We start from the raw sequence: 57,671 nt of genomic DNA on the forward strand, positions 1-57,671 counted from the left end.
CCCTTCTCCCGCCTGCGGGAGAAGGTGCCCGCAGGGCGGATGAGGGCGCGGGCTCAGCGCACGGAATAACGAACGGCTGACACGCAGCCCGCTGCAGACACCAAGCAGATGGGGATGCATGGCACAGACACACCACCGCGCCGGTGCCAAACCCAAGCACGCCCTTCTCCCGCCTGCGGGAGAAGGTGCCCGCAGGGCGGATGAGGGCGCGGGCTCAGCGCACGGAATAACGAACGGCTGACACGCAGCCCGCTGCAGACACCAAGCAGATGGGAGTGCATGGCACAGACACACCACCGCGCCGGTGCCAACGCCAAGCACGCCCTTCTCCCGCCTGCGGGAGAAGGTGCCCGCAGGGCGGATGAGGGCGCGGGCTCAGCGCTGCGCCTGGATTGCCTCGCTCAACGCGAAGATCCGCCCCGCCTCGCGCCATTTCTCTCCAGACGCGCTGCCCGGCAGCGGTTTCTGGAACCGCCACATCAGGTCTTCCCAGGCTTGAATCCGCGGATCACCCGCATCGCGCGCCGCCTTGGCCGCCGGGTCGTAGTCTTCGCCGACCTCCATCAGCATCACCAGCCGGTCGCCACTGCGAAAGATCTCCAGCTCGCGGATGCCGGCCTGCTGCAGCGAGGCCACGACCTCCGGCCATACCTCATCGGGCCGATGCCAGCGCTCGTACTCGGCGATCAGCGCCGCATCGTCGTGCAGGTCCAGCACATAGCAAAGACGCGGCATGCTCAGGCTCCTGCAATCACGGGCGCCGCGCGACGGGCACGCAGCGCGAACAACAAGATCACCGCAAAGCATGCACCCGGCACCACCATCGCCCAATGGATGCCTGCCATGTCCGAGACCCCGCCCATCACCGCAGTAAGCAACGCGCCGCCGATGATGGACATCACCAGCAATGACGACCCCAACTTGCGTGCGTCGTCATGCATGCCGTCCAGCCCCAGCGCGAAGATGGTCGGGAACATCACCGACATGAACACGCTGGCGGCCACCAGTGCGTACAGCCCGGTCCAGCCCGGCAGCGCGATGGCCACTGCGCACAGCACCAGATTGATCGTGGCAAAACTCGCCAGCAATTTGGCCGGCGCCAGATACCGCAGCAGCGCGGTGCCCACGAACCGCCCAGCCATGAACAGCACCAGCGAGATGGTCAGATAGGTCGCTGCAGTTTTTTCCGGCGTGCCCGGCACGGCATCCTGCAGATAGCGGATCAGGTAGCTCCAGATACCAACCTGCGCGCCCACGTAAAAGAACTGCGCCACCACCGAAAACACGAACAGCCGGTTACGCAGCAATTCGCTGAAGCGGGCGCGCCTGGGTGCTTCGCCGTGGGTCGCCTCCGGTGTGCCGGTGGGAAAGCGCACCAGCGCGATCAGGATCGCCCACAGCACCACCACCACACCGATGATCAGGTACGGCATCTGCACGGCGGCCGATTCGGTGGCGAAGAACGCCTCGCGCGCGGCCGGCGCCATCGCTGCCAGCTCGGCCGGGCTGTGCTCCACGCCGGAGAAGATGAAGTGCTGGCCCACCAGCACGCCGGTGATCGAACCGAGCGGGTTGAACGCCTGCGCGAGGTTCAACCGTCGCGCCGCGCCGTCGGCGGGCCCCAGCACGGTCACCAGCGGATTGGCGGTGGTTTCCAGAAACGCCAGGCCACTGGCAATCACGAACAACGCCAGCAGGAACAGCCAATAGGTGTGCACCTGCGCAGCCGGATAGAACAGGAACGCACCGCACGCATACAGCAGCAGGCCCAGCACCACCGCAGCCTTGTAGCTGTAGCGGCGCATGAACATCGCCGCCGGCATCGCGAACACGAAATAGCCCATGTAAAAGGCGCTCTGCACCAGCCCGGCCTGCAGGTCGGTCAGTTCGAAGGCCTTCTTGAACTGCTTGATCAGGATGTCGTTGAGGTTGTTGGCCATGCCCCATAAAAAGAACAGGCTGACGATCAACAACAGGGGAACCATGGCGGTACGCGCCAGGTTGCCGCGCGGTGACGCGGCAATGTCACTGTGATGCATGCGACCGATCCCCTCCCAAGGCTGTGGCGCTTGCGTTGCAATCCAGCGAGCGTACTGCGCACGCCAATGCCATGCAAATATAAAATCTTTGTTTATATTTGCACGCACAGCATCCCGCTGACCCGTGCTTGCGATGCCTGTACCCTGGCGCGCCGCACCCTGCCCTGGAACCGCAAACGGATGAGCACCGAACCCGCCAAGTACCGCGCGCCGGCCCTGGACAAGGGCCTGGACATCCTGGAGCTGCTGGCGCGTGACGCGCGGCCGATGAGCATGGGGGCGATCTCGCAGGGTGTGGGGCGCTCGCGCGGGGAGATCTTCCGCATGCTGCAGGTGCTGGAAGAACGCGGCTACCTGATGCGCGACGCCGAGGGCGACTATGTGCTGACCAACCGGCTGTTCATGCTCGGCATGCAGCAGCCGCAGGTACAGAACGTCACCGAAGCCGCGCTGCCGGTGATGCGGCGCCTGGCCGATGCGATCTGCCAGCCCTGCCATCTGGTGGCGCCGTCGGGCGACCAGATCGTGGTGATCGCACAGATGGATGTGCCCAGCGACCTGGGCCTGGTGGTGCGCCCGGGACATCGTCGCCCGCTGGCCCACTCCACGTCCGGCCTGGTGCTGTTCGCGTTTCAGCAAGCCGACGTGCAGGCGCGCTGGCTGGAGGCGCTGGACGCCAGCGCGGTTGCCTACGACCGCGCGCAGTTCCTGAAGGACGCGCAGCAAACACGTCGCGATGGCTATGCGATGCACGCCAGCGAAGCGGTCGTCGGCGTGATCGACCTCACCGCCCCGATCCTGCAGCACGGTAGCGCCACCTACACGCTGACGGTGCCCTTCATCGAACGTCGCCCGGAGCTGGTCAACGCGCGCGCAGCGCTGCAAGTCCTGTGTACGGCAACCGCCGAGATTTCCGATGCGCTGATGTATCACCCGCCACGCGCATTGGGCGGGTGAATCGGGCCAGAGCGGGCTTGGCGCTTGGGGCGATGTCGCACGTGCGCGATCACCGGCGATGGGGTGACCGACAAGACGGGGCAATGCCGCGTGGAGCTGCGATGGCACTCGAACGACAGTGATTGCACGCGCCTCAGCTGCGACTGCGGCAGATCGACGCGGCTATCCGTTGCAGTGGCCTGGGCAGCGCCTCCGCGGTACTCGACGCGGCTGTGCCGTGCAGTTGTGAGCGGCGTGATTTTCCGCAGGAAGCCAGCATAGCGGCCGCTACGATAGCCAAGGCTATAAAGATCAGACCGACCTTCGCGTGCGGGCAAAACGCCCGAAAGCGCGTTTTGCGTTGTTACACTGCGCGCCCCTTGGGGAGTAGCCTGCTTTCGTCCATCGAAAGCGCCTGCATCAACATCCTCGGCCGTTGCGCCGTGGTGCAGGCAACCAGTGTGGTTTGGCGAGACCAACGACATGCGTGCCTGACGATGGTTGGCGCGGGCGCATGCCGTTGTGAACGTGCCCAACCCGAGCGTGTCGATGTCTCCTGTTTCCATTGTGTTGATCGGTTTTGCGATGTCCACCGATGCCTTTGCCGCCGCCATCGGCAAGGGCGCGGCGATGCGCAAGCCGCAGTGGCGTGACGCATTGCGCGCCGGCCTGGTCTTCGGCTGCATCGAAGCCATCACCCCGGTGATCGGCTGGCTGCTGGGCCGTGCCGCCTCCAGCCACCTGCAGGCCTTCGATCACTGGATCGCCTTCGGCCTGTTGGGCGCGTTGGGCGTGCACATGATCGTGGCCGGCCTGCGCAACGAACCGGACGATGCCGAAGACGCAGCCTCCCAGACGCCGAAGCGGCACGGCTTGCTGGCCTTGGCCACCACCGGTTTTGCCACCAGCATCGACGCGATGGCAGTCGGCGTCAGCCTGGCATTTCTCGATGTGCACATCGGCGTGGTGGCGGTGGTGGTGGGCCTGTGCACCTTCAGCATGGTCACCGCCGGCATCATGCTGGGGCGTGCACTGGGCGCCTTGATCGGCAAGCGCGCCGAGATCCTCGGCGGTGTGATCCTGGTGATCGTTGGCAGCGTCATCCTCTACGAACACCTCAGCGGCGCGGCATAAGCGCAGGCAGTTGTCGTAGGAGCGCACCCGGGCGCGACGGGGCATTACCGGGAAAGCCCCATCGCGCCCAGGTGCGCTCCTACGATGCATGGCAGGGATGCACCCGTCAGCGGGTTTTCGCGTCGTGATACGCACTCAGGAACGCGCGCAGCGAGGCCGGTTTCACCGGCTTGGTCAGCAGGCGGTAGCCGCGTTCGCGCGCAAGCTGTTTGAGCTCGTCGCGGCCGTCGGCGGTGAGCAAGGCGCCGGCAATCGGTGCGGTTGCCGCAGCCTGCACGGCGTCGAGCGTGTCCAGGCCATCCAGGCGGTCGTGCAGGTGATAGTCCACCAGCATCAGGTCCGGTTGTTCGCGCGCACGCTCCAGCGCCTGATCGACGGTACTGGCGGTGATGACTTCCACCTGCCAGCGGCCAAGCAGCGCGCGCATGCCGTCGAGGATTTCGCGGTCGTTGTCCACGCACAGCACGCGCAAGCCGGCCAATGAATCGCCACTGGGCAACGCGCGCGTGGCCGGCACCGGCAACAGCGGCGCCACCGGGACCGCCGCCACGCGCGGCAGCAGAATCGAGAACATGCTGCCGCGGCCGACCTGGCTGCGTGCGCTCAAGTCGTGATCGAGCAGGCGCGAGATGCGTTGGCAGATCGACAGGCCCAATCCCAGGCCCTGCTCGCCCCAATCGAACGGCTGCTGGTAGCGGCGGAACTCCTCGAAGATCTGCCGCATGTGATGTTCCGGAATGCCCGGGCCGGTGTCCCACACCTGCAGCTCCACCTGCTGCCCGCGCCCGCGCATGCCCAGCACGATGCGCCCCTGGCGCGTATAACGCAGCGCATTGGCCAGGAAGTTCTGCATCACCCGGCGCAGCAGCCGGCGGTCGCTACGCACCCAGATCGTGCGGCTGTGCACCTGCAGGCGCAGGCCACGGCTGGCGGCCACCGGTGCGTACTGCGCAGCCAGTTCGTGCATCAGTGCGCTGGCATCGAAATCCTCCACCGTTGGCCGCAGGCCACCGGCATCCAGGCGCGAGACATCGAGCAAACCATCGAGCAGTTCTTCGGCCGCACGCAGCGAGGCATCCACGCGCTCGGCCAGATGGCGTTGTTCTTCGTTGTTCTGGTGGCTCTCGCGCAGCGCGGAGGCGAACAGGCGTGCGGCGTTGAGCGGCTGCAACACGTCGTGGCTGATGGCGGCCAGAAAGCGGGTCTTGGATTGCTGCGCCAGCTCGGCCTCGCGCGAGCGATCGGCCACGCGCTGTTCCAGGTTCTCGTTGGCGTCCAGCAGCGCGCGCTCGGCGCGCTTGTAGTCGGTGATGTCGTTGTAGCTGGTGACATAGCCGCCGCCGGGCAGCGCCTGGCCACGCATCTCGATCACCTTGCCGTCGCTGCGGGTGCGCTCGAACACATGCGGCGAGCCGGCACGCATGTGGCGGATACGGCGGTCGATCTGGTCTTCGATATCGCCCTCGCCCAGCTCGCCACGCTCGGCGTTGTAGCGGATCAGGTCGGCCACCGGGCGGCCGACGTACAGCATGCCGTCGGGGTACCCGAACAGCTGCTGGTAGCGCCGATTCCACGCGGTCAGGCGCATGTCCGGATCGACCACGCTGACCGCGGCACTGATGTTTTCCAGCGTGGTGGACAGGATCTCGCGATTGAAGCGCAGCTCCTGGCCGGCCTCGTCCAGTACCGCCACCACTTCACCCAGCTCCATGCCCGAACCGCGCAACAGGCTGGTCAGCACCAGCCGCGCAGACGCCGCACCGATGGAGGCTGCCAGCAGGCGCTCGGTGAACTGCACCCAGGCGCGGTCGGCCACCACGGCCGGCTGCAGCTCGCGCTCCAGCAACTGCGCCTGCTCCACGAACGCACGGCGCGCATGCCGCTCGCCCACCACGCGCTCGGCCAATGCCTGCAGGTCGCCCACCCGCACATGTCCCGGCCATTCGCCGGCCACCGCCGGACGCTGCGCATACGGGTCCAGGAAGGGCGCGGCACGCAGCCGCTCGTCCACCCCGGGGCGCCAACGCGCCGAGACCAGCATCATCGCACCGACGTTGATCAGCAACGACCAGAAGGTGCCGTGCGCCAGCGGGTCCCAGCCGCGCATGCCGAACAACTGCTGCGGCTGCAGCCACGCAATGCCGAATGGCCCGTCCACCAACCACTCCGGCTGCAACCAGCCCGCACGCGTGGCGGCCGGCAGCAGCAGCGTATAGATCCAGGTCATGAAGCCGAGCACCATGCCGGTCTCCACGCCCTTGCGGCTGGCGCCGCGCCAGTACAACCCGCCGATCACGCCCGGCGCAAACTGCGCCACCGCCGCAAACGCCATCAACCCATACGCGGCCAGCGTGGTGTCGTTGGCCACGCTGCGGTGATAGCCGTAGGCGACCAGCGCCAGCAGCAAAATGGCGACGCGGCGGATCCACAGCACGCGCGAAGCCACTGCCGCACGCGCGTTGGCGCTGACGCGGCGGCGCAGCAGCACCGGCATCACCAGATCGTTGCTGACCATGGTGGCCAGCGCGATGCTGGCCACGATCACCATGCCGGTGGCGGCCGAAAAACCACCAACGTAGGCCACCAACGCCAGCACCGTATTGCCCTGACTCAGCGGCAGCGCCAGCACCACCGCATCGTCCACCACCGCACTGCCCTTGCCGAACAGCGCGATGCCGGCCGAGGCGATCGGCACCACCATCGCCGAGATGATCACCAGGTACGCACCGAACAACCAGCGCGCGCGACGGATATCGCCGACATCGCTGCATTCGACCACCGCCACGTGGAACTGCCGCGGCAGGCAGATCACCGCCAGAAAGCTCAGCAGCGTCTGCGAAATGAACCCCACCGATGGCGTGTGCTCGAACATGGTGCGCGCCGAATCGGCGATATGCAGCTGGTGGTCGCTCAACCACAGCCAGGCAAACAGGCCCACCGCCACGATGGCGATCAGCTTGATCACCGACTCCAGCGCGATGGCCAGCATCATGCCGTGATGGTGCTCGGTGGCATCCACCTGGCGGGTGCCGAACAAGGTGGCGAACAAGGCCATCAACAGCGCCACATACAACGCCGGGTCGGCGAAGATGCCGCGCCCGGCGCTGCTATGCCCGGTCAGCACCTCCAGACTCATTGCCACCGCTTTGTACTGCAGCGCCAGGTACGGCACGATGCCGACCAGCGCGATCACCGCCACCAACGCCGCCAGCCGCCGCGAGCGGCCATAGCGCGAGGAAATGAAATCGGCGATGGACACGGTGTTTTCGGCGCGTGCGATCAGCGCCAGCCGCTCGATGATGCGCCAGCCGAACAGCAGCAACAGCAACGGCCCCAGATAGATCGGCAGATAACCGATGCCGTTGCGCACCGCCGAGCCGACTGCGCCATAGAAGGTCCACGACGAGCAGTACACCGCCAGTGCCAGGCTATAGACCGCCGGCCGCAGCCATGGCCGCTCCGGATACATCGGCCGGCGGTCGCCCCACCACGCCACGCCGAACAGCAACGCGGCGTAGCCCACGGAGACCAGCAGCAGGATCCAGCTTGATACCAAGGGGCGTTCCCAGGCGGCGCGATGCGAGCCTGGGAGTTTACGCAGTGGGAGTGGGGATTGGGGAATCGTGCCGGACTGTTTGGCGGAGGGCGAAGCCCTTCGGCCACCTCTGGCAGTTCCTGCCGTCTTGCAGGAGGCGTGGTGTCGTAATGTAGGCGTTGCACGCGTGCGCGCTGCCGGGACGCCGGTCCTTGAATCAGCCCCTCACTAGGGGCATCGGGCTGAAGGTCAAGCGCCCCCATCCGCCCTTCGGGCACCTTCCCCCGCAGGCGGGAGAAGGGAGCGCGGTTGCGATGTGCCATGCACTGGCCTGTCGCATCTCCGGCCCACCAAGCTGGCCAGAGGCATCGGGCTGACGGTCAAACGCCCCCCATCCGCCCTTCGGGCACCTTCCCCCGCAGGCGGGAGAAGGGACCGCGGTTGCGGTGTGCCATGCACTGGCCTGTGCATCTCCGGCCCACCAAGCTGGTCAGAGACGTCGGGCTGACGGTCAAACGCCCCCCCAATCCGCCCTTCGGGCACCTTCCCCCGCGGGCGGGAGAAGGGACCGCGGTTGCGTTCTGCCATGCACTGGCCTGTCGCATCTCCGGCCCACCAAGCTGGCCAGAGGCATTGGGCTGAAGGTCAAACGCCCCCATCCGCCCTTCGGGCACCTTCCCCCGCAAGCGGGAGAAGGGACCGCGGTTGCGGTGTGCGATGCGCAATCGCCTGTCGCATCTCCGGCCCACCAAGCTGGCCAGGGGCATCGGGCTGAAGGTCAAACGCCCCCATCCGCCCTTCGGTCCCTTCCCCCGCAGGCGGGAGAAGGGACCGCGTTTGCGGTGTGCGATGCGCAATCGCCTGTCGCATCTCCGGCCCACTAGGTCAGGCAGCCGGCAGGGAGCGTCTGCCGCATGGCGGTACGAGAGTGTGCAAGGCCGGGCGGCATGCACCGTTACGGTCGGCGACGATGCACCGCTACGGTCGGGCAACGCTGCGCCGTTGTCGCGATCAGCCGATGATGCGGGGGCCACCCCGTGTTGGCCGCTCCCCCTCTCCCGCCTGCGGGAGAGGGTGCCCGGAGGGCGGGTGAGGGCCGCTCAGCCCGGCAGCCGCACCTGCACCCGATACACCCGACCGGCGGTCACCGCGTGCACGCGCTGGTCCGCGCTGACCACACCATCCACCAGTACCTCCGTCGCCACCCGTCCGGCTTCGCGCTGCAGCTGTACCTCGAACTGCGCGCCCCGGAACTGGCGCGTGACCTGCGCCTGCGGCCAGTGCGACGGCAGCTGCGGACGGATCGCCAGCGCATCGCCCTCGCCGACCAACCCGAACAGACCTTCCAGCACGCAGCGATATACCCAGGCCACCGTGCCGGTGTTGAACAACTGGCTCGACCGCCCGGCGGTGCGCGGATACTGATGCCAGGCACCGCGGTAATAGTTGGGCAGCGACACCGGCAGATGGCCGCGCTGCAGCACGTCCTCGCGCGTCGGGCCCGGCAGCATCGCGCGCAGGATCTCCCACGCGCGGTCGGCCTCGCCGATCTGGTACAGGCTGTACAGATAGAACGCCACCGCGTGGTTGTAGACCGCGCCGTTCTCTGCCGCGCCCGGCCACTTCTGGGTCAGCCGCCCCACGTCGTCACGCATGTGCGTGTATGCCGGCGCCAGCATCACCGGGCCATACGGGGTGTGCAGCTGCTCACGCACGGCCTCCAGCAACGCCGCGCGTTGCTGTGCATCCGCAGTGCCGGCCAACAGCGCGAAACTCTGCGGATTGAGATAGATGCGCCCTTCCACGTCGTCGGCGATGCCGAAGCGCACACCATCGTCGGTGATGCCGCGTGCATACCAGTTGCCGTCCCACAGCTCGCGGTTCGCGTCGGCATTGACCGCGCCTACCGCCTGGCCAAACCTGTCCGCCTGCGCGCTGCGTCCGTGCGCGGCGCAGATGTCCGACCACAGCCGCAGCGCATACGCGGTGGCCACGGTCAGCCAGCCGGACACACCCTTGCCGCGCCAGCCGACCATGTTCATCGGGTCGTTCCAGTCACCCTGGGCGATGAAGCTCAAGCCGCGTGCATCGCGTGCGTCCAACAGCCACTGCATGGCCGCATCCAGCCGCTCGGCCACGCTCAGCGCCTGGCCGTCCTGCGTGCACACCACTGCTTCCAGCACGCTGGCATCATTGGTTTCGGCCAGATACGCGCTCAGGAAGATCGGCAACCACACGCAGTGGTCGGTATGCGGCACCTGATTGATGTATTTGAGCTCGGCGCCTTCCACCAGCAGGATGCCGTCCGGCATCGCGCCGCTGGGTTCCTGCTGTGACAGCGCATGCAGCAGCGCCGCACGCGCGGTAGCCGGCTGCAGGTAGGCCATGCCCATATGGTCCTGCAGATAATTGCGCGTCTGCGGATCGGTGGTCAGGCGATTGACGTCGCCGTGGTAGAACACCTGCCGCGGCAACCAGTGGTTGACCAGGTTGTCCAGCGCCGCATCCGGCGTGGCGATCTGCACGCAGCCATGGCCGGCCTGCAGGTACTGCGCATACTCACGTGCCGCTTGCGCAAAGCCTGCTTCCGACAGATAGCGCGCACGCAGCGCGGCGATTTCTGCATCGTCCTTGGCCGGCCCGAACGCAAAGCGGTACACGCTCGCCGCATCCGCTTCCAGATGCAGGCGGTATTGCAGCGCTGCCGCCGGGGTTTCGTAATGCGCCTCGCTGTTGCCCAGCTGCTCGGCCTGGATGGCAGAGGGCGCATGCAACCCGCCTTCGCCTTCGAACGCCAGTTGCTGCGCGTCCCAGGCCACCGGCGGTTGTTCGTGCAGCAGGAAGGTGCAGTCCTTGAAATCGCGCTGGCGAAAGTAGTCGTCCACCTTCTGGTACGGCGCCACGCTACGGCAGACGATGCCGCCCAGCGCCGGCTCGTAGCCGCCGGACTGATGCATCCACGACATGTAGCCAACCGGGAAATACACGTACAGGCTCAGCCTGCGCGCACGCCCGGAAGCGTTGTGTACGCGGCATTCCCACAGCTCCACCGCATCGTCGGTCGGCAGGGCCACGCACAGCTCCACCACGATGTCGTCATGCTGCACGCGCCAGCGCACATCGTGCTTGCCGGCGGAAAATTCGAATGCCTGCGGCTGCGCGCGCACCGGCTCGTGCGGCACCGAATACAAGGCGCCAGTGTCTTCATCCTTGAGATAGAAAAAGCGCCCGGGATGGTGCGCGTAATACGGCTGCTCCGGCATCATGAAGTTGCGCGCCTCCAGCACCGGCGCATGCGCGTACTTGGACGGCTCCGGCTGCATGAACTGGCCGGTGGCATAACCGCGACAGGTGAGCTGCAACATCATGCGGCGGTTCCATAGGAACCCGCCGGCATTGGGCATGGCCGTGGGGCTGTAGAGCGCGTAGCGCGCGCCGTCGGCGCTGGGCGCCAGCAAGGTGGACAGATCGTCGGACGCAGCAGGGGGCAGTGCAGACACGGTCAGGGGTGCTCCGGTTCGTCGCGCTTGCGCGCGGCCAGTTCGTGCTGGATGCGGCGCAGCAAGCCGTCATCCAGCGGATAGAAACGCATGGTCCAGGCCGCCAGCAGCGCCACCACACCGGGGATGACCGTCAGCAGCAGCACGATGCCGGTCAACGAGCCGGTGGACTGCGCGCTGTTGGCCACATAGCCCATGCCGGCCAGCACCCAGGCGATGCCGGCCGAGGCCAGCGCGCCGCCAAGCTTCTGCGAAAACGTGGCCGCCGCAAACGTCATCGCGGTGGCGCGCCGGCCGGTGCGCCATTCGGTGTAATCGGCGCTGTCGGCGTACATCGAAAACGCCAGCGGCGATTTCGGCCCCAGTGCCAGGCCGATCAGCATGTTCAACGCAAAGATGGCCCACACCGCATCGGCCGGCACGAAGAACATCGCACAGCTCAGCAGGCCGACCATCACCATCAGCCCGCACATCAACTGGCGCTTGTCCCAGTGCCGGGTCAACAGTGGCGTGATCGCCGCGCCCACACCCAACGCCACCGAATAGCAGCCCAAGAACAAGCCGACCAGATCCGGGCGCTGCACGTAATATTTGAGGTAGTACACGCCCGCACCGCCGCGCATGGTGATGGTGATCATGATGATCAGCGACAGCACGAACAGCACGCACCACGGCTTGTTCTGCAACAGGTCGGCGATGTCGCGGCGTACCGGCGTGCGTTGCTGCGGCGGCGGCTGCACGCGCTCGCGCGTGGTCAGGGCCACGCCGACGAACAGCGCCACCGCAATGGCGCCATACAGCATCATCGTGCGCTGCCAGCCCAGCGCATCGTTGCCGCCGCCGAACCAGCGCACCAGATCCATCGTGAAGTAATTAACCAGCGTGGTGCCCGCAAATGCACCGATGAACCGCAGGCTGATCAGACCGGTGCGCTGCTTGCTGTCGGCGGTGATCACCCCCGACAACGCCGAGTACGGAATGCTCACCACCGTGTAGGCCAGCATCATCACCAGGAAGGTGAGCGTGGCCCACACCATGCGCCCGTGTTGATCCAGCTCCGGGGTGGTGTAGGCAAGCACACCGGTCGCTGCCATCGGCACCGCGCCCCACAACAGATACGGGCGGAACTTGCCCCAGCGGCTGCGGGTGCGGTCGGCGATGGCGCCCATGGCCGGGTCGGCGATCGCATCGGCGATCTTGGTCAACAAAATCATCGTGCCGACTGCGGCAGCCGGCAGGTGCATGGTGTCGGTGTAGAAGATCAGCAGAAACGCCGAGATGTTGGCCCAGTAAAGATTCAGGCCCAGATCGCCGGCGCCGTAGCCGAGCTTTTCGCGCCAGCGCAGGGGCGCCGATGCAGGAGACGTTGCGGGGGGTGACGTCATCGGCAGACCTTCGCATGCGTTGTACCCGGCCGGGCACGCCGTTACGCTGGGTGCCCGCTCACCTGGCAAGGAGCGCCGACGCTACACCACGCATCGGCTGCCGCCAACGTGAAATCCGCTCAAATGCCGAATCGATCCGGAGATATAACCTGACGTGATGGACACCGCCGTCCCCGCCACGCCCGCGTCCGCTTCGCCCCTGGCCATCGTCGTGATGGGCGTCTCGGGCAGCGGCAAGACCACCATCGCGCAGGCGCTCGCCGCGCATTACGGCTACCGCTTTCTGGATGCCGACGACTACCACAGCGTGGCCGCACGCGCACAGATGGCCGCCGGCCAACCGCTCACCGATGCCATGCGCCTGCCCTGGGTGGAACTGCTGGCCGCGACCCTGCGCGACTGCGTGCAGGCCGGCGAATCGGTGGTGCTGGCGTTCTCGGGTTTACGCGGTACGCACCGGCAATTGCTGCGCGGCAGCGGCATACCGATGCGCTTCGTGTTCCTGCATGCGGCCCCGCACGTGATTGCCGCACGCCTGAGCGCACGCGCCGGCCACTTCATGCCGCCCAGCCTGCTCGACAGCCAGCTGCAGACCCTGGAGCTGCCGCTGGACGAAGCGGACGTGGTGTCGGTGGATGTGGACGCCACGGTGGCGGAGGTGGTGCAGGATGCGATCACGCAACTGGCGCTGATCGCTCCCCCTGCGGTGCACAACGCCGCACCCTCGCCTCAAAACGCCTGACGCACCAGCTAACGCGGCCCGGCATCGCACGCCCGGGCGTCTCCTGCTCACATGGGAGCAGGATGGCGCGCAGCACCGGATGAGGATGCGGGCCAAGCCCGTGGGTGCGGACGACACAGCGGCATCGCCCATCCCTTGACTCCTGAATATTCGGCGCACGAAGACGGCGAGGGCTCCAAGACACGCGTGACAACCGCGCGCAAGCAGTGCCATATCGTCAGAGAGGAGTGGGCATCAGAACGCGCAACGCGTGCAGTACTGCGTGGCAATGCCACCACCATCGCCACCAGAGATGGCCTCGCAGCGCGCAGCGATCGCGGCTTTACCGCCGGGTCGATCCACCACACAAGGTGGCGCAACATTTCCTGGTTACTTTTTGCAAACCGCTGATTTGCATGGACATCCGGCGCTTTCTGGCTGAATCATTTTTTCTATCGTACTCAAGCAAAATAGTGATGAATCATCACCATTTGTGCGATTAACGCACGCATTGAACGCAAATTTTGCGAGCTGGTACGACCAGATCCAAGCAGACCCGACCACTCTCTGAATGCAGCGGCCAGGCCGTGTTGCACGGTCGCCGCAATCGGCGATCTTCATCCAGCAGATCCGGGGGGATCCAGCGCTTCCTTCCATCAATGGACACGCCGTGATGACAAATCCCAATCGCCGTTTGCGCTTACGCAGTTTGACGCTCATCCCTTGCCTGCTCGCCAGCGCAATGGCTTTCGCCCAATCTGGCGCCACAACCGCGCAGGCACCCGTGTCGTCGCTGGATACGCAGGCGTTCGCGCGCTCCGGCGAGGTCTGGCGCAGCTTCGGCAATGCGCTGCCCTTCGCCAGTCCCACTAGTTGGCCGATTGCCGGCGGTGGTTATTTGAACCAGCGCTTCGCGCCAGGCGAGTGGAAGATCAATCGCAGCACCGTACCCTCGCTCAAGCCGGCGTGGACCCTGACCACCACCGGCGACATCTCGGCAACGCCCAGCATCGAGGGCGGCACGCTGTATGTCCCCGACTGGGGCGGCACGCTGTACAGCGTCGATACCCAGACCGGCAAGCCGAACTGGCAGGCCAAGCTGTCCGACTACACCGGCAAGAGCACGTCGCTGTCGCGGACCACCCCGGCCATTACCCCCAAGAGCATCATCCTGGGCGACATGGCTGGCGGCACCGTGCTGGCCCTGGACAAGAAGACCGGCAAGTTGCTGTGGAAGAGCGAGGTGGAAACCAATCCGCAGGCCCAGATCACCTCGTCCCCTGTGGTCTACGGAAACCGCGTGTACCTGGGCGTGTCGTCCAGGGACTACGAAAGTCTTGATCCGACCCATCGGTTCTCGTTCCGCGGCAGCGTCGTGGCACTGGACCTCGCTACCGGCAAGAAGGTGTGGCAGTTCTACAACGCACCCGAGGGCTATACCGGCGCGTCGACATGGGGCCAGGTTGCCGTCGATCCCATCGCACGCCGCATCTACTTCGGCACCGGCAACAACTACAACATTCCCGCAAGCGTAGGGAATTGCGTGTCCAACGCACGTTCGTACCGTGGCAGCGAACTGACGGTGCAGGATGAACTCGACTGCATGGCGCCGGACAACTATGTCGACTCGGTGGTCTCGCTGAATCTGGACACCGGCAAGCTGGTCTGGGCCAACCGGAACCAGGGGTATGACGCCTGGAACCTGTCCTGCATCCTCGCTCCCACCAATGGCCTGTGCCCGAATACCCAGGCGACCAATCTGACCGGGCCCGACTACGATTTCGGTGGCGCAGGCATCAACCTGTTTTCCGTACAGCGCGAGGGCAAGCTGCAGCAATTGGTCGGCGCCGGCCAGAAGAGCGGCATCTACTGGGCCTTCGACGCCAAGACCGGCGCCAAGGTGTGGTCCACGCAGGTCGGCCCCGGTGGCACCACCGGCGGCATCGAGTGGGGCGCGGCGTTCGACCCCCACAAATCGCGCGTGTATGTGGGGATCAACAACAATTTGAATACCCCCTACACGCTGGCGCCGGGCAATACCGTCAGCCATAACGGCGGCTCGTGGGCAGCGTTGGATGCGGCCACCGGCCGGATCCTGTGGCAGGTCAAGACGCCGGGCATCAACCCGGTCAACCCGGCCGTGCCGGCAGGTGCCCAGGGACCGATCAGCGTCTCACCCAACCTGCTGTTTGCTGGCTCGATGGCAGGCAACATGGTGGCCCTGGACAGCGACACCGGTGCCACGCTGTGGAACTACAAGGCGACCGGCTCGGTGATGAGCGCACCATCGATCGTGGACGGTGCGCTGTACTGGGGCTCCGGCTATGCGCGCAACAACTTCGGCGTCGCAGCCACGGCCAACCAGTTGATCAAGTTCGTGCCGGACGCCCCCGCAGGCAAGTAGGGGCAACGTGGATGCTCTGCGCAACCTGACGCGCAGCACGGCATGACAACGGCGCCACCTTCGGGTGGCGTCATTGTGTCTGCAGTTGTCGTGATCCTCGCGCTCGATGCGCAGGAGCATGCTGCATGTCTTGCTACTCGGGCATGGCCATAGCGAGGTACATTCGAGCTCCCATCCGGTGCAGTTGGCCGCAGCGCAGCGGCACTGTCTTTGAATCGCCGCTGCTGTGTGGGCGCTCATTCCTCCAGGCGATGCGATGCGCACGCCCTGCATACCGATCGGCCGCGGCAACGCCACGCGGCTTTGATCCGCATCCAACCCAGGTCACGTGTGGGTGCCTGCCAAAGCATCGGCGCACCGTCCGGCCGCGCTGTGGTAGCGGCAAGGCCGCTACAGCCGGGTCACCTGGCATAGCCGGATCTGCCCCGCCTCCAGCCCATGCGCCTCGGCCGCCCGGCGGCGCAGCGCGCATACCAATCCCGCTGCATCCAGCTCGCCGTCGGCAGGCACGTCCACGCTGTGCGTCAATTGACCCCACACCACCGGCCGGCCATCGCAGTAGCCTTCGTAGTCGGCAAAATAATGCAGCTGGCGCGGCTCAGGTCCCGACATGGACATCGCCCTGGATCTCCGTGCAGCCCAGATGCTCCAGCGCGATTTCCAGCCCGAGCAGATAACTCTGCGCGCAGTAGCCGCGCACGGTTGCAATGCAGGGCGCAAACCCCGGTGGCAAGCACCGCTCCGGCCGGTCCGCGCTGTCGTCGTGGGTCTCCACGAACGGATACGGCAATGCACCCAGCACACGGTGCAGACGCGCACTGTCCACGCAACTGCCCGGATCGATCAAGGCGATCTCCATCCGCGCCTGCCCCGCCACGCGCAAGGCATCCAGCAATTCCTGCTCCGACCCACAAGCCCGCAGTGCCACGGTCTTGCCCGCATCGCCGGCGCATTGCACCAGCTGGCGAATGACGGCCCGCGGCAACGGCTGCGGCCCACGCACCAGCGGCAGCGATGCCTCCGGCCCACGCACGATCATGATCGACATGGCGCCTCCTCAGGCAGCCACGCGCAACGGCGCGTGCAGCGACGGCAGACAGCGCGCAGCAATGCCGAGCGACATCGCATACGCACGCGGCGCATCGTGCGGCGTGATCACTACCGCCAGCGGCGCATGCTGCGCATGCAGCCACGGCTCCAGCTCCTGATCGGCATCGGTATGCAGCTCGATATACGGCGTGGGCAATGCATCCACGGCTGCCCGCAAGGCCCGCGCGCAACTGCGCTCGGACAAGGGCAGATCGCCCGAATCCAGCAACACCAGCTCCACCTCGGCATCGCCACCGGCCGCATGCAACTCGGCGATCAAACTATCCACATCGGCACACGCCAGCGTGCGCAACGCGCGGCCAGCACACTCAGGCAATTGCATCGGCACCGATGGCGCCGGAATCGCCTGAGGACCTCGCAAAATCAGGATGCACATCGTATTTGGCTCAACGCACCACAGTGCGGGAGTAGCAAGGTAGGACCGATGGGCATAAAGGGGCCATTCGCGCGCTGGTGCGCCGGCATAAAAAGTGCGTAATGCCTGCGCGATGCCGGTGTGCCGCGCCCGACAATGCGGCTGAAGAGGTTGTAGATAAAACTGCAGCGCTCAACCTGGCGATGCCTCACGCATGGCCGAACATCCCTTGATATCTGCATGTGTCAGGTCTCGACCTGACACATGCGGCGCCACGCACACCATGTGATGCACTGTTGTGCGATTGACTGTTACTTCTCCCGCCGCCAGTTCACCGAGCCCTTGGTCTCCACGGTGCTCGATTCGGCCTCGATATCGAAGCCGCGGCTGAGCAGGTATTTGAGCGTCAGCACTGAGCCGCTACCGACCATCGACACGCCATAGCCGACGTAGAGTTTCGGCGAGAGATACTTGCCGAAGCCCACCACCGAGCCGACGGTGCTGGATTCGCTCACCCCTGCTTCGTCCAGGCCGAGCTTGGCGCCGATCTGCGAGGCGATCAAGCTGCTGCCGGCCGAGAGTGCCGCCGAGGCGGCGCTGACCTGTTGGGTTTCGTCGCTGCTGGCGGTGGACAGGCCGCGGCCGAGCACCAGGTACGACAACGCTTCGGATTGCGACATGGCCGGCTCGGACCACACGTCGGCACGCGGCGATTCGGCGCGTCCGCTGACGTCGATGCCGGCGGTGACATCGCCGATCTTGCGTTCGGCGCGCAGGCTCACACGCGGGTCGGAGACGATGTTGTTGTTCCAGGTCAGCTGGCCGCGGCTGATGGTCAGGTCCTGGCCATAGGCCTTGTAGCGGCCGCGCACATCCAGCCCGCCGTTGGCGGTCATTTCGCGGCCCGGGCGCGCGCGGATCTGCATCTGCCCGCTCAGCCCGCCCTTCAGGCCGAAGCCGCTCATGTTGACCTTGTCGCCAAGCACGATGGCCAGGTCCATATCCAGCGGCGAGGCGGGCGTTTCTTCCGGGTCCACCGGGTCCAGCACCACCACGTCTTCGGACACCGAAGTGCCGCGATCCAGCCGCTCCAGGTCGATATCGGCTTCGGGCACGGTGACCTTGCCGCGCAGCTGCATGGTGTTGTCGGTGATGCCGAACTGCATGTCCGGATTGGCGATGATGCGCAACTCGCTGGTGTTGTAGGCCAGCACGTTTTCGCCGCGGATATTGAGCAGCAGCGGCGTGCTGGTGCCGAACCACGACAGCCCGCCATCGATGTTGAGCGTGCCCTCGCCGGACTTGGCCGAGGCGGTGATCTTGGCCGAGCCATCCGGCAGCGCGTCGAAGCGCCCCTTGCCTTCGCTCAGGGTCAGGCCCATCGAGGGGTACTCGGCGGTGAAATCGCTCAGCGTGGCGTCGCCGCCCAGCAGCGGTTTGTCGCGGGTGCCGCGCAGGCTCACATGGCCTTCGACCAGGCCCTTGGGCCGCACCACGTCAGCCACGACCAGCTCCAGCCAGTACAGCCGCGACATGTTGAGATACAGCTCGCCGTTGAGCGGTGCGTACGCATCCCAGCCGGTGTTGAACTTGGCATCCACAAAGCCCGCGCCCTGGAAACCGATACCGAGCTTGGCCTGGATCTGCTGCTGGGTGAAATCGGCCTGCACGCTGAACTGGTCGTAGCGCAGCAACTCGCCGCGATTGGGATTGCCGGCCACCGCGGCGTAGCGGGTTTCGCCGAGGCGAATGCCGCCTTCCGGCGAGGCGATACGCAGGCTGCCTTCCCAGGCGTTGCCGCGCGGCTTGAAACTGCCGTCCAGCGACAGCTCGCCACGCAGATAGATCTGGCGGCCTTCCTGCTTGGGCAACCACGGTTGCACCAGCGCCAGCGGCAGTGCATCGCCATGCACCACCATGCCCTCACGTGGCCAGTTGGCGCTGGCACACAGCGCGCCGCCGGTGGCCGCGCCCAGGCAGGTATCGGACAAGGTAAATGCGGCGCCATCGGTGCTGAACTGCGCCGGCTGGCGCAGCGCCCAGGCATCGCCCTTGGCGGGGGCGATCCGCAGCGTGGCGACCTGGCCCTGCCAACGCTCGCCATTGCGGCGCATATCGCCCTGTAAGGCGACGCTGGCCATGCTGTTGGCAATGTCGGCATCCAGGCGCAAGGCTTCCACCGCACCACGCGCCTTCACGCGCACGCTGTCCAGCACCACGCCCGCCTCGATGGCGGTGCCCTGCAAGGCCAGTTGCCCGTCGCTGCCGCGCCACGGCAGGCGGCCGCGCAGGCTGATGCTCTGCGCGCTATAGCTGTCCCAGCGCAAGCCATTGCCGGCGATGTCGGCGGTGATGTCCGGCGCATCACGCTTGCCGCTGACCTGCAGCTGCCCACGCACCACACCGGTGGCGCCCGGCAGCACATCGTCCAGCTGCAAGGGCTGCAGCTGCGCAGCGATGTCGAGCTGGTCGCCCACCTTGCCCTTGGCGTTGATGCGGCTATTGCCCAGCGCCAGTTGCAACTCACCCTCGCCTTGTTCGCCACGCAGTGCGAACTTGCCATTGGCCGACAGCGCGCGTTGACGCAGCTGGCCGGTCAGGCTGGGGATGTCTGCAGTGGCCTCGAAGCCCGGCGAGACACCGCCGGCCGGTGCCGGCAGCTGGCGGCCCTTGGAGGCGACTTTGCCAGAGAGATTGCCGTTCCAGCCCGGCGCGAAATAGCCCGGATCGAACTTGGCCAGCTGCGCGGTGACGTCCCACTGCAGCTCCGGCGTCCAGCCCACCTCGCCGGTAAGATCCAGCGAACCGCCCGGCGTTTTCGCCTGCACCTGCTTGAGCTGCGCGCGTTGATCGTTGCCGCGGCTATCGAACACCAGCGCGGCCTGCTGGCCGTCGCGTTGCAGCGTGGCGCGGCCGATGGCCGCCCATGCCTTCAAGGTGCCGGCAATGCCCAGGCGCGCCTCTTGCAACTCCACCGGCACCAGCGGTGCATCCGGGGTGGCCGGGTCCGGCGTCGGGGTGAAGCGCAGGCCGCTGGCGTTGACGGCAAAGCGGAAACTCGGATTCTGGGTATCGCGGAAATCGGCGGTGCCGCGCAGCTGGGTGCGACCTTCGAAGGTGTCGATCACCAGCGGTTCGACGGTCAGTACCTGATCGGCCAGGCTGATATGCGACGGCTGCAGGGTGGCGCTCAACTCGCCCTGTTTGATGCTGCCCTGCAGGTCGGCGTTGCCGCCCTTGCCGGAGGCGGCCAGGTTCAATGCGATCGGCGTGGCCGGCGCGCTGGGCGCGCCATCGGCGGCCGGAATCAACAGCGAGGTGTCCAGCGCCTCGGTGACCGCCTTGAACGCCCAGGTCGGATCGTCGCGGCCGGTGAACACCAGGCTGGCCTGCAGCGGTGCCGGCGCGCGGCCGGCGATGGCCACTTCCATCTTGTCCAGATCGCCGCGTGCAACCAGCCCGAGGCTGGCCGGCGTACGCCCGCGCGCGGCCGGCAGCACTGCGGTGGCGGTGAGATCGGCGTGGTAATCGTCGTTGGGAAGGTAGTCGCCATGCAGGCGAAAGTCGCCCATGTCGGTGTCGACCACCAGATCGCGCGTGCGCAGTTCGCCGGTGGCCACTTCCAGGCCGCCCTGCACGGTGTGCAGCACGATCATCGGCTGCCGCAGTTGGGTGATGCGCAGGTTCTGCACATCGATCTTGTCGGCCTGGATCGCCAGCGGCACGTTGATCTGCGGCAGCGACTCCGGCCAGCTGGGCAAGGTGAACGGTTCGTCGCTCTTGCCGAGGTTCAAGGTGGCATTGCTCACCTGCACGGCGTCCAGTTGCAGCTTGCGCCCTAGCAGCGGCCGCAGATCCGGCTCCAGGTACACGCGCTCGGCGGTAAAGTGGATGTCCTGGTACTTGAAATCGACGTTGCGCAAGGTCAACGGGCCCGCTACCGGGCCTTCGACGGTGCCGTAGGTAAAGCTGGCGCCCACCGGCAGGCGCGCCACCACCTGGGCCAGCAACACATCGCGCCCGGCCACGGTCTGCAGCAACCAATAGATCGCGATCAAGGCCAGCAGCACCAGCCCGAGCACGGTCAGGCCCGAGCCCACCCAGAAGCGGCGCCGGCGGTAGAAGCGCGCGCGGCGCGGCGCGGAGGGCGGCGTGGGTGTACTCACAGGTTGGCACCGATATCGATATACAGTTGGAACTGCGAGTCGGGGTCGTTCAGGCCGTGCGCGATATCCACGCGCACCGGCCCCACCGGCGAGCGCCAGCGCAGGCCGAAGCCGATACCGGTATGCCAGTCGGGCGTGTTGTCGAACGCGCTGCCGCTGTCGACGAACACCGCCCCGCCCCACGGCCCGCCCTTGAGGTAATGCTCGTACTCGGCACTGGCGGTGACCGCATTCTTGGCACCCAGTGCGAATTCGTCCGGCTTGGGCGTGCGCGGGCCGACTTCGCGGAATGCATAGCCGCGGATGCTGTTGGCGCCGCCGGCAAAGAAGCGCAGGCTCGGCGGCATGGCGACCAGGTCGCTGGTCCAGGTGGTGCCGCCTTCGCCGCGCAGGATCACCCGCCCGTTGTCGCCGGCGCCCAGGAACCAGCGCAGCTGCCCATACAGCTGGCCGAAGTTGGTGTCCGAGCCCGCCCCCTCGGCGCCGCCACGGATGAACATTTGCGCCGACACGCCACTGCGCGGAAACAGGCGGTCGTCGACATTGACGTAGTTGGCCTGCAACTGCGGATAGATCAGGGTGGAGGTTTCGTATACAGCCCCTTCGAAGTCGTTGCCGCTGCTGAAGCGCCAGCGCTCGCGCAAGGCGTTGATGGACGCGATCGCGCTCCAGCGCTCGTTGATCTGGCCACTGCGGCTGCCGGTGAGCTTGACATTGCGCAGGTCGATGTACTCGGTCTGCTCGTCATACAACCGCGCCGAGGCCGTATACCAGCCGTCCAGCCAGCGGAACGCGGGGACCCGGTAGCTGGTGGTCAGGCTCTTGCGGTTCTGCGCGTAGTCCAGCTGCGTGTCCATCTTGTGGCCGCGCGAGTTGACGTAACGCCGCTCCACGCCGCCGCGCACACCGGCGCCGCTCTCGCTGCCGTAGCTCAGGCCGGAGGTGTAGATGGTGCGCTTGGCGCGGGTGAGCTTGACGTCCACCGGCACGCGGCCATCGGCATCGGCCTCCTCGGGCTTGGGCTGGATATCGATGCTGCTGAAGTAATCCAGCTTGGTCAGCGACTCGCGCAGCCGGTCCAGCTTGCCCTCGTGGTAGTAGCTGCCCTCGTCCCAGTACACCAGCGGGTCGAACAGCCCGTCGCGGAAGTAGTCGTAGTCGAAGCGCACCTTGCCCATGTCGTAGCGGCGGCCGCTGTCCCAGTTCAGATCGATGTCGGCAGCGTGTTCGGCGCGCGTCACCGCCACCCGGCGCTGGGTGAAATCGGCATCGAAATAGCCACGCTCGGCCAGGCGCCGGGTGATGCGCACCTTGCTGGCCTCATATTGCGGATGACTGAAAACCTGGCCTTCGCGCGGCTCGAACTGCTTGAGGTCTTGCCCCAGGTAGCGGTCCTGCTCGGCCCAGCCGGTGATGGAGATATGCGAGGTGCGCACCCGCACCGGCTCGCCACGGTCCACCGTGATCACCACCGTGACCCGGTCGCCGTTGCGCGGCGCCGCCAGCTCGATGGTCGGCGAGTAGTAGCCGAACGGCTCCAGCGCCTCGCGCGTCTGTCGCTCGGCCTGGGCCAGCAGATATTCCAAGCGCGACTCGCCCTGCTCCTTGCCCACGGCCTCATACAGAGACAGGGAGACCTCGATGTTCTCGATCATCTCGGCATCGTCGCCGTCGTCCAACCCCTTGATCTCGATCTTGTCGATGGTTGCCCGCGCCAGGGCCGGTCCAGCCAGGACGCACAGCAGCAGAAGAACGGGTCGAACCCGGAAGATGAATCGCATCGGCGCAGGATACCGGCAGGACCGCGAAGGTCTGTTAATGGGACGTCTAGGGGTCGAGAGTGCCATGTCGTCTGTCACGTGCGCATGCACACGCCTGCATAGGAGGCTCGCCGGATGAGAGGACAGCGCCGTAGGCTTCCCGGGAATCGGCGGAGATAGCACCCGCGTACCGTCAGCCCGCACATGGCGCAGTAGTGTGGCGTTGTCCCTTCTCCGCGGGTAAAGCGTCTGTGCCACGGGGTCGCACTACGGCAGCAACGCTGCAGCGCACCACTGATGATCGGTCAGGCGCTGTCGTCCCCAGCCGGCGCGTGACGGCAGCGGCACCGTCACGCGCATTCCCCGTCAGCTGGACAAGTGCTCGATTGCGGCAACGCTGCCGAGACGGTCGCCGAGCTTCTTGAGCAGGGCCAGGCGGTTGGCGCGCAGTTGCGGGTCTTCGGCATTGACCATCACGCCGTCGAAGAAGGCGTCCACCTGCGGGCGCAGGCGGGCCAGGCGGGCGAGCACCGCGACGTAGTCGTGGCGATGCAGCGCGTCGCCGGTGTCGCCTATCGCCGCTTCCACGGCTTCGGCCAGCGCTTCTTCGGCCGGTTCACGTAGCAGGCTGGTGTCGATGTCGCCGGGAATCTCGCCCTCGACCTTGCGCAGGATGTTGCGAATGCGCTTGTTGGCGGCGGCCAGGGCTTCGGCTTCGGGCAAGGTGGCGAAGATGCCGATGGCATCGATGCGGCGGTCGAAGTCGTAGAGGGAGCCGTGGGTCGCGCCCAGGTGCGCTCCTACGCTGGCCGGTGTAGGAGCGCCCTCGGACGCGACCGAGAACAAGCCAGCGACTGCATTGAAATGCGTTGCGGGCACGCCTTTGTCCGCGTAGTAGCCGCGTAGGCGGTCGAGGATGAAGTCGAAGATTTCCCCCGCAAGCTGCGCGTGCTGCGTCGAGTCGATGTCAGCAATCGTTGCTTCGTTCGACAGCGTCGCTTTCTTGATCAGGCGATCCCATGGCAACAATTTGGAAGCAGTCACCAAAGTCGCCTTCAGATCCAACTCAAACCCACTCTCAATCACCGTCCGCGCCAACCCCAACGCATTACGCCGCAGCGCAAACGGGTCCTTGTTGCCGGTCGGCTTCAGACCCGCCGCAAAGCCACCAGCCAAGGTATCCAGACGCTCGGCGATTGCCAGCACTTTGCCCAACGGCGACAGTGCGATGTCGTCGCCGGCAAAACGCGGCTGGTAGGCCTCGTCGATAGCCAGCGAAATCTCGCTGGGCTCACCAGCGGCCTTGGCGTAATGGCGGCCGGCGATGCCCTGCAATTCCGGAAATTCGTTGACCATGCGCGACTGCAGGTCGTTCTTGGCCAGTTGCGCGGCACGCTGCGCCTGCACCGGATCGGCGCCCACTTGCGGCGCGATCGCCTCGGCCAGCGCCGCCACACGCGCGACCTTGTCGGCCACGCTGCCGAGCTTGGCCTGATACGTGACAGTGGCCAGGCCTGCGCCCATCGCTTCGAGGCCCTGCTTGAGGTCTTCGTCGAAGAAGAACTTGGCGTCGGCAAAGCGCGGGCGGATCACGCGCTCGTAGCCCTTGGCCACTTCGGCAACGTCCCTGGATTCGATATTGGCGATGCCGATGAACTGCTCGGTCAACTTGCCACCGTCATCCAGCACGGGGAAGAACTTCTGGTTGATCTCCATGGTCTCGATCAGCGCTTCCTGCGGCACCGCCAGGAAATCGCGCTCGAAACTGCACAGCACCGCCGACGGCCATTCGACCAGGTTGACCACCTGCTCCAGGTTGTCGTCGCTGATGCGCGCACTGCCACCGGCCTTCCTGGCGGCCGCTTCCACCTCTTCAACGATGCGGGAGCGGCGCGCGTCGGCGTCCACCAGCACATGCGCCGCACGTAGCGCGTCGATGTAGTCGCCCGGCGCGGCCAACGACACCGCGCCTTCATGCATGAAGCGGTGCCCGCGCGTCACGCGATCGCCGCGCACACCCAGCAATTCGGCCGGAATTACCTCGTTACCGAACAACAGCACCAGCCACTGCACCGGCCGCGCGAAGGCGTAGTCGTGCGCGCCCCAGCGCATCGGCTTGGGGATCGGCATGGCAGCGATGGCTTCGCGCAGGATGTCGGGCAACAGGTCGGCAGTGCGCGCCCCCGGCGTCACTGCGCGATGCACGAAACGCTCGCCCTTGGCATCGCTGGTGCGTTCCAGCGCGGTCCAGTCGATGCCGGCTTTTGCCGCAAATCCAGCCAGCGCCTTGGTCGGTTGGCCTTCGGCATCCAGCGCGATAGTGAGATACGGCCCAAGCACTTCGGAGCGCTGCTCCGGCTGCTCAGTGGCAACCCCCGGCAGCAGCACCGCCAGCCGGCGCGGGGTGGACAGCGGCTTGGCATCGCCACGGGTGACCGCAAAGCCGCGCTTTTCCAGCCCGGCCAGCACACCGTCGAAGAAAGCCTGCGCCAGGCCCGGCAGCGCCTTGACCGGCAGCTCTTCGGTGCCCAGTTCGATCAGCAGGGGAAGTTGTTCGCTCATGTCAGGTGGACCTTTACGTGTTCCTTTCTCCCGTCGGGAGAAGGTGCCCCGAAGGGGCGGATGAGGGGACGGGCGAAGCTCTGTGGAGTTTGGGTACATGAGGGCTACGCCCCGTACCCTCACCCCAACCCCTCTCCCGCAGGAGAGGGGCTTTAGTCCCTTCTCCCGTCGGGACATTGTCCCCCTTCATGGGGGAGAAGGTGCCCCGCAGGGGCGGATGAGGGTACGGGCGAAGCCTTGGGAGTTTGAGTGCATGAGGGCTGCGCCCCGTACCCTCACCCCAACCCCTCTCCCGGTGGGAGAGGGGCTCTCGTTACTTCTTCACCCCGGGGAACCCCAGCTTCTCGCGCTGCGCGTAATACGCCTGCGCCACGCCTTGCGCCAGCGCGCGCACGCGCAGGATGTAGCGCTGGCGCTCGGTGACGCTGATCGCGCGGCGTGCATCCAGCAGGTTGAACGCGTGGCTGGCCTTGGTCACCTGCTCATACGCCGGCAACGGCAGGCCGACCTCGACCAGGTGCCTGGCCTCGGCTTCGCAGGCATCGAAACGGTGAAACAGCTCGGCCACATTGGCGTGCTCGAAGTTGTAGGTGCTCTGCTCCACCTCGTTCTGGTGATACACATCGCCATACGTCACCGCCGCGCCGTCCGGGCCGTAGGTCCACACCAGGTCGTAGACGTTGTCGCAGCTCTGCAGATACATGCACAACCGTTCCAGCCCGTAGGTGATCTCGCCCAGCACCGGCTTGCACTCCAGCCCGCCAGCCTGCTGAAAGTAGGTGAACTGGGTCACCTCCATGCCGTTGAGCCAGACTTCCCAGCCCAGGCCCCAGGCACCGAGCGTAGGCGATTCCCAGTTGTCTTCGACAAAGCGCAGGTCGTGCACCAGCGGGTCGATGCCCAGCGCCTTGAGCGAGCCCAGGTACAGGTCCTGGATGTTGTCCGGGTTGGGCTTCATCGCCACCTGGTACTGGTAATAGCGCTGCAGGCGGTTGGGATTCTCGCCGTAGCGGCCATCGGTGGGACGGCGCGAAGGCTGCACATACGCCGCATTCCACGGCTCCGGTCCCAGCGCGCGCAGGAACGTGGCCGGGTGGAACGTGCCCGCGCCCACTTCCAGGTCCAGCGGCTGGATCAGCACGCAGCCCTGGTCGGCCCAGTACTGGTTGAGGGTCTGGATCAGGCCCTGGAACGTGATTGGAACGCGGGGGGAATCGGACATGCAGCAAGGGCCGTGCGAAAGGGGTGCGCTAGTATACCGGCCCACCCGCAGCGCTTCGCCGCGGGCGATCGCGGCAGGGGAAAACCAGCATGGAACAGCGGCGTACCGCCGATCCGGATAACGCAGTGGCACTGCTGCCGCGCGGCCGGCTGATGTTCGACTCGGTGGCCGCCGCGTTGCTGGCCGATGGCATGGTGGTGCCGCACGAACACGAGCGCGTGCAGTTCTCCGCGGCCGGCGCGCGCAACGCCAGCGACGTGCATCCGCTGGTGCTGCTGGCTAATCTGAAGTTGCATGCCGCGCAGCCACCGGCCGGTGAACTCGGGCTGGAACGGCTGACCGAATGGCTGGCCACCCGCACCGGCCTGCGTTACCTGCGTATCGACCCCACCCGCATCGATGTGGCCGCCGTCACCGGCGTGGTCTCGCACGCGTATGCGCGCCGCCACCGCATCCTGCCGCTGGCGCTGGATGCCGAACGGGTGCTGATCGCCACCAGCGAGCCGCTGGCGCTGGAATGGCTGGCCGACGTGCAGCACTTGAGCCGGCGCCGTATCGAGCTGGCGCTGATCAACCCGCTGGACCTGCATCGCTACACGATGGAGTTCTTCGGCGTGACCCAGTCGGTGCGCGGCGCGCGCGGCGATGCGCGCAGCACCGAGTCCAATGCGGGCCTGCCCAGCTTCGAGCAGCTGGTGGAACTGGGCCGTGCCGGCGACGTCAATGCCGACGATCACCACATCGTGCATATCGTCGACTGGCTGCTGCAATACGCCTACGAGCAGCGGGCCAGCGACATCCACCTGGAGCCACGCCGCGAGGCCGGGCGCATGCGCTTCCGCATCGACGGGGTGCTGCACAAGGTGCTGGAAGTGCCGCCCTCGGTGATGACTGCGGTGGTCAGCCGCATCAAGGTGCTCGGCCGCATGGACCTGGCCGAACGCCGCCGCCCGCAGGACGGCCGCATCAAGACCCGCTCGCCGGGCGGGCGCGAGGTGGAAATGCGGTTGTCGACGATGCCCACCGCGTTCGGCGAAAAATGCGTGATGCGTATCTTCGACCCGGACTCGGCATTCAAGAGCATTGAGCAGCTAGGCTTCAGCCCCGAAGAGGCCGCCGGCTGGAGCGCGCTGGTGGAACGGCCGCACGGCATCGTGCTGGTCACCGGCCCCACCGGTTCGGGCAAGACCACCACGCTGTATTCCACGCTCAAGCGCCTGGCCACGCCGGACGTGAACGTGTGCAGCGTGGAAGACCCGATCGAAATGATCGCGCCGGAATTCAACCAGATGCAGGTGCAGCAGAACATCGACCTGGATTTCGCCAGCGGCGTGCGCACGCTGCTGCGCCAGGACCCGGACATCATCATGATCGGCGAAATCCGCGACCTGGAAACCGCGCAGATGGCGGTGCAGGCCTCGCTCACCGGGCATCTGGTGCTGTCCACGCTGCACACCAACGATGCCGCCTCGGCGATCACGCGCCTGCTGGACCTGGGCGTACCGCACTACCTGGTGGCCTCCACGCTCAACGGCGTGCTCGCGCAGCGGCTGGTGCGCACCCTGTGCGTGCACTGCAAGCGCCCGCACACGCTCAGCGACGCCGACTGGTCGGCGATCCGCGAGCCGGGCGAAGCGCTGCCGGAACCACTCAACGTGCACGCACCGGTCGGCTGCCTGGAATGCCGCCGCACCGGCTACCTGGGCCGGGTGGGCCTGTACGAACTGTTGCCGGTCACTCCCCGCCTGCGCACCCTGATCCGCCCGGACACCGAATTGGCCAGCTTCAGCCACGCCGCCCGCGGCGAAGGCCTGCGTACGCTGCGACGCACCGGGCTGGAAAAGGTCGCCGCCGGGCTGACCACGGTGGAAGAAGTGCTGTCGGTATTGCCGCCCCGGGAGTAGCCAAGCCACTTCGGCCGAGGGAGCGGCGAGGACCCCGCACCAGACAGTTGGACAGCGGTTTTATAAAAGCTGGGCATGGTGCGAAGACGGTGCGGCTTCGCGTTTGGGTGCTGCAAGCTGGCCGCGCCCAGTGATATAGCCAGCGAACGTCGCCTGTCGCATGTCGCCTGCACTGACACACCGAGCATCTCCACCGGTCCTTGCCCACTCACCGTCGCGGAACCCTTGGCGGCTTGGATGCCGCCACCGAGCTACATGGACGTACTTGCAGCGTGTCCCGCGATGGTGGGCGGGCAAGGGCCCTGCAGCAAAGGCGCAGCGTGGAGGGCGCGGCTTCGCGTCGAAATTCGGTCAATCCAGCCATGCCCCTCCTGTTCAAGCAGGCCACGGCATCCTCAGGCCGCGACGCGGCGAAACGCGCCGACAATCCAGTCGCGCCGCTATCTGCCGATATCGAGGGCATGTCACCGCCGTGGGTGATCCCGTCGACCCCGCCTGGAGGGAATCAAGACATGTCATTCGGCAATGACGCGCAGGGCCCATCCGGGGGAGACGCTTGAAACAAAGCCGCCCCTGCCGCCTACAATCGGGCACATCTGTCGTGTCCGGATCTTCGCGCATGTCTGTTTTGCCGTTCCTGATCATCGAAACCGGGCAGCCCGTGCCGGAGATGAAGCGCTACGGCCGTTTTCCACACTGGATCCGCGTGGCGGCGGGGCTGACCGAGCATGAAACGGTGGCCATCGACGTCGCCAATGGCGATCCGCTGCCTGATCCGGCTGACTTTGCCGGCGTCATCGTCAGCGGCTCGGCCGCCTTCGTCACCGATCGCGCCGACTGGAGCGAACGCAGCGCCGGCTGGCTGCGCACCGCCGCGCACCAGGGCATGCCGTTGCTGGGCATCTGCTACGGGCATCAACTGCTGGCGCATGCGCTGGGTGGCGAGGTCGACTACAACCCGGCCGGGCGCGAGTCCGGCACGATCGCCCTGGAACTGCATCCGCCAGCCGGGCAGGACCCCTTGTTTGCAGGCCTGCCGGCGCAGTTCCCGGCCCATGCCACCCACCTGCAGACGGTGGTGCGCGCCCCGGACGGTGCCATCGTGCTGGCGCACTCGCGCCAGGACCGCTGCCATGCGTTCCGCTGGGGCCGGGCCACCTGGGGCGTGCAGTTCCACCCGGAGTTCGCCACCCACCACATGCGTGGCTACGTCCAGGCCCGCGCGGACTGCATTGCCCGCCACGGCCATTGCGCCCGCACCGTGGCCCGTGAGGTCACCGCCGCGCCGGTGGCCCGCAAGCTGCTGCGCCGGTTCGTGCACCACGCCCGCGGCCTGCAAACAGTGAACGCTCGTCCCGCCGCGCACACGTAAAAGCAGCGATAATCGCGTCACGCCGGATGGTCCGGCGCGCGTATCGATCCGGAATGGGAATGAGCGAAATTCGCAAGGTGCCGGCATCTGCCGGCGCAGAATGGCTGTTGACCGGTTTCTCGCTGTTGAAGCGGGCGCCGCTGGCGCTTGGCTCGCTGGGGGTGATCTGGAGTGTGGCCGCCTCGCTGGTGGTGTCGCTGTCGGTGCTGGTGCCGCTGCTCGGCCCGGCCCTGCAGTTCCTGCTGGTGCTGGCCGGCCCGCTGTTCATGGGCGGCCTGCTGTGGGCGATCCGCGAGGTGGACGAAGGCCGCGTCGCCAAACCGTCGCATCTGCTGCATGGCCTGCAGGACGGCCGCGCCCCCCATCTGCTGGTGTCGCTGCTGCCACAGCTGATCGCCGGCCTGCTGCTGGGTGTGCTGTTGCTGGCGATGATCGGCGCCAGCGGGCTGCAGCAGTTGTCCGAAGTGATGGTGAAGATCAACCAGATCAGCCAGTCCGGCGCCCAACCCGACCCGGTGCAGATCGAGCAACTGGCCGCCAGCCTGCCGGCCGGGCGCATCCTGCTGTGGCTGCTGCTGACCATCGCGACCTTCGCGGCGATGACGCTGGCGCTGTTCGTGATGCCGCCGCAGGTGATGTTCGACCGCAGCACCGGCGGCCACGCACTGCGCGAAAGCCTGCGTGCCAGCCTGCACAACCTGCCGGCGATGCTGGTGTTCTTCGTGCTGGCTTTCATCGCCATCTTCGCGATCTATTTCGCGGTGATGATCGTGGCCCTGATCGTCGGCCTGGTCGCCGGCCAGACCGTGGCGATGTGGCTGGCCCAGCTGCTGCTGATGGCGGTGCTGATGCCGGTGTTTGCCGGCTCGGTCTACGCGGCGTGGAAGCAGATGTTCACCCACGAAGGCGCCGCCGCCCAGCCGATCAAACCCTCACGGCCGGATGTGTTTGCGGCCTGATCTTGCGAGCCGTAGGAGCGCACCTGGGCGCGACGAAGCTTTCCCAGGAACGCCCGTCGTGCCCGGGTGCGCTCCTACGCAATTCGACCTGTCCGCGTGGTGTCAGTCTGTCCGATTGAGTTCCACGCGAACGGCCGTGATGCAGTCGGGTATGTCGCCGAACGGCAATGGATGCGCTGCAAACACGTTCTCGTAAATGATCACCTCTGCACCGGAGCGGGTTTCGCGAAGGTGTCCCACGCCGCTGAAGGACGTATTGGCATTCTCTCTCAAGGTGGCATTACGGCCGTGGAAGAAGTCACTCGCAGCGTTACCGCACGTATCGATGCGTACTGTCAGCTCGCCATACATCGCGCTGATGAAGTCGTGTCGTTCGGTGCCGAATAGCTGAAACGGATCGACGGTGTTGTAAATCAGCAACACCGTCGGCATGCCGGCACCGGCAGCCGCGCGTAGCTGCCCCCGCGCTTCGACAATCTTCTGGCGCACATGCCAACCGATCGTCCTGGACCACACGCCATCTGGATCGATTCCGCGATCACTCTCGATCTGCTTGATCTCCACCGCCACCAACGTGCTGCCAAGCCACACGTGATAGTCGGGGGTACGGCTGGATGTCTCGGCAATCCGCTGGCAGTCAGCCGATGATGCGCGCAGAATGTTTCAAACAACTGCTCTGATGTGGTTCTTTGCATTCCCAGATCAGCTCGCAGACCGAGCGCGAATTAGGCGCTCTTCGGCCCTACCGCACGCGAGGCAATGATGCCCAGCTCATACAGCAGGCACATCGGGATGGCCAGCATCAGCTGCGACACCACGTCCGGTGGGGTAAGCACGGCGGCCAGGATGAAGATGCCGACGATGGCGTAGCCGCGGCCCTCGCTGAGTTGCTTGGGACTGACCCAGCCCAGCAGCACCAGGATCACCAGCGCCACCGGCAATTCGAAACTCGCACCGAAGGCGAAGAAGATCGCCAGCACGAAGTCCAGGTACGAATTGGCGTCAGGGGTAATGGCGATCACGTCCGGCTTGAACGTGGTCAGGAAGTGGAACACCGCCGGCAACACCAGGAAATACGCGAACGCGCAGCCGATGTAGAACAACGCCACCGCCGAGGCCAGCAGCGGGAATGCCAGCTTCTTTTCGCGCTGGTAGAGCCCCGGCGCGACAAACGCCCAGGCTTGGTACAGCAGCCAGGGCACGCTGAAAAACACCGCCACGAAGAAGGTCAGCTTGAGCGGGGCGAAGAACGCGCCGGCCGGGTTCATCGCGATCATGGTCTGCCCCAGCGGCAGCTGCGAGATCAGCGGCGCGGCCAGCCAGGAATAGATCGCCCGCGAGAACGGCAACAGCACCAGCAGCACCGCACCCAGGCCGATCAGGGCACGCACCAGGCGGGCGCGCAATTCGACCAGGTGCTCGATCAGACTGCTTTCGGCCTGTGCGTCGTCGAACAGGCTCACGGTTGCTTCTCCTGAATCCTGGCCAGGTCGGCCGGGGTTGGTGCGGTGGACACGTGCAGCGTGCCCGGCTCGACAGGCGGTGCAGCGGCCAGGCCCTGCGCAGGCGCGCTGGTGAGATGCGCTGCATGCGGTGCCGGGACCACGGGGTCATGCGGCGCCGGCACGACTGCCTGGTGGGGCGCCGGCGCAATGGGCTGTGCCTGTGCAATCACCGGCGCTGCCGCCGCCGGTGCGGCGATGGCAGCACCTGAGGCAGGCCCGGCAACCGGCTCGGCATCGGCGCCGGTCGACAGATCCGCATGCGCCAGCTCCAGTGGCGTGGCCACCGGCGTTGCGCTGCTGCGGATATCGATATCGCGGCCCACGTCGTCGTGCAGTGCGCGTGCACCCTGCTCCACCTGCTGCTGCTTGTGACGCAGCTGGTCTTCGGCTTCGCGCAGCGAGGCCTGCACGTCCTGCAGGCTGCGCTTGAGCTCCTCGGCTTCAAGCTCGCGTTCGAGTTCCTGCTTGACCGAATCCCACTGCGCGCGCGCGCGGCGCACCCACAGTCCGGCAAATCGGGCCGCCTTGGGCAGGCGCTCGGGACCGAGCACCACCAGGGCGACGATCGCAATCAGCGTCAGTTCGCCAACACCTATGTCAAACACCGACGCTGCTCCGGATCAGCGCGCGTCGCGGTCGCGTTCGGCCTGCGCCTCACGCGCCTGCTCGGCAGTGCGGGAGTCGTCACCGAGCTTGCCGGCCGGCTTGTCGTCGTCGTGCATGCCTTTCTTGAATTCCTTGACCGCGCTGCCGAGGTCCTTGGCACCGCTGGTGAGCCGCTTGGTACCGAACACCAGCAACACGATCACCAGCACGATCAGCCAGTGCCAAATGCTGAAACCGCCCATGATCTGCTCGCTTGCTGAAAAGAAGGAAGGCGCAGGATACCCCAGCGCACCGTGCAGGGGGATGACAGCGCCTCAGCGGTTGCCGTCTAGTGATTCGGTGCGGATTTCACCATCGGACACCGGCTGGAACCCCTGCGGCGGCGGCGGGGTGGTGCTGGGCTGCATCGGTACCGTGCTGGCTTCGTTGGCAGGCGGCGGTGCGGATTGCGCCGCCGGGGCCGCGCCCGGCGCACGCGGCGGCACCGGTGCGGTGTCGTCGTCGCCATCGCTGGTGCGGTTGGCGCGTGCGGTGTAGGTGACTTCCTCCAGACGGTCGCGGAAGGCGATCACGTCGGTGGACGGGCGCTCGTTGGTGCGGCCTTCGAAGATCATCCGCGGGGTGGCACCCCCGCCATAGGCGTTGAGGTCGGCGGCATCGTCGATCTGCAGCACCGCGCCGTCCAGCGCCACGCCGGCAAACAGCCCGCGTGCGCGCGACCACGACCAGATCTCGGCCTTGAGCTGGCCGTCGGTGGCGGCCGCGGCGTTCCGACCGACCGGACCTGCAGCCACGCCGGCATCCGCGCCGAGGGTGAACTTGCCGTTGACGATGTTGTCCAGGCTGCGGTCGTTGCGGAACACCAGCACCACGTCGGACGACTGCACGCCGGCCTGGAAGCCGATGCTGCCGCCGGTGAGCTTGACGAACACCGGCTGCGACCAGCTGCCGTCGGCGTTCTTCATCGACATCAGGCCGTGGCCGCGACGGCCGCCGATCACCAGACCGGCCTTGAGCGTGTCGGGGATGACCACGATGGCGCGCGCCTCGTCGAGCAGTTTGTCCGGAATGGACTGCTCGGGAATCTTCATGATCTCGTTGAGCACCCGCACCGCATTACGTGCGCGCTGGTCTTCTTCCGGGCCGGCCACGGCATGGCCGGCGGCGAAGGTCAGCGACAACAACAGGGCCAGGCGCGACAAACGAGGCATGACAAGCTCCAGGGGACGATGCGTCAAAGATAGCAATGCCGCGACGTTAGTGGTGGCGCAATGAATCGGTGGTGAGCGCAACCGGCTGCAAGACGCGGCCGATCGCCGTCATTGGTGCAGTGTTCTCGGCAGTGCTGCCCGGCTCTGCCAGAATGGCCCGCATGAACACCACTCCCGATACCGCCCTGCTGGTCGTCAACCTCGGCACCCCCGAATCGCCGACCGCCCCGGCCGTGCGCCGCTACCTGGCCGAGTTCCTCAGCGACCGCCGCGTGGTCGCCATTCCGCCGCTGTTCTGGAAACCGCTGCTGTACGGGGTGATCCTGCCGATCCGCGGGCCCAAGTCGGCCGAAAAATACGCCAAGGTGTGGTTACCCGATGGCTCGCCGCTGGCGGTGTATACCCGCCGCCTGGCCGATGGCCTGAAACAGGCGCTGCCCGACTGGCACGTCGAGTGGGCGATGCGCTACGGCGAGCCGGCATTGCGCAAGACGCTCGATGCCCTGCGCGCGCGCGGCATCCGGCGCATCGTGGTGTTGCCGCTGTATCCGCAGTACTCCACCACCACCACCGCCTCGATCCAGGACGTGGTGGATGCGTGGCGCCCGAGCGCGCCGCAGATCGCGGTCGAGGTGATCCAGGACTATTGCGAGGACGCCGGCTGGGTGGCGGCGATCGCCGACTCCATCCGCGCGCACTGGCAGGTCCACGGGCGCAGCGAGAAGCTGATGTTCTCCTTCCACGGCCTGCCGCAACGGGTGGCCAATGCCGGCGACCCGTACCCGCAGCAATGCGAGCGCAGTGCGCAGGCGATCGTGGCGGCGCTGGGCCTGGGAGCGGACGAATGGCAGATGGGCTACCAGTCGCGCTTCGGCGCCGAACGCTGGTTGCAGCCGTATGCCGAACCGACCTTGTGGGCATTGGCCGAGAGCGGCGTGCGCAGCTTCGATCTGGTGTGCCCGGGCTTTGCCACCGACTGCCTGGAAACGCTGGAGGAAGTGGCATTGGGCTTTGCCGAAACGCTGGCCGAACGCGGCGCCACGCTCAGCTATATCCCCTGCCTCAATGCCAGCGATGCGCACACGCAGGCACTGGCTGCACTGGCGCGTCGCGCGTGAGGTTGGAGCCGTTTGCGTGCGAGCTGGCCATCGGTCGTATCACCGGGTTGCGCAGCACCGAGCGCGGGCCGCGCCGGGTGCTGGCCCTGCATGGCTGGCTCGATAACGCGGCCAGCTTCGTACCGCTGAGCGCGCATCTGCACGCGCAGGCGCTGGATCTGGTGGTGCTGGATCTGCCCGGCCATGGCCACAGTACGTGGCTGCCGGTGGGCGCCGAATACACGCTCAGCAGCGCGATCCACAACCTGTTGCAGGTGGCCGATGCGCTGGGCTGGGACTGCTTCACGTTGTTGGGCCATTCGCTCGGTGGCGGCGTCGCCAGCCTGATGGCCGCTGCCGCGCCGGAGCGTATCGAGGCGCTGGTGGTCATCGAGGCGCTGGGCGCCCTGGCCGAGCCGGTGGAGAGCACGGCCGAACGATTGCGCGACTCGGTGCGTTCGACGCGCACCCTGGCGCAGCGGCCGCTGCGGGTGTTCGCCTCGATGGAGGCGCCGGTGCGCGCACGCATGATGGCCAATCAACTCACCGACCCGGCTGCACGGCTGCTGGTGGAACGCGGCCTGCGCGCGGTGGAAGGCGGCTACAGCTGGTGCACCGACCCGCGCCTGACCCTGCCCACCGCCATCCGCATGACCGAGGCGCAGATCGACGCGGTGCTGGCCTCCATCGTGTGCCCCACCCAGGCGATCTTCGCCACGCCGGCGCAGCCGTATTTTTCCGATGCGCTGCGCGATCACCGCGTGGCGATGGTGCCCGACGCGCGTCTGACGCTGCTGCCGGGCACGCACCATCTACATATGGAAACCCCGGCACCGGTGGCGGCGGTGATCAATGGATTTCTTGCGACTCTGCCGCAACCGCAGAGGTGAGGCAGGCAGCTGCAAGGAGCGTGATGCGTCATGCGGCGCGTGGGGATTGCAATTGAGTGCTTCGACCGGTGGCATGCGCCCTGGACGTTTTGCGGTGCGGTTCGTGCCGATCCAACGCTTGGGGCGAACGATCGTGCGTTGTTCGAACAGGTCTGGTCGACAGCGTGCGACGCAGGTCATTGGACGACGGCCCGCTCCTTGGACGCAGGCGTTGCCATGGCCGAACGCGCCCTGGCGCAGCAGTTTGCCTGGCTATCGCCGCTGGCCCGAAGGCACCTCGCCCGGGCTGCAGCGTACGAATGGCGCTAGCGGGCTTGCCGCGCGCAAAGGCAGACCGCGCAGTGGCGTTGCATCGCTGTTGATTGGACTTAGCGCGACCGGATCGGCGCGAGCGCTGCGCACCTGGCAGACGGGCATCGCTGCGGCCTCGCATCAGGCGACCTGCAACAACCGCCGCAGCTGCGCCTTGAGCTGGCGGCCATGTTCGTGAAAGTAGCTGCGTTCGTCGCGCCAGGTGGGGAAGCGCCGTTCCACTTCGGCCCAGAAGGCCGGCGAATGATTGGCCTGCAGCAGATGGCAGAGCTCGTGCACCAGCACGTATTCGAACGCAGACGGGCGGCCGAGCACCAGTGCCAGGTCCAGTGCCATCGAGCCATCCGGAGCGAGCGAGCCCCACTGCGAGGACATCACCTTCAAACGCAGCCGTGCCGGTGCGCGCGGCAGGCCGGGTAGATAGGTGGGCAACCAGCGGCCGACATCGGCGCGGGCCTGCGCTTCGTAGAATTCCTTCAGTGTGCGGCGTAGACCGGCATCGCCCAGGCGGGTGGGCACATAGAACTGCGCACCTGCATCGGTGATGTCGATGCGTGCGTAGCGGCCGTCGTGCCAGCTCAACGGCAGCAGCGCCCCGCGCAAGGGCAGCAGCCCCGGCACCCCGCGCTCCAGCGCGGGAAAGGCATCGACCTGCTGGTAGCGCGACAGCTGCATACTCAGCCAATCCAGGTGGGCATGCAGGAAGCGCTCGCCGTACACCAGGCTTGCACGCAGCGGCAAGGTCAACCGCGCGCCGCGCTCGTCGACGCTGAGTTTGATGCGGCGCGCGCGCGGATCGCGGACGCGCAGCACGTCGATGTCGCGGCCGTCCAGTTGCACGCGCACGCAGTCGCGTTCGACAACCTGCGACGGCGGCGCAATCAGGCGGCGGACGGGTTTGAACATGGGCACAGGATAGCGCTGCGATGTATCAGGTGGTGAGACGGCGCATGTGATGCATTCGATGTTGGCGCGACTTAGAGCGACTCACCAAACGGCCACGCCCAACGACAGATGGGCGCAGCCGAACGGGGTGGATCTGCCGCCTGGCTGCATGGCCCTGCCCTCCACCACTGCAGGACATAGTCTTCAAGAAGAGAAAGCAGCCGAGCAACGCTCCGGTGCGATGTCCTCGCCGCTTGCGGGAGCGTTGGCGGCATGGATGCCGCCATCGAGCCCCCATGGACGGCTCTACGGCGTGTCCCGCGAGCGGTGACGGCACCGCGCCCTCGACCGGACTTGAAGATCGCCAAGCGATCGCGATACGCACGATGCAGCCGTCTCAACCTGATTGCTCAGTAGGGACAGATCAGGCGCAGAGCGGATGGTCTGCGCCTTTGCTGCAGGCCCTTGTCCGCCCACCATCGCGGGACACGCTGCAAGTACGTCCTTGTAAGCTCTGGCGCGGCATCCATGCCGCTCAAGGTCCCGCGACGGTGGGCGGGCAAGGACCAGTGGAGATGGTCGGTGCGCATGGATATGAACCAGCGGCCAGCAAGCTGCGACGCGGTGTCTTTGCTTTTCAACAAAACCACCAGCCAACTGTCTGGCGTGGTGTTCTCGCCGATTGCGGGACCGTTTGCGGCATGGATGCCGCCACCGAGCCCCCATGGACGGGTTGACGGCGTGTCCCGCGAGCGGTGAGGGCACCACGCACTCGACTCACCGCGCTTTTGACGCACGCATCGACTCGCGCCTGCCAACGCCGCCACAAGTTCGAAACCTGGTTACTCCGCCTTGCTGAGCTTCAGCGCGGTTTCCAGCAACAGGAACAGTCGGCGGATTTCGGCGCTCATCAGCGCAAAGCGTGCGTCGAGTTCGGCGCGCGCGCCATCGTCTTCGCTGTGTTCGAGCTGATCCAGCGCGCCGTCGAGGAACTTGAGCTTGCGGATCACCAGGTCGTCGCCGAGCACGAAGGAGAGGTTGTCATCCAGCACCAGCGCCAGCTTGGTGACCTGCTTGCCGGCTTCCAGGTGCTTGTCGATCTCGTCGCCGCGCAGTTCCTGGTGCTGGCACTTGACCACCGCGCCGCCTTCGATCGGATCCTTCATTTCGCATTCTTCGCCCAGGCTCAGGCCTTCGGGCAAAGGCTCGCCGGCGATCCAGCCGGTAAGGATGGCGCGCGGGGCGACTTCGGCATTGAGCGGCAGCGCCGGGAAGCTGCCGAGCGCGCCGCGGATCTCGCTCATCACGTTCTCGCCGCTCTTGCGGCTGGAGGTGTTGACTGCGATGTAACCGTGCTGCAGATCTAGGATGGCGTCGGTGCGCGAGCTCTTGACGAAGGCGCGCGGCAGCAGCTCATGGATCAGGTCGTCCTTGAGGCGCTTGCGGGCCTTGCCGCCGGGGCGACGGCCTTCCTTTTCCTCGATCTCGGCGACCTTGCGCTCGAGCAGATCGTTGACCACCGCGCCGGGCAGGATCTTGTCCTCGCCACCGACGGTGAGCCACAGGAAGTCTTCCAGGCGGTGCGAAAGCACTTCCTGCTCATCGCGGCCGAACGGCGAAATGAAACCGCGCGAGTTCATTTCCAGCGGGCCGACCGGCTTGAGCTGCACTGGCGGCAGCAGCGTTTCGATTTCGGAAAAATCCAGCGTGGTCGGGAAACGGAACAAAGTGAGATTGCGAAAGAACATGCGTAAGACCGAAGAAGACAAACGTGGAGGTGGAAGACCGACGGCGACCGGGCGGGCGCGTCAGTCGCTGTTATGTGGGCCGTCGCCGGCGGCCAGCCAAGCGCCGCTGGCGTCGGGCACGGCCGCGGCGGCCCCGGGCGCGCGGCCCAGGCGCAGGAAATCGAACAGGCGATGGTCGGCCAGTTGCTCGGGGCGCACATCGCCCAGCGCGCGCGCGATCTGATCGACCCGCCCGGGTTGCTCGCGATCCCATTGCTGCAACATGCGGCCGACCTGCTGGCGCTGCAGGTTTTCCTGGCTGCCGCACAGGTTGCAGGGAATGATCGGAAACTGCCGCGCCTGCGCGTAGTCGGCGATGTCGGCCTCGCGCACATAGGCCAACGGGCGGATCACCACATGCGCGCCGTCGTCGCTGCGTAACTTGGGCGCCATCGCCGCCAGGCGTGCGTGGTGGAACAGGTTCATGAAAAACGTGGCCACGATGTCGTCGCGGTGATGGCCGAGCGCAATCTTGGTCACGCCATGTGCCTGCGCGTAGGCATACAGCGCGCCACGGCGCAGCCGCGAGCACAGCGAACACATGGTCTTGCCGGCCGGAATCACCCGGCTGACCACCGAGTAGGTGTCCTGCTCGACGATGTCGAACGGCACCCCCAGCGCGCGCAGATAGGTGGGCAGCACGTGGGCGGGGAAATCCGGCTGCTTCTGGTCCAGGTTGACTGCCACCAGCGTGAACGGCACCGGCGCCTTGCGCTGCAGGTGCAGCAGCATGTCCAGCAGGGTGTAGCTGTCCTTGCCGCCGGACAGGCACACCATGACCCTGTCGCCGGCTTCGATCATGCCGAAGTCGGCAATCGCCTGGCCCACCTGGCGTTGCAGGCGCTTGCCCAGGCGCAGCTGTTCGGGCATCGGCCGCTGGCGCGGGTTGCGCGGCGCGGGGTCGGCCAGGGGTTGCGGCAGCGGCAGGACAGCGGTCATAAGCCGGCCATTGTAGCTGCCGGGGGGATGGGGATTGGGTCGTGAGGCCAGGGGTGGCTGCCCCCATCCGCCCTTCGGGCACCTTCCCCCGTAAACGGGGGAAGGGAGCAAGCCCTTGTTTGTGGCGAGCGCCTCCCACCCAGCGCTCTCCTGCCGGCCCTCTCCCAGCAGCTCCCTACACCCCGGCGGCTCCCTCACCCCGGCGCATCCCTCACCCCGGCGCCTCCCTCTCGTGGCCATTCCCTCTCGTGGCCATTCCCTCTCGTGGCAGCTCCCTCTCCTGGCAACTCCCTCTCGTGGCAACTCCCTCGCCCCCCGGCAGCTCCCTCTCCTGGTGATCCCTCGCCCGGCGGTTCCTTCTCCTGGCGATTCCCTTTCGTGGCAGCTTCCTCTCCCCCCCAGCAGCTCCCTCGCCCGGCAGTTCCCTCTCCCGCATGCGGGAGAGGGTGCCCGAAGGGCGGGTGAGGGCCGTACGCCCCCCGACCCGCCCACTACCGGCCATCACCACACGCAGCCGCCACGCCACACTGCGTATCTCGCAGCGCAGCAAGCCTTTCGGCGCCGGTCTGGGTAAAGTCGGGCAGACCGCTTCACTCGGAATCGGCATGGAATCTCCAGCTTCGCTCCATCGCGCGGCTTTTTTCGGTCGCAGTTGTGGTAGCGCTAACATTTTGCGTGGTGTGGGTCAGATCTTGCGCGCGCAGTCCCCGTTGGTGCCGACCGCGCGCGCTGTTGGCGCAGCGGCAGTGCACATGGGCGACCCCCGCGCTGCGCGACTGGCCACTCGTTTGCAACACCCTTGCCTTCCCTCGCCTCCTTGCAGGAGTTCCACCCCATGAGCAACACCGTCTACATCGGCGCCAAAGAGTATTTCCCCGGCATCGGCAAGATCGGCTTCGAAGGCCGCGACTCCGACAACCCGCTCGCGTTCAAGGTTTACGACGCCAACAAGAAGATCGGCGCCAAGACCATGGCCGAGCACCTGCGCTTTGCCGTGGCCTACTGGCACAGCTTCTGCGGCAACGGCGCCGATCCGTTCGGCCCGGGCACGCGTGCGTATCCGTGGGATATCGGCAACAGCGCGCTCGATCGTGCCGAGGCCAAGGCCGATGCCGCGTTCGAATTCTTCACCAAGCTCGGCGTGCCGTATTACTGCTTTCACGATATCGACCTGTCGCCGGATGCCGACGACATCGGCGAGTACGAAAGCAACCTCAAGCACATGGTGGGCATCGCCAAGCAGCGCCAGGCCGACACCGGCATCAAGCTGCTCTGGGGCACCGCCAACCTGTTCTCGCACCCGCGCTACATGAATGGTGCATCGACCAACCCGGACTTCAATGTGGTGGCGCGTGCCGCGGTGCAGGTCAAGGCGGCGATCGATGCCACGGTGGAACTGGGCGGTGAAAACTACGTGTTCTGGGGCGGCCGCGAAGGCTATGCCTGCCTGCACAACACGCAGATGAAGCGCGAGCAGGACAACATGGCGCGCTTCCTCACCCTGGCACGCGACTACGGCCGCGCGATCGGCTTCAAAGGCAACTTCCTGATCGAGCCCAAGCCCATGGAGCCGATGAAGCACCAATACGACTTCGACAGCGCCACGGTGATCGGCTTCCTGCGTCAGCATGGCCTGGACCAGGATTTCAAGCTCAATATCGAGGCCAACCACGCCACCCTGTCCGGTCACAGCTTCGAGCACGATCTGCAGGTTGCCAGTGATGCCGGCCTGCTCGGCAGCATCGATGCCAACCGCGGCAACCCGCAGAATGGCTGGGATACCGACCAGTTCCCGACCGACCTGTACGACACCGTCGGCGCGATGCTGGTGGTGCTGCGCCAGGGCGGGCTGGCACCGGGTGGCCTGAATTTCGACGCCAAGGTGCGCCGCGAGTCGTCCGACCCGCAGGACCTGTTCCTGGCGCACATCGGTGGCATGGACGCGTTCGCACGCGGGCTGGAAGTGGCCAATGCGCTGCTGACGTCTTCGCCGCTGGAGACCTGGCGCGCCGAGCGTTACGCCAGCTTCGACAGCGGCGCCGGTGCCGACTTTGCCAACGGCACCAGCACGCTGGCGGATCTGGCCAAGTACGCCGCCGGTAATGCGCCCAAGCAACTCAGCGGCCGTCAGGAAGCCTACGAAAACCTGATCAATCAGTATCTGATCCGGTGAACGTTGCCACGCGCGCGGCGTGGGACGCGGCGTGGATGGGACACCCCGCCTGCATTGCCCTGGCGGCAATGCAGGCGATGCAGCCACGCATCCAGATCGACGCCAGCGTGGCGCGTACTACGCAGGGGACATCACGCCGGCCACCGCAGGGACGCACAGGACATGCACAACCCGTCGGCGACTGCGCCCGTACTGCGGCCGCGCCGTCGCTCCTCTTACTCGGCCGGATCGAAGGGTGTCGGTGCGGCCACCGAATCCCGCTTGACCAGCAGGTGCGCGACCACATGATCGACCATCTTCGCCGTGCGCTCCTTGGCACGTATCGTCTTCAACAGGATGTCCAGCGCGGCATCGGCCATGGCGGCGATGGGTTGCTGCACGGTGGTGAGTTCGGGCCATACCGCCGTGGCGGCAGAGGTGTCGTCGAAGCCCACTACCGACAGGTCGCGCGGCACCTCCAGCCCACGGCGGTGCGCGACCGAGATGGCCGCGGCTGCCATGTCGTCGTTGCTGGCGAAGATGGCACTGGGGCGGCGTTTGCGTGCCAGCAGTTTTTCGGCGGCGACCAGGCCGGATTTGTAGGTGTAGTCGCCCGGTTGCACCAGATGTCGATCCAGGCGCAAACCGGCATCGGACAACGCGGCCTGAAACCCTTCGAAGCGTCGCGTGCTGGCCGACAGATTCGGATGCCCGGCGATATAGCCGATGCGCGTATGCCCCTGTGCGATGAGATGCTCGGTGATCTCCTTGGCGGCGGCGAATTCATCGATCCGCACGCAGGCCACATCGGGGCTGAAGTGGTTGGAGGCGATCGCCACCACCGGCACCTTGGCGCGCACCAGCTCCAGCACTGCGGCCCTGGACTCGCACAGCGGCGGCGGCAGGATCACGCCGGCCACGCCCTTGGCAAGCTTGCGTGCTGCACGGCGCTCGGCATCGGCATCCAGGTCGTCCCAGCAGTCGATCACCAGCTGGATCGAGGTCCGCGAGGCCACGCGCAACACACCCAGCAACAGCTCGCGCAAATACGCGCCGCTGGGATCGCTGTAGATCAACGCGATACGGGTGCTCTGTGCAGCGGCCAGCGCACTGGCAGCGAGATTGGGCGTGTAACCGAGCTTGTCGACCGCGCGCATCACCCGCTCGCGGGTGGCATCGCGGACACTGCCGTTGTTGTTGACCACACGCGAGACCGTCATCGGCGACACCTTCGCCAGCGCCGCCACCTCGTCGATGGTGGTCGCGCGACTGGTGCGGCGGACCGACTTCCTGATCTTCTCCAAGCGTGGCCTCTTCAGGTGACTGCGACAGCGGGCGGATGCTCGCGTGCTGCTGCCGGTACACGCGCGGCAGCCCGACATGGCGCGATGCAAGCCATGGTACCGGGAAGCAGACAGAGCGGCGAGATGCACCCACGCGCCCGCAGCCTGCAGGAGCGCGCCGCATGAGCGCATGCCGGATGGGCCGCACGCGCGCGCGCGGGCATGCGCTGGCGCTGCTGTGGCTGGTACTGCTGGGTGCCGTGTTGGTACCGGTCGCCCCCGTGCATGCCGAAGATGGCTACGAGCTATGGTTGCGCTACCACACCCTGGGCAATGCCGCGCAGCTGCGCCAGCACGCAAGCGCCCTGGTGGTGGCCGGTGATTCGCCTACGCTGCGGGCCGCGCGGGAAGAACTGCAACGCGGTGTACAGGGGCTACTGGGCACCGCGCTGCCCACCACCGCGACCGTCACCGCCGATGGCAGCATCCTGCTGGGCGCCGCGACGGCCCCGCAGCTGGCGGCATTGAAGCTGAAAACCGATGGCCTGGGCCGCGAGGGCTATCTGATCCGCACGGTCAGCGTCGATGGGCGTCGCACCACGGCCATCGTGGGCGGCAGCGATGTCGGCGCGTTATATGGCGCGTTTCGCTTCCTGCGCCTGCTGCAGACCGGCCAACCGCTCACTGCGCTGGATGTGCGCGAGGCGCCGCGCCTGCAGCTGCGCATGCTCAATCATTGGGACAATCTCGATGGCGTGGTGGAGCGTGGCTATGCCGGCGCCTCGTTGTGGAACTGGCAAACCTTGCCCGGCTATCTGGACCCGCGTTACACCGACTATGCGCGCGCCAATGCCTCGTTGGGCATCAATGGAACCGTGCTCAACAATGTCAACGCCAAGGCGTGGAGTCTCACGCTGCAGTACCTGGACAAGGCCGCGGCACTGGCGCAGGTGTTTCGTCCCTATGGCATTCGGGTGTTTCTCAGTGCGCGCTTCAGTGCGCCGATCGAGATCGGTGGTCTGAAAACTGCCGACCCACTGGACCCGCAAGTGCAGCGCTGGTGGCGCAACAAGGCCGATGAAATCTATGCGCGCATCCCGGATTTTGGCGGGTTTCTGGTCAAGGCTAATTCCGAAGGCCAGCCCGGCCCGCAGGATTACGGACGCAGCCATGCCGATGGCGCAAATCTGCTGGCCGATGCGCTGGCGCCGCATGGCGGGGTGGTGATGTGGCGGGCCTTCGTCTATTCGCATGAGCAGCCGGACGACCGCGCCAAACAGGCGTACAGCGAATTCGTGCCGCTGGATGGCGCCTTCCGCGACAACGTGATCGTGCAGGTGAAAAACGGCGCCATCGACTTCCAGCCGCGCGAGCCGTTTCACCCGTTGTTCGGTGCGATGCGCAAGACACCATTGATGCCGGAGTTTCAGATCACCAAGGAATACCTTGGCTTTTCCACGCATCTGGCCTATCTGGGCCCGCTATTTTCCGAGACCTTGCAAGCCGACACCTATGCGCGCGGCAAGGGCTCGACCGTTGCAAAGACCGTGGATGGCAGCTTGTTCGCCGATGGCAAACGCACGCGGCTGACCGGCATTGCTGGCGTGGCCAATATCGGTGCCGACCGCAATTGGAGCGGCTCGATCTTCGATCAGGCCAACTGGTACGCATACGGGCGGTTGGCGTGGGACCCGCAGCTGTCGCCGCAGGCCATTGCGCAGGAATGGGCGCGCATGACGTTTTCCAACGATCCGGCCGTGGTCAAACCGGTGGTCGGCATGATGCTGCGCTCGCGCGAGGCGGTGGTGGACTACATGACCCCGCTCGGGCTGCATCACCTGATGGGGCGCGGCCACCATTACGGCCCGGCACCGTGGGATGCCGGCAGCGAGCGTCCGGATTGGGACCCGGTGTATTACCACCGCGCCGACCGCAACGGGATCGGCTTCGATCGCAGCGCCAGCGGCAGCAATGCCATTGCGCAATATGCGCCGCCAGTCGCACGCGTGTTCGGCGATGTGCAGCGCGTGCCCGAGGCCTTGCTGCTGTGGTTCCATCATGTGCCGTGGGATCACCGCATGGCCTCCGGCAGGCCGCTGTGGGACGAGCTGGTCTGGCGTTACGACCATGGCGTGAGTGAGGTGGCTGCGATGCGCACGACCTGGCAAGGCCTCGCCGGCAAGATCGATGCACAGCGCTACCAGCAGGTCGCCGACTTCTTGGCGATCCAGCAGGGTGAGGCGCAGTGGTGGCGCGATGCGAGCATCGCCTATTTCCAGAGCGTGTCCGGCCGCCCGCTGCCTGCTGGGGTGGCGCCGCCAGCGCACCCGTTGGCGTATTACCAGGCACTGACATTTCCGTACGCACCGGGGAATCCGAAGTGAGCGCATGCCGGCTGAACGTGTTGGTCGCCGCGTTATCGGTGTTGCTGCTGCCGCGGTTGGCAAGCGCTGCAGATGCATCGCTGCTGCATCCCGTGTTCCAGGACCATGCGGTGCTACAGCGCGATGCGCCGATCCGCGTGTGGGGCGATGCGGCGCCGGGCGCACGTGTCACCGTGCAACTGGAGGCGCAACAGGTGCAGGCACGCGCGGACCGGCAAGGGCATTGGCAGGCACGCCTGCCCGCGCATGCGGCCGGCGGCCCGTATCGCCTGACGGCCAGCACTGCCGACGGTGCGATGCAGCAGATCGATGATGTACTGATCGGCGATGTGTGGCTGTGTTCGGGGCAGTCGAACATGGAGCTGCAGGTGCACCGCACGCTGGATGCACGCAGCGAGATTGCCGACGCCGACCACCCCAGCATCCGCATGTTCAAGGTGCCCGCGCAATCCAGCCCAACCCCGCAACGCGGCTTCGGTGGCGTTGCAACGTGGCAGCGCACCACGCCGGAGACGGTGAAGGAGTTTTCTGCCGCGTGCTACTACTTCGCGCGTGAGTTGCAGAAGACCGTGGACGTGCCGATGGGCTTGATCAATGCCTCATGGGGCGGCTCGCAACTGCAGGCCTGGATCGGCGACGCGCCGCTGCGTGCGGCCGGCGACGATGGCCCTGCGCTGGACGTGCTGGCGCGTTACGCAACCGACCCGGTGGCGGCCGCGCCGCAGTGGGCCGCGCTGTGGGAAGCCTGGTGGCATGCGCATGGCGAAGGCGAACCGTGGCAGCCGGATGCGCCCGGCGACTGGCAGGGTGCACCGCCGGCACTGGGTGCATGGGACGACTGGGGCGTGCCGCAGCTGGTCGGCTTCAACGGCATGGTGTGGTACCGCACCAGCATCGAACTGACACCGGCACAGGCCGCGCAGGACGCGACGTTGTTGCTGGGGCCGGTGGACGAACTGGACCAGACCTGGGTCAACGGGCGCGGCGTGGGCAGCAGCTACGGTGCGGACCAGCCGCGTCGCTACGTGCTGCCGCGCGGACGACTGCGTGCCGGGCGCAACAGCATCGTGCTCAATGTGCTCAACACCTACCGGCGCGGCGGTTTGTTGGGCGATGCGCACTCGCGCGCACTGCAGTTTGCCGATGGCAGCATGCTGGCGTTGGATGCGCCATGGCAGTACCGCATCGTGCCGCCGGCAGTGGGCACACCACCGCGAGCGCCGTGGTCGTCGGCTGCAGGGCTCACCACCTTGTACAACGGCATGATCGCCCCGCTCGGGCACCTGGGCCTGCGTGGGGTGCTGTGGTACCAGGGCGAATCCAATGCCGGCGATGCGGTGCATTACCCGGCATTGCTCAACGCATGGCAGCGCGATTGGCGACAGCGCTTCGGTGCGCAATTGCCGCTGCTGGTCGTGCAGCTGGCCAATTACGGCACGCCGCCCACCCAACCGACCGAAAGCGGTTGGGCGCAATTGCGCGAGGCGCAGCGGCGCTTCGTTGCCGACGATGCACACGCCGGGTTGGCGGTGGCGATCGATATCGGCGACCGCTACGACATCCATCCGGCCAACAAGCAGGAGCTGGGCCGGCGCCTGGCGCGTGCAGCGCGGCATGTGGTGTATGGCGAGGCGATCGCCCCGTCCGGCCCGGTGCCGCGCAGTGCTCATCGTGCGGGCGAGGACGTGCGCATCGGCTTCGACGCTGTCGACACCACGCTGCTGAGTTACGGCACCGACGCGCCCATCAGCTTTGAGCTATGCGGCGAGGCTGCCGGCACCTGTCGCTATGCCAGCGCCACGCTGTCAGGGCGCGAGATCCAGCTGCGTGTTCCCGCCGGCCTGCAGGCCACCCGCGTGCGCTACTGCTGGGCCGACAGCCCGGTGTGCACGCTGTACGACCGCAGCGGCCTGCCGGCCGGCCCGTTCGAACGTCCCATTACCGCCACCCCTTCCCCCTGAGCGAGATCACGATGTCACAGACTCCCGACTCCCCTGCACCGCAGCAAGGTTCTGCCCGCGACCGCGAGATCGTCGAGGCGCGCGTCATCGTCACCTGCCCCGGGCGCAATTTCGTCACCTTGAAGATCCGCACCCGCTCGGGCATCACCGGGCTGGGCGATGCCACGCTCAACGGCCGTGAGCTGGCGGTGGCAGCGTACCTGCAGGAACATCTGGTGCCCAACCTGATCGGCCGCGATGCCGGGCGCATCGAGGACATCTGGCAGTTCTTCTACCGCGGCGCGTATTGGCGGCGTGGCCCGGTGACCATGAGCGCGATTGCCGCAGTCGATGTCGCGTTGTGGGACATCCTGGGCAAGATGGCCGGCATGCCCTTGTATCAACTGCTCGGCGGGCGCTCGCGCGAAGGCGCGCTGGTGTACGGCCACGCCAACGGCCGCGATATCGCCGAAACCAGCGATGAAGTGGGCCGCTTCCGCGAGATGGGCTTCATCGCCATCCGCGCGCAATGCGGCGTGCCGGGCATCAAGAAGACCTACGGTATTTCAGTGGGCGGCAAGCCCTACGAGCCGGCAGAAAGCGAACTGCCCACCGAGACGGTATGGTCCACGCCGCGCTATCTCGGCGTGGTGCCCAAGTTGTTCGAGCAATTGCGCAGCGACCATGGCGATGAGATCGAGCTGCTGCACGATGCGCACCACCGGCTCACCCCGATCGAAGCCGCGCGCCTGGGCCGCGACCTGGAGCCGTACCGGCTGTTCTGGCTGGAAGACGCCACCCCGGCGGAAAACCAGCGGGCGTTCGAGATCATTCGCCAGCACACCGTGACACCGCTGGCAGTGGGCGAGGTGTTCAACTCGATCTGGGACTGCAAGCACCTGATCGAGCAGCAGCTGATCGACTACATCCGCACCACCATTGTGCATGCAGGTGGTATCACCCACGTGCGCCGGCTGGCGGACTTCGCCGCGCTGCACCAGGTGCGCACCGGCTTCCACGGCGCCACCGATCTGTCGCCAGTGTGCATGGGCGCAGCATTGCACTTCGACACCTGGGTGCCAAACTTCGGCATCCAGGAATACATGTTCCACTCCGACGAAGCCAACGCGGTGTTCCCGCATGACTACACCTTCCGCGACGGCCGCCTGCACTGCGGCGAAACCCCCGGGCATGGCGTGGACATCGATGAAGACTTGGCCGCAAAGTATCCGTACGTGCCCAAGCAGTTACCCATCGCACGCCTGGAAGACGGCGCGATGTGGGACTGGTGATGCGCCTGCTGCCGGCAGCACTGGTCCTGCTGATGGCTGCGCCGGCGCCTGCTGCGGCGCAGGCAACGGCAACGGCAGCGGCACCCACCGGCGTGGATGTCGCCTTTGATTGGTTCGACTACCGTGGCGACGATGCGGTGTTCGCAACTCCGCTGCCGGCCGGCCACTACCGCAACCCGATCCTGGCCGGCTTCTATCCGGACCCCAGCATCACCCGCGTGGGCGAGCGCTATTACCTGGTCAATTCCACGTTTGCGTACTTCCCGGCGATTCCGGTGTTTGAGAGCCGCGATCTGGTGCACTGGACGCAGATCGGCAATGTGGTCAAGCGCCGCGAGCAACTGGATTACGACGGGTTGGGCGTGTCGCGCGGCATGTTCGCCGCCAGCATCCGCCACCACGCCGGGCGCTTTTACGTGGTGGGTACGTCGGTCGATAGCGGGGGCAACTTCATCGCCAGTGCCAGCGACCCTGCGGGCCCGTGGTCGGCGCTGACCTGGCTGCCGGGTATCGACGGCATCGACCCCTCATTGTTCTTCGACACCGATGGCAGCGCCTACCTGCTCAACAACGGCCCACCGCAGGGCACGCCGTTGTACGAGGGCCATCGTGCGATCTGGATGCAGCGTTTCGACCTCGCCACCAAACAACCGGTCGGCCCGCGCAAGGTGCTGCTCAATGGCGGCGTGGATCTGGCCAGCAAGCCGATCTGGATCGAAGGCCCGCACCTGTATCAACGCGACGGGTGGTACTACCTGTCCTGCGCCGAAGGCGGCACCGGGCCGCAGCATTCGCAGGTGGTCTTGCGTAGCCGCAACGTGTGGGGGCCGTATGCGCCCGCACCGAACAACCCCATCCTGACCCAACGCGACCTGCCGGCCGCGCGCGCGCAGCCAATCAGCAATGCCGGCCACGTGGATCTGGTGGACACGCCCGATGGGCAGTGGTGGGCGGTGTTTTTGGCCAGCCGCCCGTACGCCGGCGATCGCTACAACACCGGGCGCGAAACGTTTTTGCTGCCGGTGCAGTGGCGCGATGGCTGGCCCTCCATCCTGCCGGCGGGCCAGCCGATTCCCTACATCGCCAAGGCGCCCACCGGTGCAAAAACAGCGCGCGCCACGCAGGCGCCATTGGCGGGCAACTTCACCTGGCATGACGGCTTCGACCACGCCACGCTGCAGCGCGAGTGGCTGAGCGTCCGCGTGCCCAAGAGCGAGGTGGCTGAGCTGCGCACGCGTGCAGGCTGGCTGACACTGCATGCCGGCACGCAGGGGCTGGACAGCGCCGGCACGCCGGCCTTCCTCGCACGCCGCCAGCAACACACGCGCTTTACGGCAAGCACGGCGCTGGATGTGCCCGCACAGGCAGGCATCAGTGCGGGGCTGGCCGCGTTTCAACATTCCAACGCGTGGTATGCACTCGGCGTCCGTCGCGATGGCGATGCGCTGCAGGTGTTCCTGGACAAGCGCGATGGCGCCACCACCACCACGCTTGCGCAGACCCGCATTCCGGCAACCGCCCAGCTGCGCCTGCAGATCAGCGGCGATGGCGGCGCGTACAGCTTCGCCTTCGATGCCGATGGCCGCGGCTGGCAATCGCTCCGCCGCAACGACGATGCCGGCTTTCTCAGTACCGAACAGGCCGGCGGCTTCGTCGGCAGCATGATCGGGCCGTTCGCCCAATCGCACCCCGACCGCCAACAGGACTGACCATGCCCTCCTACCCGCCCGCCCGTTTCCGCTCGCTCGCACACGGCGTCCTGCTCGTACTCGGGTGCGCCGCAGGCGCTGCCCAGGCCGCCACACCACCGCCGTATCTGGACACGCAACGCAGCTTCGACGCGCGCGCCGCCGATCTGGTGGCGCGCATGACGCTGGAAGAAAAGGCCGCGCAGATGCAGAACGCTGCGCCCGCCATCCCGCGCCTGCAGGTGCCGGCCTACGATTGGTGGAACGAAGCGCTGCACGGCGTGGCGCGCGCCGGCGGTGCCACGGTGTTTCCGCAGGCGATCGGGTTGGCAGCCACCTTCGACACGCCGTTGATGGCCGAGGTGGCCACCGCCATCGGCGACGAAGCGCGCGCCAAGCACCACGCGTTTCTGGCGCGCGGCGAGCACAAGCGCTATCAGGGGCTCACGTTCTGGTCGCCGAACATCAACATCTTCCGCGACCCGCGCTGGGGCCGCGGGCAGGAAACCTACGGCGAAGACCCATTTCTCACCGCACGCATGGGCGTGACCTTCGTGCAGGGCCTGCAGGCGCAGCAGGGGCCGTACCGCAAGCTCGATGCCACCGCCAAGCACTTCGCCGTGCACAGCGGCCCGGAGGCTGACCGCCATCACTTCGATGTACACCCCAGCGAGCGCGATCTCTACGAGACCTATCTGCCGGCGTTTCAGGCCCTGGTGCAGGAAGGCAAGGTTGCTGCAGTGATGGGCGCCTATAACCGCGTCAATGGCGAGTCCGCCTCGGCCAGCACCCGGCTGGAAGGCATCCTGCGCCGCGATTGGGGCTTCGATGGCTATATCGTCAGCGACTGCGCCGCCATCCGCGATATCTGGCAGAACCACAAGATCGTGCCCACGCCCGAAGCGGCGGCCGCACTCGGCGTCAAGCACGGCACCGACCTGGATTGCGGCGACACCTACGCCGCGTTGCCGGCAGCGGTGCGTGCCGGCTTGATCGAGGAGGCCAGCATCGACACCGCGCTCAAGCGGCTGATGACCTCACGCATGCGGCTGGGCATGTTCGACCCGCCGGCCAAGGTGCCGTGGGCGCAGATTCCTGCATCAGCCAATCAATCGCCAGAGCACGATGCACTGGCCCGCCGCACCGCGCGTGAATCGCTGGTGCTGCTGAAGAACGACGGCCTGCTGCCGCTCAAACCCACGCTCAAGCGCATCGCCGTGATCGGCCCCACCGCCGACGACCCGATGTCGCTGCTGGGCAATTACTACGGCACGCCGGCCGCGCCGGTCACCATCCTGCAAGGCATCCGCGACGCCGCACCGCAGACGCAGGTGGTCTACGCGCGCGGCAGCGACCTGGTGGAAGGGCGCGAAGACCCCAATGCCGCGGCACCGATCGACACCCGCTATCTGCGCCCGGCACCGGATGCCAAGCAGAACGGCCTCACCGGTGAATACTTCCGTGGACGTGCGTTGGTCGGCCAGCCGGTGCTGACCCGCATCGACCCGCGTATCGCCTTCCGCTGGGACCGCAATGCGCCCACCGACGATGCCGTCGGCCGCGGTGAACTGCAGGCCGATCAAGCGCTGGCCAAGGACGACTTCAGCGTGCGTTGGCATGGCCAGTTGCTGCCGCCGGTCTCGGGCACGTACGACCTGCAGATTGCCGCCGACGATGGCGTGCGCCTGTACCTGGACGGCAAGTTGCTCATCGATCAGTGGAGCGATGCACCGCGCATGCGCGGCGGCACTGCCAGCGTGGCGCTGGAAGGCGGCAAGGCCTACGACCTGCGCGTGGAGTATTACGAAGCCACCCGCGATGCCGGGGTGCGCCTGGCCTGGCGCATGCCCGGCGCCAAACCGCCGCTGCAGGAAGCGGTGGACGCCGCACGTAATGCCGAGGTAGTGGTGTTCGTCGGCGGCCTCACCGGCGATGTCGAGGGCGAAGAAATGGACGTCAATTATCCCGGCTTTGCCGGTGGCGACCGCACCGACACGCGCTTGCCCAAGCCGCAGCGCGAGCTGCTGCAGGCGCTGCAGGCCACCGGCACGCCGGTGGTGGTGGTGCTGACCACCGGCTCGGCGCTGGCCATCGACTGGGCGCAGCAACACGTGCCCGCCATCCTGCTGGCCTGGTACCCCGGCCAGCGCGGCGGCAGCGCGGTGGGCGATGTGCTGTTCGGCCAGGCCAGCCCCGGTGGTCGCCTGCCGATCACCTTCTACAAGGGAGACGAGCGCCTGCCGGCCTTCGACGACTACGCCATGCGCGGGCGCACCTATCGTTACTTCGCTGGCGCACCGCTGTATCCATTTGGGCATGGCTTGTCGTATACGCAGTTCGCTTATTCCACCGTGCAGCTTGATCGCAAAACCGTGGCCGCCGACAGCACGCTCACGGCAACGGTCACATTGAAGAACACCGGCCAACGCGCAGGCGACGAAGTGGTGCAGCTGTATCTGCAGCCGTTGAAGCCACAACGCGAACGCGCCATCAAGGAACTCCGCGGCTTCCAACGCATCAGCCTGCAGCCGGGCGAACAACGCGAGGTGCGCTTCACCATCAAGGCGCGGGACGCGCTGCGCATCTATGACGACCAGCGCAAGGCGTACGCCGTGGATCCGGGCGCCTACGAGGTGCAGATCGGCGCCTCCAGCAGCGACATCCGCAGCAAGCAACGCTTCACCGTCACCGACAAGTAATGGCGCCCCCAGAAGCCGCCGTGCAAAGCCCCTTTCCCTCCGGGAGAGGGGTTGGGCTGAGGTTACGGCCACTAGGCGAACTTGCAGCACCCCACGATTAAAAGAAACCCCATGCCAATCCCCACGCTCTCCATCGCAGCACTCGCTCACCTACCCACCCCCGTTCTCACCCCAAGCTACGACCTAAAACACACGACCATCGGCATCGTGCATCTGGGCGCAGGCGCCTTCCATCGCGCCCACCAGGCCGTCTATATCGACGACCTACTCGCCGAAGACCCCACCTGGGCCATCTGCGCCGTTTCCTTGCATAGCCCGCACGTGCGCAATGCGCTGCGTCCACAAGATGGGCTCTACACCCTGGCCTTGCTCGACGAACAGCCGCAACAACGTGTCATCGGCGCCATCCGCGAGCTGCTCTGCGCGGCCGACGAACAATCTGCCGTGCTCGCACGCCTGGCCGACCCTGCCGTCCGCCTGGTCACGCTCACCGTCACCGAGAAGGGTTATTGCCTGGCCGGCGACACGCTCGACCTGACCCATCCCGACATCGTCCACGACATCGCCCACCCCGCAGCGCCCCGCAGCGCCATCGGCTATCTCGTCGCGGGGCTCCAGCAGCGCATGCACGACGGCACTGCGCCATTCACCGTGCTCAGCTGCGATAACCTGGCCGACAACGGCGTGCTGCTGCAGCGCGCCGTGGTGCGGCTTGCGGAACAACATGACCGCGCGCTCGCAGCCTGGATCGCGCAACACGTTGCCTTCCCGCGCTCGATGGTGGACAGCATCACGCCCGCTACCGATGACGCGCTGCGTGCGCAACTGCAAGACCAGCTCGGCGTGCACGATGCCTGGCCCATCCAGCGCGAGCGTTATAGCCAATGGGTGATCGAAGATCGTTTCTGCAACGGTCGCCCTGCATTCGAGCGCGCCGGCGTCACCCTGAGCGAGGACATCGCCGGCTATGCACGCGCAAAGCTGCGCCTGCTCAACGGCCCGCACTCTGCACTCGCCTACCTCGGCAGCCTGCTTGAATTGGAAACCGTCGCCGATGCCATGCGCAACCGGCAACTGGCTACATTTGTCGAAGCCCTGATGCGCGATGACATCGCCCCCACGCTACAACCGATGCAAGGCTTCGATGCGCAGCAGTACGTCGACGCCATCCTGGCCCGCTTCCGCAACCCCGCCATCCGCCACCTGCTCGCCCAGATCGCCTGGGACGGCTCGCAGAAGATTCCGGTACGCCTGCTCGGCACGATCGGCGACGCGCTGGCCGCCGGGCGCCCGATCGACCGTGCATGCCTTCCGGTCGCCGCCTGGTTGCATTTCGTGCGCAGGCAGGCATGCATTGGCGTGGCGCTAGTCGACCCCTTGAACGATGCCCTGGGCGCGCTTGGACGCGCAGCCACTGGCGATGCCGCCGCTGATGTCGCGCGTTTTCTCGCGCTGGACGCAGTATTTGGCACGCTGGCTGCAGATTCGCGCTTCGCCGATGCGCTGGCGAAAGCCTATCTCGCCTTGGGTGATGCCACACCGGGCCAAGTGGAGACCATGCTTGCCTCGCTGGAGGCCGGTTGAGCGACGTTGCATCCTGGCAACGGTGGCTGATGTGTGTGCTGCGCACCGCACATGCCGCGCCGCGCAGGAGCGGCCCACCTGCCATCGGTGCGCCTCTCCACCACGCGTAGAGGCGCCCGATGGTTCCTGCGTGCCGCTGCGCGCTCGACGTGCGTGCTGCCGCAGACCTGGCTCACACAGCCCGGCGATTGCGGCGCGTGTCAGCGACCGGCAATGACCTGCCCGATCCGCAGCAGGTTGCCGCTCTCGTCCACGATCGCAAATTCGCGCATGCCCCAGGGCTTGTCGGCAAGCGGGTCGATGCGCGGGATGCCTTGCGCCGGGAGCCCTGCCGCCTGCAGTGCGGCGTAGACGTCATCCACGTTGCCCACCCGCAGGTAACAGCCCGCATAGCACGCGGCCGGGTCGAGATCCGGGTGCGCAAAGAAATGCAGCTCCACCGCGCCACGTCGCAAGATTGCATAGCCCGCATCATGCGCATGCGCATCGCCTTCGAAGCCAAGTCGGCGATAGAAGGCCAGGGTCTGCGCAATCGCGCGGCTGGGCAGGATCGGAATGGTCTGGTCGGCGGCGTTGGCCTGGGCGTTCATCATCGACTCGTCGGCTGCGGGATCGGGTACACGCCGCTACGGTACTCCCTGGACACACGAGCCGCTTGGATCCGCGTGCATCGCAGACGTCAGCAGCCCGGGCAACGGCTTGCGCCCGATCATGCTGCGCGGCCGCCATGCAGCGCGGCGGGTTTGTTGAACAGACGGATCAACACCACGACGAGCAGGACCGCAAAACTCAACTCCCAGACATAGAACGCGGCGCCCACGTGGTCGATCATGACCTGATGGCCCGCCTCGTTCTTGTCGAACCGGGTTGCGCGAAAGGTATCCAGTCCGATCAGGCAGGCCGCCACCAACAGGGCCGCCGCCATCTTGTCCACCTTGAGGCCATAGCAGAGCCACGCCAGCCAATACAGCGGGTTACTCATCCAGGCGATGCACTGGCCGTCGACCACCTGCATCCAGCCGAGCAGCAGAATGGCAAAGCCCCCCAGGTGTTCATCGCCGCCATGCAATGCAGGAAGGCAAAGCGCAACAACGTATAGCAGGGCCGACAACACGAGCAGAAAGCGCTTCACAAGCATCCTTGTTTGAGTCTGGCCTGTGTGCGCTCGCGCGTCTGTCACTTCAGACGGCGTCCGCAACAGCCACGGGTGTCCACTATAGACACTCGCTGCAGACTTTTGCGCGGTGCGCCGCTGCTTCCGACGGCATCAGCGGCAGATTGGGATGGCAGGGGCTTCGACCGGGCGCGTCGCCATGACATGCTTGAGCCCCAACCATCCAGCCCCCAGAATCTGGCCTCGACATGGCAACTCCCAAGAAGCAGAACCTGCCGGAAAAGGTCTGCGTGCAATGCGGACGGCCGTTTTGTTGGCGCAAGAAGTGGGAGAAGGTCTGGGACGAAGTGAAATATTGTTCGGATCGATGCCGCGGCGATCGCAAGCGGCAACGCACCTCGTATTAGCGGGCCTGCCAGCATGCGTGCCTGGCCTGCACGGGACGGTCGACGCAGCGATGGCGCGCCCTGCAGCACTGCGCCGAGGCCCTGGCCGCCTGCCGGACCAAGACTTGCTCCGTCTGCAAGATGCTTTCGCCGTGCACGATGCAGGCGCGCCGCATCAGCACTACCAGTGCCGACGCAGCATGACCCGATGGCGGAGTGTGCCGCCTGCGGTTATTTCTTTGTCGCCGTCTTCTTCGCGGCGCCCGATGTACCCGCACGCTTGGTGGTGCGCTTGCTGGCCACCGCCATGTTGTCCACCAGGTTGGGATAGGGCCGGCCCGCCGCCTTGGCACGCTTCCTGGCCTGGGACTTCTGTGCGGGAGACAGCGATGTGGAGCGCGATGCGCTCTTGGGGTTGGGCGTTTTCCAGGGTGCAGACTTCCTGGCGGTGGCTTTTTTTACGGCCTTTGCGGACGTCGCGCTCTTGCTGGCAGTGCCGCGTTGCGCCGACGTCTTCCTGGCCGTTGTCCTTGCCGTGGTCGTTGAAGCACGCTTGGTGCCGGGCGCGCCCCGCGAGGCCACCTTTTTTACGGCCGTCTTTCTTGCCGAAACCTTCTTGGCGCCCGACTTCCTGGCCGGCTTGTTCGCTGCTGACTTCTTGGTTGCTGACTTCTTGGTTGCTGACTTCTTCGTTGCTGCCTTCTTCGTTGCTGCCTTCTTCGTTGCTGACTTTTTTGTGGCAGCTTTGCGCGCTGGCGTCTTTTTCGTCACCAACGACGTTGCGCCACGTGTCTTCGACGTCTGTTTCTTGGCAGCCGTTTTCGAGGCGCCACCTGCACGTGTGGAGGCGCCG

At 66.4% G+C, this 57,671-nt stretch carries 41 protein-coding genes and 1 riboswitch (1 of these 42 running past the window's edge); of the genes, 17 read left to right on the top strand and 24 right to left on the bottom strand.

The window, feature by feature from the left end:
• Window positions 1-375: 375 nt before the first annotated feature.
• Together OZ10_RS01605 and fucP are read right to left on the bottom strand one after the other, a co-directional pair.
• Window positions 376-735, bottom strand: coding sequence for an L-fucose mutarotase (locus tag OZ10_RS01605; protein ID WP_039414738.1), 360 nt, complete (start codon window positions 733-735; stop codon window positions 376-378).
• 2 nt (window positions 736-737) lie between these two features.
• Complete coding sequence (fucP, locus tag OZ10_RS01610) at window positions 738-2,039, bottom strand: L-fucose:H+ symporter permease (protein ID WP_039414740.1); 1,302 nt, start codon at window positions 2,037-2,039, stop codon at window positions 738-740.
• Window positions 2,040-2,219: 180 nt separating this feature from the next.
• Here fucP and OZ10_RS01615 point away from each other — a divergent pair, with 180 nt between their 5' ends.
• Both OZ10_RS01615 and OZ10_RS01620 read left to right on the top strand, forming a co-directional pair.
• Window positions 2,220-2,996, top strand: a complete 777-nt coding sequence (locus tag OZ10_RS01615) for an IclR family transcriptional regulator (protein ID WP_039414742.1) — start codon at window positions 2,220-2,222, stop codon at window positions 2,994-2,996.
• Between the two features lie 355 nt (window positions 2,997-3,351).
• Window positions 3,352-3,512, top strand: a riboswitch (yybP-ykoY riboswitch).
• Window positions 3,513-3,524: 12 nt separating this feature from the next.
• The gene (locus OZ10_RS01620) at window positions 3,525-4,109 is read left to right on the top strand and encodes a manganese efflux pump MntP (protein ID WP_039414746.1); all 585 of its coding nucleotides are present in this window, start codon (window positions 3,525-3,527) and stop codon (window positions 4,107-4,109) included.
• Between the two features lie 106 nt (window positions 4,110-4,215).
• On the opposite strand, the gene OZ10_RS01625 is transcribed toward OZ10_RS01620, so the two are convergent.
• The 3 genes from OZ10_RS01625 to OZ10_RS01635 all read right to left on the bottom strand — a co-directional run bounded on the left by OZ10_RS01625 (window position 4,216) and on the right by OZ10_RS01635 (window position 12,529).
• Window positions 4,216-7,665: a hybrid sensor histidine kinase/response regulator gene (locus OZ10_RS01625; protein ID WP_039563745.1), complete on the bottom strand. Its 3,450-nt coding sequence runs from the start codon at window positions 7,663-7,665 to the stop codon at window positions 4,216-4,218.
• Window positions 7,666-8,744: 1,079 nt separating this feature from the next.
• Window positions 8,745-11,144, bottom strand: coding sequence for a GH36-type glycosyl hydrolase domain-containing protein (locus OZ10_RS01630; protein WP_039563746.1), 2,400 nt, complete (start codon window positions 11,142-11,144; stop codon window positions 8,745-8,747).
• 2 nt (window positions 11,145-11,146) lie between these two features.
• On the bottom strand, window positions 11,147-12,529 hold the full coding sequence (locus tag OZ10_RS01635; RefSeq protein ID WP_039563747.1) for an MFS transporter: 1,383 nt from the start codon (window positions 12,527-12,529) through the stop codon (window positions 11,147-11,149).
• A 157-nt stretch (window positions 12,530-12,686) separates the two neighbouring features.
• Here OZ10_RS01635 and OZ10_RS01640 point away from each other — a divergent pair, with 157 nt between their 5' ends.
• On the top strand, window positions 12,687-13,271 hold the full coding sequence (locus OZ10_RS01640; protein WP_068873823.1) for a gluconokinase: 585 nt from the start codon (window positions 12,687-12,689) through the stop codon (window positions 13,269-13,271).
• Between the two features lie 652 nt (window positions 13,272-13,923).
• Window positions 13,924-15,654, top strand: coding sequence for an outer membrane protein assembly factor BamB family protein (locus tag OZ10_RS01645; protein WP_039563749.1), 1,731 nt, complete (start codon window positions 13,924-13,926; stop codon window positions 15,652-15,654).
• A gap of 390 nt (window positions 15,655-16,044) precedes the next feature.
• Here the strand turns inward: OZ10_RS01645 and OZ10_RS01650 are convergent, their stop codons facing one another.
• The 7 genes from OZ10_RS01650 to glyQ all read right to left on the bottom strand — a co-directional run bounded on the left by OZ10_RS01650 (window position 16,045) and on the right by glyQ (window position 26,829).
• Window positions 16,045-16,272 (bottom strand): hypothetical protein, encoded by a 228-nt coding sequence (locus tag OZ10_RS01650; RefSeq protein ID WP_039412260.1) that lies wholly within the window; start codon window positions 16,270-16,272, stop codon window positions 16,045-16,047.
• The gene (locus OZ10_RS01655; protein ID WP_039412262.1) at window positions 16,253-16,702 is read right to left on the bottom strand and encodes a 3-dehydroquinate dehydratase; all 450 of its coding nucleotides are present in this window, start codon (window positions 16,700-16,702) and stop codon (window positions 16,253-16,255) included. Before OZ10_RS01655 ends, OZ10_RS01650 begins: the two co-directional genes overlap by 20 nt.
• 9 nt (window positions 16,703-16,711) lie before the next feature.
• Window positions 16,712-17,140, bottom strand: coding sequence for a hypothetical protein (locus OZ10_RS01660; RefSeq protein ID WP_039412264.1), 429 nt, complete (start codon window positions 17,138-17,140; stop codon window positions 16,712-16,714).
• A gap of 290 nt (window positions 17,141-17,430) precedes the next feature.
• Entirely contained in the window at window positions 17,431-21,285 is a 3,855-nt protein-coding gene (locus OZ10_RS01665) for a translocation/assembly module TamB domain-containing protein (RefSeq protein WP_039563750.1), read from the bottom strand.
• Entirely contained in the window at window positions 21,282-23,066 is a 1,785-nt protein-coding gene (locus tag OZ10_RS01670) for an autotransporter assembly complex protein TamA (protein WP_139051253.1), read from the bottom strand. The genes OZ10_RS01665 and OZ10_RS01670 overlap by 4 nt, the downstream gene beginning before the upstream one ends.
• 345 nt (window positions 23,067-23,411) lie before the next feature.
• On the bottom strand, window positions 23,412-25,607 hold the full coding sequence (gene glyS / locus OZ10_RS01675) for a glycine--tRNA ligase subunit beta (protein WP_039563751.1): 2,196 nt from the start codon (window positions 25,605-25,607) through the stop codon (window positions 23,412-23,414).
• 313 nt (window positions 25,608-25,920) lie between these two features.
• Entirely contained in the window at window positions 25,921-26,829 is a 909-nt protein-coding gene (gene glyQ / locus OZ10_RS01680) for a glycine--tRNA ligase subunit alpha (RefSeq protein WP_039412270.1), read from the bottom strand.
• Between the two features lie 89 nt (window positions 26,830-26,918).
• Here glyQ and OZ10_RS01685 point away from each other — a divergent pair, with 89 nt between their 5' ends.
• From OZ10_RS01685 to OZ10_RS01695, 3 genes are all read left to right on the top strand, one after another.
• On the top strand, window positions 26,919-28,733 hold the full coding sequence (locus tag OZ10_RS01685; protein WP_039412272.1) for a GspE/PulE family protein: 1,815 nt from the start codon (window positions 26,919-26,921) through the stop codon (window positions 28,731-28,733).
• Window positions 28,734-29,352: 619 nt separating this feature from the next.
• Window positions 29,353-30,105, top strand: a complete 753-nt coding sequence (locus tag OZ10_RS01690; RefSeq protein WP_039563752.1) for a glutamine amidotransferase — start codon at window positions 29,353-29,355, stop codon at window positions 30,103-30,105.
• A 59-nt stretch (window positions 30,106-30,164) separates the two neighbouring features.
• Entirely contained in the window at window positions 30,165-31,064 is a 900-nt protein-coding gene (locus tag OZ10_RS01695; protein WP_039412276.1) for a BPSS1780 family membrane protein, read from the top strand.
• Between the two features lie 102 nt (window positions 31,065-31,166).
• Here OZ10_RS01695 and OZ10_RS01700 read toward each other — a convergent pair whose 3' ends face one another.
• From OZ10_RS01700 to OZ10_RS01720, 5 genes are all read right to left on the bottom strand, one after another.
• Window positions 31,167-31,628 carry a hypothetical protein gene (locus OZ10_RS01700; protein ID WP_236726833.1) on the bottom strand — a complete coding sequence of 154 codons (462 nt, stop codon included), beginning with the start codon at window positions 31,626-31,628 and terminating at the stop codon, window positions 31,167-31,169.
• Window positions 31,629-31,789: 161 nt separating this feature from the next.
• Window positions 31,790-32,527 (bottom strand): twin-arginine translocase subunit TatC, encoded by a 738-nt coding sequence (gene tatC, locus OZ10_RS01705; protein WP_039412278.1) that lies wholly within the window; start codon window positions 32,525-32,527, stop codon window positions 31,790-31,792.
• Window positions 32,524-33,174 carry a Sec-independent protein translocase protein TatB gene (gene tatB, locus OZ10_RS01710; RefSeq protein WP_039412280.1) on the bottom strand — a complete coding sequence of 217 codons (651 nt, stop codon included), beginning with the start codon at window positions 33,172-33,174 and terminating at the stop codon, window positions 32,524-32,526. Before tatB ends, tatC begins: the two co-directional genes overlap by 4 nt.
• Before the next feature lie 15 nt (window positions 33,175-33,189).
• The gene (gene tatA / locus OZ10_RS01715; RefSeq protein ID WP_003484969.1) at window positions 33,190-33,417 is read right to left on the bottom strand and encodes a Sec-independent protein translocase subunit TatA; all 228 of its coding nucleotides are present in this window, start codon (window positions 33,415-33,417) and stop codon (window positions 33,190-33,192) included.
• A 72-nt stretch (window positions 33,418-33,489) separates the two neighbouring features.
• Window positions 33,490-34,386 carry a lipid-binding SYLF domain-containing protein gene (locus tag OZ10_RS01720; RefSeq protein ID WP_039563754.1) on the bottom strand — a complete coding sequence of 299 codons (897 nt, stop codon included), beginning with the start codon at window positions 34,384-34,386 and terminating at the stop codon, window positions 33,490-33,492.
• 152 nt (window positions 34,387-34,538) lie between these two features.
• Here OZ10_RS01720 and hemH point away from each other — a divergent pair, with 152 nt between their 5' ends.
• Entirely contained in the window at window positions 34,539-35,504 is a 966-nt protein-coding gene (hemH, locus tag OZ10_RS01725; protein WP_039563755.1) for a ferrochelatase, read from the top strand.
• Window positions 35,501-36,373: an alpha/beta fold hydrolase gene (locus tag OZ10_RS01730; protein ID WP_039563756.1), complete on the top strand. Its 873-nt coding sequence runs from the start codon at window positions 35,501-35,503 to the stop codon at window positions 36,371-36,373. Before hemH ends, OZ10_RS01730 begins: the two co-directional genes overlap by 4 nt.
• A 432-nt stretch (window positions 36,374-36,805) precedes the next feature.
• Here the strand turns inward: OZ10_RS01730 and OZ10_RS01735 are convergent, their stop codons facing one another.
• From OZ10_RS01735 to ttcA, 3 genes are all read right to left on the bottom strand, one after another.
• Window positions 36,806-37,591: a YgjP family zinc-dependent metalloprotease gene (locus tag OZ10_RS01735; RefSeq protein WP_039563757.1), complete on the bottom strand. Its 786-nt coding sequence runs from the start codon at window positions 37,589-37,591 to the stop codon at window positions 36,806-36,808.
• Window positions 37,592-38,412: 821 nt separating this feature from the next.
• Window positions 38,413-39,318, bottom strand: a complete 906-nt coding sequence (locus OZ10_RS01740; protein ID WP_039408990.1) for a recombination-associated protein RdgC — start codon at window positions 39,316-39,318, stop codon at window positions 38,413-38,415.
• Window positions 39,319-39,378: 60 nt separating this feature from the next.
• Complete coding sequence (gene ttcA / locus OZ10_RS01745; RefSeq protein WP_039408988.1) at window positions 39,379-40,296, bottom strand: tRNA 2-thiocytidine(32) synthetase TtcA; 918 nt, start codon at window positions 40,294-40,296, stop codon at window positions 39,379-39,381.
• 835 nt (window positions 40,297-41,131) lie between these two features.
• On the opposite strand from ttcA, the gene xylA reads away from it, so the two are divergent.
• Window positions 41,132-42,469, top strand: coding sequence for a xylose isomerase (xylA, locus tag OZ10_RS01750; protein WP_039563758.1), 1,338 nt, complete (start codon window positions 41,132-41,134; stop codon window positions 42,467-42,469).
• A gap of 215 nt (window positions 42,470-42,684) precedes the next feature.
• On the opposite strand, the gene OZ10_RS01755 is transcribed toward xylA, so the two are convergent.
• Entirely contained in the window at window positions 42,685-43,752 is a 1,068-nt protein-coding gene (locus tag OZ10_RS01755; RefSeq protein WP_039408983.1) for a LacI family DNA-binding transcriptional regulator, read from the bottom strand.
• A gap of 176 nt (window positions 43,753-43,928) precedes the next feature.
• On the opposite strand from OZ10_RS01755, the gene OZ10_RS01760 reads away from it, so the two are divergent.
• The 6 genes from OZ10_RS01760 (at window position 43,929) to OZ10_RS01785 (ending at window position 55,318) form a co-directional block, all read left to right on the top strand.
• Window positions 43,929-46,115 carry an alpha-glucuronidase family glycosyl hydrolase gene (locus tag OZ10_RS01760; protein ID WP_039563759.1) on the top strand — a complete coding sequence of 729 codons (2,187 nt, stop codon included), beginning with the start codon at window positions 43,929-43,931 and terminating at the stop codon, window positions 46,113-46,115.
• Window positions 46,112-48,076 carry a sialate O-acetylesterase gene (locus OZ10_RS01765; protein WP_039563760.1) on the top strand — a complete coding sequence of 655 codons (1,965 nt, stop codon included), beginning with the start codon at window positions 46,112-46,114 and terminating at the stop codon, window positions 48,074-48,076. The genes OZ10_RS01760 and OZ10_RS01765 overlap by 4 nt, the downstream gene beginning before the upstream one ends.
• An 11-nt stretch (window positions 48,077-48,087) precedes the next feature.
• Window positions 48,088-49,347, top strand: a complete 1,260-nt coding sequence (manD, locus tag OZ10_RS01770; RefSeq protein ID WP_039408974.1) for a D-mannonate dehydratase ManD — start codon at window positions 48,088-48,090, stop codon at window positions 49,345-49,347.
• A 20-nt stretch (window positions 49,348-49,367) separates the two neighbouring features.
• A complete protein-coding gene (locus tag OZ10_RS01775) occupies window positions 49,368-51,056 on the top strand; it encodes a glycoside hydrolase family 43 protein (RefSeq protein ID WP_039563778.1) in 1,689 nt (562 codons plus the stop codon).
• 2 nt (window positions 51,057-51,058) lie between these two features.
• On the top strand, window positions 51,059-53,734 hold the full coding sequence (locus tag OZ10_RS01780) for a glycoside hydrolase family 3 protein (RefSeq protein WP_039563761.1): 2,676 nt from the start codon (window positions 51,059-51,061) through the stop codon (window positions 53,732-53,734).
• Window positions 53,735-53,845: 111 nt separating this feature from the next.
• Window positions 53,846-55,318 carry a mannitol dehydrogenase family protein gene (locus tag OZ10_RS01785; RefSeq protein ID WP_039563762.1) on the top strand — a complete coding sequence of 491 codons (1,473 nt, stop codon included), beginning with the start codon at window positions 53,846-53,848 and terminating at the stop codon, window positions 55,316-55,318.
• Window positions 55,319-55,518: 200 nt separating this feature from the next.
• On the opposite strand, the gene OZ10_RS01790 is transcribed toward OZ10_RS01785, so the two are convergent.
• Both OZ10_RS01790 and OZ10_RS01795 read right to left on the bottom strand, forming a co-directional pair.
• Window positions 55,519-55,908, bottom strand: a complete 390-nt coding sequence (locus OZ10_RS01790; protein ID WP_039563763.1) for a bleomycin resistance protein — start codon at window positions 55,906-55,908, stop codon at window positions 55,519-55,521.
• A 119-nt stretch (window positions 55,909-56,027) separates the two neighbouring features.
• The gene (locus OZ10_RS01795) at window positions 56,028-56,450 is read right to left on the bottom strand and encodes a hypothetical protein (RefSeq protein WP_039563779.1); all 423 of its coding nucleotides are present in this window, start codon (window positions 56,448-56,450) and stop codon (window positions 56,028-56,030) included.
• Between the two features lie 230 nt (window positions 56,451-56,680).
• Between OZ10_RS01795 and OZ10_RS20875 the strand changes: the two genes are divergently transcribed.
• Window positions 56,681-56,839, top strand: coding sequence for a DUF2256 domain-containing protein (locus OZ10_RS20875; protein ID WP_081419226.1), 159 nt, complete (start codon window positions 56,681-56,683; stop codon window positions 56,837-56,839).
• A gap of 210 nt (window positions 56,840-57,049) precedes the next feature.
• On the opposite strand, the gene OZ10_RS22655 is transcribed toward OZ10_RS20875, so the two are convergent.
• A protein-coding gene (locus OZ10_RS22655; RefSeq protein ID WP_202902972.1) for a DNA-binding protein crosses the window boundary here: on the bottom strand, window positions 57,050-57,671 show its 3' portion. 350 nt of this gene lie beyond the right edge of the window; 622 of the gene's 972 nt are visible here — the last part of the coding sequence; the start codon falls outside the window, past its right edge — the gene reads right to left on this strand; it ends in the stop codon at window positions 57,050-57,052.

Origin of the sequence: Xanthomonas cannabis pv. cannabis (genome assembly GCF_000802365.1) — a bacterium.
Lineage (GTDB): Bacteria > Pseudomonadota > Gammaproteobacteria > Xanthomonadales > Xanthomonadaceae > Xanthomonas > Xanthomonas cannabis.

Coding starts and splice junctions, on each gene's coding strand:
- OZ10_RS01605 (WP_039414738.1), bottom strand. CDS start 735: ATGCCGCGTCTTTGCTATGTGCTGGACCTGCACGACGATGCGGCGCTG.
- fucP (WP_039414740.1), bottom strand. CDS start 2,039: ATGCATCACAGTGACATTGCCGCGTCACCGCGCGGCAACCTGGCGCGT.
- OZ10_RS01615 (WP_039414742.1), top strand. CDS start 2,220: ATGAGCACCGAACCCGCCAAGTACCGCGCGCCGGCCCTGGACAAGGGC.
- OZ10_RS01620 (WP_039414746.1), top strand. CDS start 3,525: ATGTCTCCTGTTTCCATTGTGTTGATCGGTTTTGCGATGTCCACCGAT.
- OZ10_RS01635 (WP_039563747.1), bottom strand. CDS start 12,529: ATGACGTCACCCCCCGCAACGTCTCCTGCATCGGCGCCCCTGCGCTGG.
- OZ10_RS01640 (WP_068873823.1), top strand. CDS start 12,687: ATGGACACCGCCGTCCCCGCCACGCCCGCGTCCGCTTCGCCCCTGGCC.
- OZ10_RS01645 (WP_039563749.1), top strand. CDS start 13,924: ATGACAAATCCCAATCGCCGTTTGCGCTTACGCAGTTTGACGCTCATC.
- OZ10_RS01650 (WP_039412260.1), bottom strand. CDS start 16,272: ATGTCCATGTCGGGACCTGAGCCGCGCCAGCTGCATTATTTTGCCGAC.
- OZ10_RS01655 (WP_039412262.1), bottom strand. CDS start 16,702: ATGTCGATCATGATCGTGCGTGGGCCGGAGGCATCGCTGCCGCTGGTG.
- OZ10_RS01660 (WP_039412264.1), bottom strand. CDS start 17,140: ATGTGCATCCTGATTTTGCGAGGTCCTCAGGCGATTCCGGCGCCATCG.
- OZ10_RS01670 (WP_139051253.1), bottom strand. CDS start 23,066: ATGCGATTCATCTTCCGGGTTCGACCCGTTCTTCTGCTGCTGTGCGTC.
- glyS (WP_039563751.1), bottom strand. CDS start 25,607: ATGAGCGAACAACTTCCCCTGCTGATCGAACTGGGCACCGAAGAGCTG.
- glyQ (WP_039412270.1), bottom strand. CDS start 26,829: ATGTCCGATTCCCCCCGCGTTCCAATCACGTTCCAGGGCCTGATCCAG.
- OZ10_RS01685 (WP_039412272.1), top strand. CDS start 26,919: ATGGAACAGCGGCGTACCGCCGATCCGGATAACGCAGTGGCACTGCTG.
- OZ10_RS01690 (WP_039563752.1), top strand. CDS start 29,353: ATGTCTGTTTTGCCGTTCCTGATCATCGAAACCGGGCAGCCCGTGCCG.
- OZ10_RS01695 (WP_039412276.1), top strand. CDS start 30,165: ATGAGCGAAATTCGCAAGGTGCCGGCATCTGCCGGCGCAGAATGGCTG.
- tatA (WP_003484969.1), bottom strand. CDS start 33,417: ATGGGCGGTTTCAGCATTTGGCACTGGCTGATCGTGCTGGTGATCGTG.
- OZ10_RS01720 (WP_039563754.1), bottom strand. CDS start 34,386: ATGCCTCGTTTGTCGCGCCTGGCCCTGTTGTTGTCGCTGACCTTCGCC.
- hemH (WP_039563755.1), top strand. CDS start 34,539: ATGGCCCGCATGAACACCACTCCCGATACCGCCCTGCTGGTCGTCAAC.
- OZ10_RS01735 (WP_039563757.1), bottom strand. CDS start 37,591: ATGTTCAAACCCGTCCGCCGCCTGATTGCGCCGCCGTCGCAGGTTGTC.
- OZ10_RS01740 (WP_039408990.1), bottom strand. CDS start 39,318: ATGTTCTTTCGCAATCTCACTTTGTTCCGTTTCCCGACCACGCTGGAT.
- ttcA (WP_039408988.1), bottom strand. CDS start 40,296: ATGACCGCTGTCCTGCCGCTGCCGCAACCCCTGGCCGACCCCGCGCCG.
- xylA (WP_039563758.1), top strand. CDS start 41,132: ATGAGCAACACCGTCTACATCGGCGCCAAAGAGTATTTCCCCGGCATC.
- OZ10_RS01760 (WP_039563759.1), top strand. CDS start 43,929: ATGGGCCGCACGCGCGCGCGCGGGCATGCGCTGGCGCTGCTGTGGCTG.
- manD (WP_039408974.1), top strand. CDS start 48,088: ATGTCACAGACTCCCGACTCCCCTGCACCGCAGCAAGGTTCTGCCCGC.
- OZ10_RS01780 (WP_039563761.1), top strand. CDS start 51,059: ATGCCCTCCTACCCGCCCGCCCGTTTCCGCTCGCTCGCACACGGCGTC.
- OZ10_RS01785 (WP_039563762.1), top strand. CDS start 53,846: ATGCCAATCCCCACGCTCTCCATCGCAGCACTCGCTCACCTACCCACC.
- OZ10_RS01790 (WP_039563763.1), bottom strand. CDS start 55,908: ATGAACGCCCAGGCCAACGCCGCCGACCAGACCATTCCGATCCTGCCC.
- OZ10_RS20875 (WP_081419226.1), top strand. CDS start 56,681: ATGGCAACTCCCAAGAAGCAGAACCTGCCGGAAAAGGTCTGCGTGCAA.